The organism is Clostridium sp. AF02-29, assembly GCF_934835585.1.
Classification (GTDB): Bacteria; Bacillota; Clostridia; order Lachnospirales; family Lachnospiraceae; genus Otoolea; species Otoolea fessa.
This window is the reverse complement of record NZ_CAKVZK010000009.1, coordinates 1-57,671: the sequence shown is the minus strand read 5'-3', so window position 1 is coordinate 57,671 and position 57,671 is coordinate 1. Positions and strand designations below refer to the sequence as shown.

General features: G+C 48.9%; 45 protein-coding genes, 2 tRNA genes, 1 other RNA gene and 1 pseudogene (1 of these 49 running past the window's edge). 34 read left to right on the top strand and 15 right to left on the bottom strand.

Going from position 1 to position 57,671, the window contains the following annotated elements:
- The 3 genes from PUQ60_RS04030 to PUQ60_RS04020 all read right to left on the bottom strand — a co-directional run.
- Nucleotides 1-45, bottom strand: partial view of an ABC transporter permease gene (locus PUQ60_RS04030; RefSeq protein ID WP_107001726.1) — the start only. Its footprint begins 942 nt before the window's first position; the window shows 45 of its 987 coding nt (coding positions 1-45); the start codon lies at nt 43-45; its stop codon lies beyond the left edge, outside the window.
- Nucleotides 45-1,553 carry a sugar ABC transporter ATP-binding protein gene (locus PUQ60_RS04025; RefSeq protein WP_273378769.1) on the bottom strand — a complete coding sequence of 503 codons (1,509 nt, stop codon included), beginning with the start codon at nt 1,551-1,553 and terminating at the stop codon, nt 45-47. Before PUQ60_RS04025 ends, PUQ60_RS04030 begins: the two co-directional genes overlap by 1 nt.
- A 99-nt stretch (nt 1,554-1,652) precedes the next feature.
- Nucleotides 1,653-2,681 carry a sugar ABC transporter substrate-binding protein gene (locus PUQ60_RS04020; protein ID WP_273378771.1) on the bottom strand — a complete coding sequence of 343 codons (1,029 nt, stop codon included), beginning with the start codon at nt 2,679-2,681 and terminating at the stop codon, nt 1,653-1,655.
- Nucleotides 2,682-3,061: 380 nt separating this feature from the next.
- On the opposite strand from PUQ60_RS04020, the gene PUQ60_RS04015 reads away from it, so the two are divergent.
- Nucleotides 3,062-5,041, top strand: a complete 1,980-nt coding sequence (locus PUQ60_RS04015; RefSeq protein WP_273378772.1) for a LacI family DNA-binding transcriptional regulator — start codon at nt 3,062-3,064, stop codon at nt 5,039-5,041.
- Between the two features lie 6 nt (nt 5,042-5,047).
- Here the strand turns inward: PUQ60_RS04015 and PUQ60_RS04010 are convergent, their stop codons facing one another.
- On the bottom strand, nt 5,048-5,968 hold the full coding sequence (locus tag PUQ60_RS04010; RefSeq protein ID WP_022360660.1) for a LysR family transcriptional regulator: 921 nt from the start codon (nt 5,966-5,968) through the stop codon (nt 5,048-5,050).
- A gap of 211 nt (nt 5,969-6,179) precedes the next feature.
- Between PUQ60_RS04010 and PUQ60_RS04005 the strand changes: the two genes are divergently transcribed.
- The 3 genes from PUQ60_RS04005 to PUQ60_RS03995 all read left to right on the top strand — a co-directional run bounded on the left by PUQ60_RS04005 (nt 6,180) and on the right by PUQ60_RS03995 (nt 9,542).
- Entirely contained in the window at nt 6,180-7,043 is an 864-nt protein-coding gene (locus PUQ60_RS04005) for a DUF6282 family protein (protein WP_022360659.1), read from the top strand.
- Between the two features lie 13 nt (nt 7,044-7,056).
- Nucleotides 7,057-8,370 carry an SLC13 family permease gene (locus PUQ60_RS04000; protein WP_273378776.1) on the top strand — a complete coding sequence of 438 codons (1,314 nt, stop codon included), beginning with the start codon at nt 7,057-7,059 and terminating at the stop codon, nt 8,368-8,370.
- A 173-nt stretch (nt 8,371-8,543) separates the two neighbouring features.
- Entirely contained in the window at nt 8,544-9,542 is a 999-nt protein-coding gene (locus PUQ60_RS03995) for an isocitrate/isopropylmalate dehydrogenase family protein (protein WP_022360657.1), read from the top strand.
- 75 nt (nt 9,543-9,617) lie between these two features.
- On the opposite strand, the gene pepD is transcribed toward PUQ60_RS03995, so the two are convergent.
- The 4 genes from pepD to PUQ60_RS03975 all read right to left on the bottom strand — a co-directional run bounded on the left by pepD (nt 9,618) and on the right by PUQ60_RS03975 (nt 15,019).
- Nucleotides 9,618-11,066, bottom strand: coding sequence for a beta-Ala-His dipeptidase (pepD, locus tag PUQ60_RS03990; RefSeq protein ID WP_273378779.1), 1,449 nt, complete (start codon nt 11,064-11,066; stop codon nt 9,618-9,620).
- A gap of 140 nt (nt 11,067-11,206) precedes the next feature.
- Complete coding sequence (locus tag PUQ60_RS03985; protein WP_022360655.1) at nt 11,207-12,271, bottom strand: hypothetical protein; 1,065 nt, start codon at nt 12,269-12,271, stop codon at nt 11,207-11,209.
- 27 nt (nt 12,272-12,298) lie between these two features.
- Nucleotides 12,299-13,912 (bottom strand): OPT/YSL family transporter, encoded by a 1,614-nt coding sequence (locus PUQ60_RS03980; RefSeq protein ID WP_273378782.1) that lies wholly within the window; start codon nt 13,910-13,912, stop codon nt 12,299-12,301.
- Nucleotides 13,913-13,954: 42 nt separating this feature from the next.
- A complete protein-coding gene (locus PUQ60_RS03975) occupies nt 13,955-15,019 on the bottom strand; it encodes a hypothetical protein (RefSeq protein WP_273378784.1) in 1,065 nt (354 codons plus the stop codon).
- Nucleotides 15,020-15,306: 287 nt separating this feature from the next.
- Here PUQ60_RS03975 and PUQ60_RS03970 point away from each other — a divergent pair, with 287 nt between their 5' ends.
- Entirely contained in the window at nt 15,307-16,218 is a 912-nt protein-coding gene (locus PUQ60_RS03970; protein ID WP_273378786.1) for a LysR family transcriptional regulator, read from the top strand.
- Nucleotides 16,219-16,330: 112 nt separating this feature from the next.
- Here the strand turns inward: PUQ60_RS03970 and PUQ60_RS03965 are convergent.
- Together PUQ60_RS03965 and PUQ60_RS03960 are read right to left on the bottom strand one after the other, a co-directional pair.
- Nucleotides 16,331-16,606, bottom strand: a pseudogene (locus PUQ60_RS03965) (amino acid ABC transporter ATP-binding protein); the annotation flags it as partial.
- 418 nt (nt 16,607-17,024) lie between these two features.
- Nucleotides 17,025-17,963, bottom strand: a complete 939-nt coding sequence (locus PUQ60_RS03960; protein WP_273378789.1) for a LysR family transcriptional regulator — start codon at nt 17,961-17,963, stop codon at nt 17,025-17,027.
- A gap of 228 nt (nt 17,964-18,191) precedes the next feature.
- On the opposite strand from PUQ60_RS03960, the gene PUQ60_RS03955 reads away from it, so the two are divergent.
- Nucleotides 18,192-18,734: a chromate transporter gene (locus tag PUQ60_RS03955; RefSeq protein ID WP_273378790.1), complete on the top strand. Its 543-nt coding sequence runs from the start codon at nt 18,192-18,194 to the stop codon at nt 18,732-18,734.
- Entirely contained in the window at nt 18,731-19,306 is a 576-nt protein-coding gene (locus tag PUQ60_RS03950) for a chromate transporter (protein ID WP_273378792.1), read from the top strand. Before PUQ60_RS03955 ends, PUQ60_RS03950 begins: the two co-directional genes overlap by 4 nt.
- Before the next feature lie 678 nt (nt 19,307-19,984).
- Here the strand turns inward: PUQ60_RS03950 and PUQ60_RS03945 are convergent.
- A complete protein-coding gene (locus PUQ60_RS03945) occupies nt 19,985-21,313 on the bottom strand; it encodes a Na+/H+ antiporter NhaC family protein (RefSeq protein ID WP_273378794.1) in 1,329 nt (442 codons plus the stop codon).
- A gap of 292 nt (nt 21,314-21,605) precedes the next feature.
- On the opposite strand from PUQ60_RS03945, the gene PUQ60_RS03940 reads away from it, so the two are divergent.
- Both PUQ60_RS03940 and spoVT read left to right on the top strand, forming a co-directional pair.
- A complete protein-coding gene (locus PUQ60_RS03940) occupies nt 21,606-22,994 on the top strand; it encodes a uracil-xanthine permease family protein (RefSeq protein ID WP_273378795.1) in 1,389 nt (462 codons plus the stop codon).
- Nucleotides 22,995-23,119: 125 nt separating this feature from the next.
- Nucleotides 23,120-23,668, top strand: coding sequence for a stage V sporulation protein T (spoVT, locus tag PUQ60_RS03935; RefSeq protein ID WP_107001695.1), 549 nt, complete (start codon nt 23,120-23,122; stop codon nt 23,666-23,668).
- A 219-nt stretch (nt 23,669-23,887) separates the two neighbouring features.
- On the opposite strand, the gene PUQ60_RS03930 is transcribed toward spoVT, so the two are convergent.
- From PUQ60_RS03930 to PUQ60_RS03920, 3 genes are all read right to left on the bottom strand, one after another.
- Nucleotides 23,888-25,246 (bottom strand): HAMP domain-containing sensor histidine kinase, encoded by a 1,359-nt coding sequence (locus PUQ60_RS03930; protein ID WP_273400778.1) that lies wholly within the window; start codon nt 25,244-25,246, stop codon nt 23,888-23,890.
- Nucleotides 25,141-25,848, bottom strand: coding sequence for a response regulator transcription factor (locus PUQ60_RS03925; RefSeq protein WP_273378803.1), 708 nt, complete (start codon nt 25,846-25,848; stop codon nt 25,141-25,143). The genes PUQ60_RS03930 and PUQ60_RS03925 overlap by 106 nt, the downstream gene beginning before the upstream one ends.
- A 67-nt stretch (nt 25,849-25,915) precedes the next feature.
- Nucleotides 25,916-26,635, bottom strand: a complete 720-nt coding sequence (locus PUQ60_RS03920; protein WP_273378805.1) for a GTP pyrophosphokinase family protein — start codon at nt 26,633-26,635, stop codon at nt 25,916-25,918.
- A gap of 287 nt (nt 26,636-26,922) precedes the next feature.
- Between PUQ60_RS03920 and PUQ60_RS03915 the strand changes: the two genes are divergently transcribed.
- The 17 genes from PUQ60_RS03915 (at nt 26,923) to tadA (ending at nt 47,395) form a co-directional block, all read left to right on the top strand.
- The gene (locus PUQ60_RS03915) at nt 26,923-27,198 is read left to right on the top strand and encodes an HU family DNA-binding protein (protein WP_022360642.1); all 276 of its coding nucleotides are present in this window, start codon (nt 26,923-26,925) and stop codon (nt 27,196-27,198) included.
- 123 nt (nt 27,199-27,321) lie between these two features.
- A complete protein-coding gene (locus PUQ60_RS03910) occupies nt 27,322-27,561 on the top strand; it encodes an RNA-binding S4 domain-containing protein (protein WP_273378811.1) in 240 nt (79 codons plus the stop codon).
- A gap of 38 nt (nt 27,562-27,599) precedes the next feature.
- Nucleotides 27,600-28,268 (top strand): TetR/AcrR family transcriptional regulator, encoded by a 669-nt coding sequence (locus PUQ60_RS03905; RefSeq protein ID WP_273378813.1) that lies wholly within the window; start codon nt 27,600-27,602, stop codon nt 28,266-28,268.
- Between the two features lie 233 nt (nt 28,269-28,501).
- Nucleotides 28,502-33,982, top strand: coding sequence for a carboxypeptidase regulatory-like domain-containing protein (locus tag PUQ60_RS03900; RefSeq protein ID WP_273378816.1), 5,481 nt, complete (start codon nt 28,502-28,504; stop codon nt 33,980-33,982).
- Nucleotides 33,909-35,618: a hypothetical protein gene (locus PUQ60_RS03895; RefSeq protein ID WP_273378819.1), complete on the top strand. Its 1,710-nt coding sequence runs from the start codon at nt 33,909-33,911 to the stop codon at nt 35,616-35,618. Before PUQ60_RS03900 ends, PUQ60_RS03895 begins: the two co-directional genes overlap by 74 nt.
- Nucleotides 35,619-35,703: 85 nt before the next feature.
- Nucleotides 35,704-35,988 (top strand): sporulation protein YabP, encoded by a 285-nt coding sequence (yabP, locus tag PUQ60_RS03890; protein ID WP_022360387.1) that lies wholly within the window; start codon nt 35,704-35,706, stop codon nt 35,986-35,988.
- Nucleotides 35,989-35,998: 10 nt separating this feature from the next.
- The gene (yabQ, locus tag PUQ60_RS03885) at nt 35,999-36,397 is read left to right on the top strand and encodes a spore cortex biosynthesis protein YabQ (protein ID WP_022360388.1); all 399 of its coding nucleotides are present in this window, start codon (nt 35,999-36,001) and stop codon (nt 36,395-36,397) included.
- 7 nt (nt 36,398-36,404) lie between these two features.
- Complete coding sequence (locus PUQ60_RS03880; protein WP_181986250.1) at nt 36,405-36,749, top strand: septum formation initiator; 345 nt, start codon at nt 36,405-36,407, stop codon at nt 36,747-36,749.
- 166 nt (nt 36,750-36,915) lie between these two features.
- Nucleotides 36,916-38,334: a SpoIIE family protein phosphatase gene (locus PUQ60_RS03875; protein ID WP_107001691.1), complete on the top strand. Its 1,419-nt coding sequence runs from the start codon at nt 36,916-36,918 to the stop codon at nt 38,332-38,334.
- 135 nt (nt 38,335-38,469) lie between these two features.
- Nucleotides 38,470-39,813, top strand: a complete 1,344-nt coding sequence (tilS, locus tag PUQ60_RS03870; protein WP_273378822.1) for a tRNA lysidine(34) synthetase TilS — start codon at nt 38,470-38,472, stop codon at nt 39,811-39,813.
- Nucleotides 39,806-40,330, top strand: coding sequence for a hypoxanthine phosphoribosyltransferase (gene hpt / locus PUQ60_RS03865; protein ID WP_022360393.1), 525 nt, complete (start codon nt 39,806-39,808; stop codon nt 40,328-40,330). The genes tilS and hpt overlap by 8 nt, the downstream gene beginning before the upstream one ends.
- A gap of 57 nt (nt 40,331-40,387) precedes the next feature.
- Nucleotides 40,388-42,196, top strand: a complete 1,809-nt coding sequence (ftsH, locus tag PUQ60_RS03860; RefSeq protein ID WP_333490970.1) for an ATP-dependent zinc metalloprotease FtsH — start codon at nt 40,388-40,390, stop codon at nt 42,194-42,196.
- Between the two features lie 502 nt (nt 42,197-42,698).
- On the top strand, nt 42,699-44,864 hold the full coding sequence (locus PUQ60_RS03855) for a glycoside hydrolase family 13 protein (RefSeq protein ID WP_118570755.1): 2,166 nt from the start codon (nt 42,699-42,701) through the stop codon (nt 44,862-44,864).
- 156 nt (nt 44,865-45,020) lie between these two features.
- Nucleotides 45,021-45,102, top strand: a tRNA-Tyr gene (locus PUQ60_RS03850).
- A 33-nt stretch (nt 45,103-45,135) separates the two neighbouring features.
- Nucleotides 45,136-45,221, top strand: a tRNA-Leu gene (locus PUQ60_RS03845).
- 139 nt (nt 45,222-45,360) lie between these two features.
- Nucleotides 45,361-46,722, top strand: coding sequence for a DUF6128 domain-containing protein (locus PUQ60_RS03840; RefSeq protein WP_273378827.1), 1,362 nt, complete (start codon nt 45,361-45,363; stop codon nt 46,720-46,722).
- Nucleotides 46,723-46,906: 184 nt separating this feature from the next.
- The gene (gene tadA / locus PUQ60_RS03835) at nt 46,907-47,395 is read left to right on the top strand and encodes a tRNA adenosine(34) deaminase TadA (RefSeq protein WP_117796687.1); all 489 of its coding nucleotides are present in this window, start codon (nt 46,907-46,909) and stop codon (nt 47,393-47,395) included.
- A 55-nt stretch (nt 47,396-47,450) separates the two neighbouring features.
- Here tadA and PUQ60_RS03830 read toward each other — a convergent pair whose 3' ends face one another.
- The gene (locus PUQ60_RS03830) at nt 47,451-48,476 is read right to left on the bottom strand and encodes a branched-chain amino acid aminotransferase (RefSeq protein WP_118293773.1); all 1,026 of its coding nucleotides are present in this window, start codon (nt 48,474-48,476) and stop codon (nt 47,451-47,453) included.
- Between the two features lie 272 nt (nt 48,477-48,748).
- Between PUQ60_RS03830 and ffs the strand changes: the two genes are divergently transcribed.
- The 8 genes from ffs to PUQ60_RS03790 all read left to right on the top strand — a co-directional run bounded on the left by ffs (nt 48,749) and on the right by PUQ60_RS03790 (nt 57,179).
- An RNA gene (ffs, locus tag PUQ60_RS03825) (signal recognition particle sRNA large type) lies at nt 48,749-49,011 on the top strand.
- A 336-nt stretch (nt 49,012-49,347) separates the two neighbouring features.
- The gene (locus PUQ60_RS03820; RefSeq protein WP_117796688.1) at nt 49,348-50,427 is read left to right on the top strand and encodes an ATP-dependent 6-phosphofructokinase; all 1,080 of its coding nucleotides are present in this window, start codon (nt 49,348-49,350) and stop codon (nt 50,425-50,427) included.
- Nucleotides 50,428-50,444: 17 nt separating this feature from the next.
- Nucleotides 50,445-52,064 carry a DNA polymerase III subunit gamma/tau gene (gene dnaX, locus PUQ60_RS03815; protein WP_273378833.1) on the top strand — a complete coding sequence of 540 codons (1,620 nt, stop codon included), beginning with the start codon at nt 50,445-50,447 and terminating at the stop codon, nt 52,062-52,064.
- Between the two features lie 157 nt (nt 52,065-52,221).
- Nucleotides 52,222-52,575, top strand: a complete 354-nt coding sequence (locus tag PUQ60_RS03810; protein ID WP_022359050.1) for a YbaB/EbfC family nucleoid-associated protein — start codon at nt 52,222-52,224, stop codon at nt 52,573-52,575.
- A 3-nt stretch (nt 52,576-52,578) separates the two neighbouring features.
- Nucleotides 52,579-53,178: a recombination mediator RecR gene (recR, locus tag PUQ60_RS03805; RefSeq protein WP_022359051.1), complete on the top strand. Its 600-nt coding sequence runs from the start codon at nt 52,579-52,581 to the stop codon at nt 53,176-53,178.
- A 90-nt stretch (nt 53,179-53,268) separates the two neighbouring features.
- A complete protein-coding gene (locus PUQ60_RS03800; RefSeq protein ID WP_273378837.1) occupies nt 53,269-55,515 on the top strand; it encodes a procyclic acidic repetitive family protein in 2,247 nt (748 codons plus the stop codon).
- Between the two features lie 120 nt (nt 55,516-55,635).
- Nucleotides 55,636-56,460, top strand: a complete 825-nt coding sequence (locus PUQ60_RS03795; protein ID WP_118473065.1) for a Cof-type HAD-IIB family hydrolase — start codon at nt 55,636-55,638, stop codon at nt 56,458-56,460.
- On the top strand, nt 56,445-57,179 hold the full coding sequence (locus tag PUQ60_RS03790; RefSeq protein ID WP_273378841.1) for a CvpA family protein: 735 nt from the start codon (nt 56,445-56,447) through the stop codon (nt 57,177-57,179). Before PUQ60_RS03795 ends, PUQ60_RS03790 begins: the two co-directional genes overlap by 16 nt.
- The last annotated feature ends 492 nt before the right edge of the window (nt 57,180-57,671 follow it).

Sequence of the window (57,671 nt, the reverse complement as noted above, 5' to 3'; positions counted from 1 at the left end):
TACCGAGAGTACCGAATTGCCTGCTGTACTTTTCTTTCCGTTCATCACTCTTCGCCTCCTGCTGCATACTGCATGATTTTCTCCTGATCCAGTTCTTCTCTTCCGAGCATTCCCGTCATTCTTCCCGCCTTGATGACACATACGTTATCGCACATATTGATGATCTCCGGCAGCTCGCTGGATACCATGATAACGGCGATACCCGCCTTCGCCAGCTCATTAATAACGGAATAAATCTCAAACTTCGCATTGACATCGACGCCTCTCGTAGGCTCGTCCAGAATCAGGACATCCGGCTTGATTGCCAGCCATTTTCCAAGGACAATCTTCTGCTGGTTTCCGCCGGAAAGGCTTCCTGCTTCCACCAGTTCCACCCGGTCTGCCACTGCTTTGATATGAAGCTTTTCTTTATAATAATCAATCACTTCCTGACATTTCCGGTCGCTGATGGCAATTCCGTTAATATAAGAGTCAATCGATGCCAGCGTGAGGTTAAAACCGACCGTATTGCCAAGGACAAGTCCCTGTTTTTTCCGATCCTCCGGCACCAGTCCGATGCCCGCCTTGATTGCCTGGATCGGTGTCGTGAAGCGGACTTCCTTTCCATTTAAAAGAATGGTTCCGCTCTGGTATTTTCTGGCTCCAAAGATACATTCCATGATCTCGCTTCGTCCGGCTCCGACCAGACCCGCAAATCCCAGGATCTCTCCCTTTCTTACCCGGAAGCTGATATCTGAAAACACACCCTCACAGGTTAAATTCTTCACTTCCAATGCCGTTTCTGCATGTTCCAGATCGTTGTAATCTCTGGCATAGAAGCTCTCTAACTCCCGTCCTACCATCATGGCTACCAGCTCGTTTGCATTCGTCTCCGATGTCTTTTTCGTTCCCACATAGGCGCCATCGCGGATGATGGTAACCCGATCCGAGATTCGGAACAGTTCTTCCATACGGTGGGAAATATATATAATGCTTACCTGTTTTGCTTTTAATCTCTCAATGATTCCAAATAACTGTTCTACCTCGTCATTGGAAAGGGAGGACGTCGGCTCGTCCATGACGATGATCCGTCCGTCGAAGGATACCGCCTTTACAATCTCAACCATCTGCTGCTGGGCGATCGTCAAAGATTCTACCAGCGTATCCGGGTGGATATTGACCCCGAGGTTTGCCAGCATCTCGCCTGCCCGGCGGTTCGTTTCCCGCATATCCACGGTGCCGAATTTCGTCTTGATTTCCCGTCCCAGGAACAGGTTCTGCGCGACCGTCAGATACGGAACCAGGACGATCTCCTGATGTATGATTCCGATTCCTTTCTCCTGGGCGTCCGAAACACCATTTATCTCAACTTCCTGACCATTAATCTTGATTGTTCCGCTGTCCGGTTTATAAATTCCTCCAAGGACCTTGATAAGCGTTGATTTACCCGCTCCATTTTCTCCCAGAAGCGCATGAACCTCGCCCATTTCCAGGGAAAAATTGATCCCTGACAATGCATAGATCCCGGAAAAACTTTTCTTGATATCTATCATTTCCAGAATTGTTTTTCCCATAGAACCCTCCGTTTTTTAGAAATGCGGCAATGAACCCCATCGCCGCATTTTCCATGTTTTATTTTATTTCACGTAACTGTTAAGCTTCCTCGCAGTTCATTACTGCCAGTCGTTCAGAGTCTTCTCTGCCTCTTCTTTCTCTACCAGATGGGAATCCAGATATACTTTCTTCTCATCGATTGCGGTATCGCCGCCTACATATTTCTCAGCTGCGTCAAATGCATATTCTGCAATCTGAAGCGGAACCTGGCATGCAACTGCGGTGAACTCGCCGTCTAAGAGTGCCTGTTTTCCATCCGGGGATGCATCGATGCTATATACACCGATCTCGCCGGTCTTGTTTGCTGCCTTGATAGCTGCTGCCGCACCCAGGGCAGACGGGTCATTGATACAGAAGAATGCTTCCAGATCCGGGTTTGCTGTGATGATATCCTCAGCCAGTCCCATCGACTGATCGAGCGCTGCACCGCCATCCTGCTGTGCTACAATCTCAAATTTATCTTTCTGATCGCCAAGACCCTCAAGAAAACCATTGACACGATCCACGCAGCTTTCATTGGACGGGAAATCCAGAACTGCAATCTTTGCGCCATCCGGATAATCTTTCGTCATCTGCTCGCCCACTAACTGACCTGCCATGTATGCGTTGGTTCCAACGAACTGTGTCACGAACTGTTCAATATCATCATCGATGACTGCGGTATCTACGTTGAAAATCGGAATGCCTGCGTCTGCAATCTCAGCCAGTCCGGAGGTAATACCTGCGGAGTCAACCGGGATAACAAACACTGCATCGTAACCGCTGTTTGCACAGTCAGATAACTGGCTGAGCTGCTTGTTTAAATCATAATCTGGATCCAGGCAGGTGTAGGAAATGCCGTTTTCCTTGCACAGCTCGCTGAGCTTTGCATCAATGGAACTCTGGAAAGTATTGTTTAAAGTATTCGTACAGAATGCAAACGATAAATCGCTGGTCTTTGCCTCAGCTTCCTGCGTATCTGCCGCTGCCTCAGAAGCATCAGCTGCCGCTGTTGTATCGGTACTGCTGGAAGAGCTGCATCCTGCCAACATTGCTGCCATCATGCAAATTGAAAGACCTGCTGCTGTAAATCTAAGACTTTTTTTCATAAATCTGATCCTCCTCTTACTTCATCACTGTTTAGTGCATTTCAAACGGATTGTTATAGTTTTCTTTTTATTTTTACGTAAAAATTTCTTTCTGAAAGGAGTCTCCCTGTCTGATATCTAGATATTACTCTATTCCATGCCCTTTCGTCAATACTCTTTTGGCATATTGCACTAATTTCAGCGATATATTCATCCTGTTTTATTGATATTTATGCACTTCTACTGTTCCTTTTAATTTTTTACGTAAATTTTGTTTATCTTATCGTTTTACCTTTATTTTTGTGCTATAATCAAAAAACAGAAACACAAAACTGCGGCAAATTCGAATCCAGCCGCACAGGAACAGCCGTACTAAGTCCGCACCAGCAAGGGGGAGTTTTATGACCATCAAAGAAATCGCAGCAAAGGCAGGCGTCTCCATCGCCACCGTTTCCCATGTTATCAACCATACGCGCTACGTCAGCCCGGAACTGGTGGATAAAATCGAAGCTATTATTGAAGAAAGTGGATATTCTGAAAAAATCAAAAAAAAGGTGCGTAAAATCCGCAGCGGACGCAGTTCGCAGATTGTCGCTGTCTTTCCAAATATCAAGAGCGCGCTCTACTGCGATCTGTGCAATCAGCTGCAGTCCTACGCGACCAGCCAGGGCTATCAGTTTTACACCGCCGCCACCAACGACAGCCCGGAAGAGGAGAAAAGCATCCTGCAAAACTTAATCTCCAGTGCCAAGACCATCGGCATCTTTCTCTCCCCGGCAAGCAGCAATCCGGCTGCCTATTCATTTCTATATGAATCCGGTATCCCGTTTGTCTGTGTCGAACGATTCATCGATGACGATGTCACACCGCGGATTCTTTTTGATTACACCAAAGCATTTCACTCCGCTACTTCCTATTTTTTTGAGAGCGGACACGAAAATGTGCTGTTTCTGGTAGAAAAAACAGACAGCCTCGCCAAACAGGACAAGATTGCCGGATATGAGCGGGCACTTCTCTCCGCTAACCATACCCTGAGCAGTTCCTGCATCGCGGAGATCAATCTGTATCAGTCCAGTGATACCATCAGCCTGAATATTCAGAAAAGCATCACCCGGTATCTCCCCACCGCCATCATCGCCGGCGGAAACAGGCTGACTATGTTTCTTCTCAAGGCGCTGCGGGAGCTGGGAAAAGACTGTCCGCGCGATATTTCCATCATCGGATTTGACGATATGCTCTGGTGCGAGCTGACCGCCCCACCGCTATCCTGCATCCACCGGGATATCGACCAGATGGCAGAACTCGCCTCGCAGGCACTCTTTGACGAGATCAACCACCTCTCCGGCGCACCTTTGACCCACTACGCAGATGTAGAGCTGATTTTGCGCGATTCCACCCGGATCATCGACAACGGACCGCTCGGTGAACACGCCGTATCTCCGGACAGCATCCGGCTCTCCAAGGAGGAAAAACAGCTTTTGCGAACCGGAAATTACCGCGTCGCCATCTCCTTCCACTGCACTGGAACTGCCTGGGCTGCCCTGCATCAGAAAGGCATCCGGGATGAACTGGAACAGTACGGAATCGATATTATTTCCACCATGGACGCCCATTTTGATCCTGCCCTCCAGAATATGCAGCTCGAAAGCATCAAAATGCAGCACCCGGACGCCGTCATCGCCATCCCCACCGACGATGTCCAGACGGGTCCGGCATTTCAGGAATTGTCCAAAATGACGCGGCTGGTCTTTTTAAGCAATGTCCCGCAGAATTTCAGCCGGAACAATTACGTCTCATGTATCTCCGTCAATGAGCGGGAAAATGGCACCAATACAGGGCGCATGATCGGCGAATACCTGAAAGAAAAACCGCACGCCAAAGTCGGCTTCATCATCCACGGCGCCATGTTTTACGGCACTACCGAGCGTGATAACTGTGCCGAAAAAATATTAAGGGAATCCTATCCCGACATTGAAATCACTGCCAGAAAGGGATTTATTCAAATTGAAAATGCCTACAAGGTATGCTATGAGATGATAAACGAGCACCCGGATATCCAGGCGCTCTATGTGAGCTGGGACCGCCCCGCCCTGCTCGCCATCAAGGCCCTGAAAGCTTTGAACCGGACAGATATTGCTGTCTTTACCACGGATCTGGATTTTGAGATTGCAGAAGAAATGAATCAAGGATTTGTAAAAGGACTCAGCACCCAGAGACCATATGACCAGGGAAAAGCGGCCGCTCTTGCAGTTGCTAAATCCCTGGTCAGTGATAACGTTCCTAAATATATTGGAGTGCAGCCCTATGTAGTTCATGAAAAACAGCTGAAACGTGCCTGGAAGGATATTTTCTTTGAGGCGCTGCCGGAAGAGTTGGGGTAAAAAAGCTCACCGCTTCAGCAGCTCCGGCGCCATCTCCTGAAACAGCTTCGCGAGCGCCATCGCCGCCCGCGAGCGGTATTTTCCAGCGGGCCAAGCGAGCGCCAGATCGAGGAAAATACCATCTTTCCCGATCCGCAGATAGCGGAACTCATCCCGCATGATGCGGCAGGAACGGTAGGTGAATGCGAGTCCGACTCCCTCCCGCGCCATCGCCGCAGCGAAGGAGGCGGAGAGGTAGGTGTCGAGTCCCAGCGGTTCCACGCCAGCCTCGCGCAGGGAGCGGCGGCCAGTCCGTCCGAGGACGGTGCTGGGCGGTCCCAGAATATACTCAAATGGTGCGGTGTCCTTTAGGTCGATCCACATCTGTTCCGGCTCCGATTCACATGGCTTCGCAAACGCCATGACCGGGTGGTCGGCGGTGGTGGCGATCATGATCTCATCCCGCATCAAGAAATCCACACCGTGTTTGATCCGAACCGGCGGCGCGGCTATCAGCGCCAGATCTAAAAGTCCCTCTAAAATCTTATTTTCCAGATCAATACTGTCCATCTCACAGATCTCCACATGAACCCGTGGATACAGGGCATGGAATTTTTTCAGGACCGGCGGCAGCAGGTAGGTTCCTCGGTAGGTACTGATGCCGAAAATGACAGTGCCGCCCTTTAAATTTTCAATATCCGAAGCCTCGCTGCGCGCCTCCTGGTACTGCTGTAAAATCTGTCTGGCATGGAAAATAAATGCCTCCCCGGCAGAGGTTGGACGGACCCCGCGGGCAGTACGGACGAAAATCGGCGTCCCCAGATCCTGTTCAAACAGGCGGACCGCCTGGCTTAAGCTCGACTGCGCCATAAACAGTTTTTCAGCTGCGCGGGAGATGCTTCCCTCGTTAGCGACGGTTACGATATAGTCTAGTTCCTTTAAATCCATGAGAATCCCCCTCACGAGATATCGGAATTTCCGATATCTGGTATAACAAATCTTGCCTTTCTCCTATAACAAAAATAGTATAAGATAAAAACAAGCAAAAATCAATGGCAGAGACTGAAGCAGCGGCTGGAAAATCGAATCGGAATCCGGCGAGGGAACACAGCTTTGAAAAAGCCTCTGTGGACGATTATAAATAGGAGGAATAAGCAAGATGAAACAGGATTTAATGAAGGGTGTTATCGACATGCACGTTCACACGAATCCAGATCTGCGTCTGCGGGCGTATGATGATTTCGAACTGATGGAGGCGGCGATCCGGGTTGGGGCACGCGCTATCGTCATCAAGACGCATCAGGGAACCACGATGGATCGGGCGTATCTGTGCAACCGCCACAACGAGATTGTACACGGGAAAACGAACAATTTTACGATGTTTGGCAGTATTACCTTAAATAAGGTAGTCGGCGGCATCAATCCGAAGGCAGTCGATGTGGCGCTTCGCCTGGGAGCAAAGGTGGTATGGCTTCCGACCCAGTCGGCGAAGAACCATATGCAGAAGATGAACCAGGATCTGAGCCAGAGCGTGGAGGTCGTAAAAGATGGAAAGATCGTGCCGGAGCTTCGTTCCGTGCTGGAACTGATCCGCGACCACAATGCGGTACTGGGAACCGCTCACATCGCACCGGAGGAGATTTTCACTGTTGTGGAAGCTGCACGGGATATGGGAGTAAAAAACATCGTTGTAACCCATCCTGAATGGTGGATTGTAGGCATGAGCCATGAGGATCAGCTTCGCCTGGTAAAGGATTATGACGTTATCTTAGAGCGCTGCTATGCACAGAACATGGGCGGCGGAAAGTATAAGAGCAATCTGGCAGACAACCTGGAACTCATCAAAGAGGTTGGCTATAAAAATGTCATGGTTGATACCGATGGCGGCCAGACAGAAAACCCGCATTGGGAGCTGGCGCTGGCAGAATATATGCAGTATCTGGTAGATCATGGAATTCCGGAAGAACACGTGTACCATATGACACACACTATTCCGGCAAAACTGTTGGGCATCGAAGAATAGGGGGACGCGTCATATGTTAAGTGCAATTTTGGTGGCATCCATTGCGGTTGCCGTTATATTGGGATATAAAACGAAAATCAATACGGGATTTTTCTGTATTGCCTTTGCATACCTGATTGGTTGTTTTGGCATGGGATTGAAAACAAAAGAACTGATTGGCTTCTGGCCGGTCAGCACCATGTTCGTCATCCTGTCAGTATCACTGTTTTACAACTTTGCAGCTGTGAATGGAACCCTTGAAAAAATGTCGGCCAGTCTTCTCTATATGTGCCGTAAGTTTCCGGGCATGCTTCCTTTTGCATTATTTTTTGTAGCAGTTGTACTTTCTGTTATGGGTGCTGCATACTTTACCGTTCTGGCATTCCTGGCACCGATTACCATCCTTATCTGTGAGGAAGCAAAGATGGACAAGCTGACCGGCGCGGTGGCGATCAACTGCGGTGCACTGGCAGGCGGAAACTTCCCCACAGCTTCGCTGGGTGTCGTATTCCGCGGTCTGATTGATACTGCTTATGAAGCAGAACCGGCATTTGAAGCAACGAATTCCTTTGTAGATGAAATGAAAATTTTTGGTTTCGCGATTGTATTTTCCCTGATTCTGATTGCAATTTTCCGTTTCGGTTTCAAGAGCAACCGCGGTATCGGAAAAGGCGTAACGTTCAATCGCCCGGAGCCGTTTGACAAGAAACAGAAAACAACCCTGCATTTAATGATTCTGATGATGGTGATTGTCCTGATATTCCCGCTCTTAAAGATGGCGGTTCCTGGCAATGAACTGATTGGAAAAATTGCCGGAAAGGTTGATGTAGGACTGGTGGCATTCTGCTTTACCATCATCGCACTGCTCTTTGATCTGGCACCGCAGAAGGAAGTGATTGCACGTGTTCCGTGGAACACCATCCTCATGATTGCCGGAGCCGGCATGCTTATCGCCGTTGCAGTTCAGGCCGGTACCATTGATGCATTATCCGCATGGATTGGTTCCAATGTTCCGACAGCCCTGATTCCGCTGGCATTCAGCTTTGTAGGCGCATTTATGAGTTTCTTCAGCTCTACGACAGGTGTTGTAGCACCGGCCCTGTTCCCGCTGATTCCGGGACTTGCGGCAGCAACCGGATTAAATCCGGCAGCACTCTTTGCCTGCACGATCCTTGGTGCACAGAGCAGTGCGATCAGCCCGTTCTCATCCGGCGGCAGCCTGATTCTTGGTTCCTGCGGAAACGAGGAAGACCGAAATCACCTGTTCAACCGCCTGCTTTTTGTGGCAGTGCCGATCAGCGTTATCTGCTGTGCGGTATATAACCTGATTGTAGCGGTTGTTCTGTAAGGGAAATTTAATTGGGAAGTTGTTTGTTCGAAAAGCTGTCAGCCTGTTCTGGCAGCTTTCGATAAAATATGAAGATTGGAAGTAACTGTTCAGTAGGTCTGCGCATTTACTGCGCGTGACTGTGAAGGTACTGAACAGTTACGATTGGGAAAATCAAGAAGGAGGATAAAGAAATGAGTCATAAAATTACAGTATTTCGCGGCGATGGTATCGGTCCGGAGTTAGTTGATAATGTGTTAAAGATTTTAAAAGCGGCAGATGCACCGCTGGAATATGAAATTTTCAATGTTGGTGAGGATGAGTGGAAACGCAACGGTGCTTTGATTCCAGAGGAAGCGTATGCTTCCTTCGAGCGCACCAAAGTACTCTTAAAATCCCCGATTACGACTCCGGTTGGAAAAGGATTCCGCTCCCTGAATGTAACACTTCGCGGACAGTATGACCTGTATGCCAATATCCGCCCGGTTAAGTCCAACGCGGCCGTAAAAACTCCATTTGAGAATGTGGATATCGTGATTTTCCGCGAAAATACAGAAGGTCTTTATGTTGGTGTAGAGGAACAGGTAAATCCGGATACAGTTCATGCAATTAAGATTGTTACAAGACAGGCAAGCGAGCGCATTATCCGCGATGCATTCGAGTATGCGAAAAAGAACGGACGCAAGAAAGTAACCTGTATTCATAAGGCAAATATCCTGAAAATGTCCGATGGCATGTTCCTTTCCATTTTCAAAGAGATTGCAAAGGAATATCCGGAGATTGAAGGTGATGATAAAATCATCGATAACACCTGCATGCAGCTTGTCATGAATCCAAACCAGTTTGATGTTATGGTAATGCAGAACCTGTACGGAGATATTCTTTCGGACCTGTGCAGCGGCCTGATCGGAGGCCTGGGACTCGTTCCATCCAGCAATATCGGTTCTGACTATGCTATGTTTGAGGCCGTACATGGCAGCGCACCGGATATTGCAGGCAAGCACCTGGCAAACCCGACCGCATTCCTTTGGTCTGCCTGCATGATGCTAGAGTACTTAGGTGAAAATGAGACCGCCGGACGCATCCGCAAGGCTGTGGATGAGGTTCTGGCAGAAGGCAAGCACCTGACAAGAGATCTGCATGGAACTGCAACCACCGAGGAATATGTGGACGCAGTAATTGCGAGACTGTAAAACTTCATACATGCACAGCAAAAGCCCCGGAATTTTTTGATTCCGGGGCTTTAATATATTATATTGTGCTAAACACTAAGCTTTTGCAATCTCCTGAAGGATCGCAATAATTACTTCTTCCATCCGATAGAAAGATTCCACATCTGCTTTTTCATGCGGTGTATGAACATCATAAAGATTTGCCCCACAGGAAATCATATCGATATGCTCTCCCAGTTTTTCTGCCAGATATCCACATTCAATTCCGGCATGAATTCCTGTGAAAACAGCATCTTTTCCAGAATACTCACGGTATGTCTTCGCACAAATATCACGAAGTTTAGATTCTTTACGATATTCCCACTGCGGATAATCACCATGGAAGGTGCAGTTCATTCCCAGTGCCTTCGATAATATCTGCATTTTTTCTTTTAACTGTGCTTTTTCTAATTTCACAGAACTTCTTCCGGAACACAGGAATTCAAGTGTTCCATCCTGAATCGTCATACTGCCTATATTAGAAGATGTCTGTACCATTTCCACATTTTCTCTGGTTCGGCTGATAACGCCGCACGGAAGAAACGTAATTGCCTCGATAATCAAATTCACCGTTTCCTCTGTAAACACAGTTACCTCTTTTTTCTGCTCTTCCTTCTCCAGGCGGAATGACAGGTTTTCTGTTTCAGAAAACTGTGCTTTCAGCATTTCTTCCAGTTTAGAGAGTTCTTTTAATAATGCCTCTTCGTCCTGGCTTGATGTGTGCATAACAATCGTTCCCTTAGATGCAATTGCATTTGCTTTTCCAGGCGCATCCAGCGAAGAAATACGTGCAAATGGAGCAATATGATAAAGAATTCTTCCCACAAGCTGAATTGCATTTGCTTTTCCAAGAGCTATATCCAGACCCGAATGTCCTCCGTTTAATCCACATAATGTTAATGTATATGTAATATCTTCCGTTGAGCCCGTATATTTCAGCGGAAGAGAAAGATCAGTTCTGACTCCTCCTGCACAGCTTGTAAAGAAAACACCTTCTTCTTCTGCATCCAAATTAATCAGATAGCTTCCTTTGACATCTGTAAGTTCCAGATGTTTAACTCCCTCTAGGCCCACTTCTTCACTGGAAGTAATTAAAATCTCCAGGGCCGGAAGCGGCAGATCATTTCGATCCAGCAAATCCATTGCATAAGCAACTGCCAGTCCGTTATCAGCACCAAGAGAGGTTCCATCCGCTGATTTCAAATAGCCATCTTCTTCCACAACATGGATACCATCTTCGTACTTATGAGTGCTATCTGCGCTCTTTTCATAGACAATGTCCATATGACCCTGCACAATAACCGTTGGTCCCTTATATCCAGGAATCGTTGACGGTTTCCGAATCAGCACATTATGATGGGCATCCCGTTCTGCCTGCAGGCCTCTGGCTTTTGCAAAATCGAGCAGATACTGGCTGATCGCTTCCTCGTCACCGGTTTGTCTCGGAATAAGGCAGATATCTTTAAAATATTGAAGCAGCTTTTCATTTTTAGATTGTCTTTCCATAAATATAATCTCCCCGTACATACAATTTGATACGAAAATTTAGGATAAACGCTTTTGAGATAATAGGGCGCTGACAATTCTGACAGCGCCCTTTCCCAATTAGAGGTATTATTTAGGTATGTTTACTACCATTGTAATGATTAATATCCTTCAACGCCAAGTGCTTTACAGAATTTTCTTGCTTCCGGATCTACATAGATTCCGTTTTCTTCCAGCTTATAGCCATCCAGAAGAATCGTCGGTTTAGAAACAATACCATCTGTATGAGCAGCAGCATCCCAGCAAGCTCCCATTAAGCTGGCTCCCTGACTTCCGATACCCATCTCGATACATCCAAAGAGTCTCTCATCCTCAACAATACGTCCGGTAGGTTTGGTTACGCCCGGGTTAAAGCCGATGGAATAATGAGCCAGACGGAACATATTCGGGTCATTAAATTTATTCAGCCATTTTTCGAAGATAGCAGCATCTTTTCCGCCTTCTATTTTTGTTACAACACCTTTTTCCAGGGTCAGCTCTACATTACTGTTAAGAAGACCTAATGTATCCGGTGGGAACAGAGCAGAATCAAAAATTAATTTACCATTGATAGTCTCCTCTACCGGACACCAGCTTACCTGACCGCCTAACATAACCGGATAGCCCTTCTTGGTTGCTCTCTGTCCAGAATGTTTAACGCCGCGTCCCTGATTGTAGCCAACTAAATTTGTTCCATTCTTATCCGTAACAATTACTTCATTTGAGCGATGAACTTTATCTGTCAGATACTCACCAAATTCAATCAGGACATCATAGTCAACACGGCCAACCGTATTTACCAGCATGATAACATCCATACCATTTAAGCAAGTAAATCTTGCACCATTCTCCATTGCTTTTCTAAAGCAAGGAGTATGCATAGAGCAATAGTATGCTAACTCAATCCATACATCTGCATGCACTACTGCATCTGCAACCGGGCGAATCGGTTCTTCATACGCTTTTCCGGAAGTCGGATAGTGAATAATAACCGGATTTGCACCAACTGAATATGCTGCACCTGCAACCGCCTCAACCACACGGAAATCTGCAGATGTATCAGCGGTGATAACTACATTTTCACCCTCTTTTACAAGCATGAAATCACGTACCAGTTTTAAAGCAGCACTTGTTACTTCAAATGATAAGTAGGTGTTTGACATTTCTACGCCAACGGGATATTCCATAATAAGTTCCTCCTATAATATATATTTTTATTTATTAAGTTTCTTTCCAAGGTTCATCGTGGAGCTGAAGAAGCTGTACAGGGCGGCACCGGTAATGAATCCGGCACCCAGAATATACAGTTTACTCTGTCCAAGATCACCATATTTCTTAACTACAATGTAACGAATCAAAAGACCAACGAGTACTGTAATACCAGCCATCGGAGAAGCAATCAGAAGACCTGTCGCAAATAAAACACCTAACTGACGGCCTGAACCGCCGATTGCCTGAAGAAGTGCTCCCGGGATAGCCCAGATAATCAGGTTTTTTGCTACTGCCATATTAGTTCCTGCATCAATAGTTGCCACATATACAGCATCAACCGGTGCGAGCATTCCTTTTTCAAAATATGCTTTGTAAGTAAAGAGAACAACCAGAATTGCAATTACAGCACTGACCATTTTTGCAATATACTGCTGTCTTCTTCCTTCCATCTCAAACGGAACATCTTCACCGTTGCCTCTGACAATATAACCAGATTTCAGGTCATACGCCATATCAGCAAAGGCCGGTCCGGTTGCAGAAGTAAAGCCAACCAGGATTGCCAGCTGTGCCGGTGGGAATCCAAACAGCATTCCAAGAATCAGGAAAATGAAAGCTGTTGCAAATGCCGGGAACCATCCGGAGTGCATGGCGGAGATACCAACAATCAGCTCGGAAATGATTGCAGAAAGGGCTGCAAAGATAATCCACCATACGAACATTCCAGCACTCATATCTGCCGAAAATCCACACATAATTGCCATAACAATGGATACCAGAATATATGCGCCAAAACCTTCTGCAAGGGAGAACTTCATGCTCTTTAAGCTTCTGGTAAATTCTTTCTTTTCTACCTTTCCAGTTGCAGCCTCAGCTGCTGCCGCTTCTTTTTCTTTCTTGCTCTTTTTCTGAAGAATCAGAATCATCTGGATAAGAGCAACGAATCCGGCACCAATCATGACACCATGAGGTACATAATAATCACCAAGTTTGATGTTGAAGAATTTCGGAGTGTATTCGGAAATCAGAAGGCCCACGCCAAATGCACCAAGAGCCCACATATTTCCAATCCAGCCTACACCCAGGATATCGGTCGGAATACCAAAAATCTTTCCAACGATTCCGCCAACCATACCAATCATAAGGATAACGGAGTTCTTTCCTTTTTCAGCAACTGCCAGCATAGCCTCTGCTGCTGCAATACCGGGTGCCCATGCTTCCTTTGCCGGGAACATCTCTGTATCAAACACCTTATAAAGAATCGTTGCATCAATGATTACTGCTAATGAAGCACCTACCAGCATTGGAATAACCAGATCATGTCTTCCTAACAGATAAGGAATACCGATGGATAAGAAAATACCGTTTGAAGCAGCGAACGTTGCACCTGACATAGCTGTCTGAACAAGGTTCTGGGTATTAATATCTTTATATTTCTGGAACACCTTCAACGGAATTCTGGCAATAATAATCGCAAACAGTGCACCGATGATAGATGTGTTTGTACTGATTCCCAATCTGGCAATTAACTCGAGACCAATGATTGAACCAATCACAGAAACTAAAATATTTAACAACATAATGGCCGGATCATATGCGGATGGGTGTTTTTTATTCATAAACTTCCTCCTTTCCTCTGTTATAAGGTTAACGACTATAGATTAATATCCTTCAACTCCCATCTGCTTGCAGATTTCAGCAAGTTGCGGATCCACATATTTTCCGTTTTCCTCAATTGTCACGCCATCTACGATAATTGTAGGTTTCGATACTACACCGTCTGTGTGAGAAGCTGCTGTCCAGTAGCTTCCGCGAATCATTTTACCCTGACTTCCAATACCAAATTCCATGCATCCAAAAATTCGTTCATCTTCTACGATACGTCCGGTTGGTTTCATAACGCCCGGATTGAATCCGAGTGAATAGTGTGCCAAACGGAACATATTCGGATCGTTGAACGAATGCAGCCATGCGCTGAAACGTTCGGCCTCTTTTCCGCCTTCAATCTTAGTTACACGTCCATTTTCCAAGGTGAGTTTCACATTTTCAGAAATTGCACCCATGTCGGTCGGCGGGAAAATCGCAGCATCGAATACAAGGGTTCCATTAATCGTTTCCTCTATTGGACACCAGCTAATCTGGCCAGCCATCATGAACGGATACCCCTTAAAGGTTGCCAGCTGACCGGAGTGACGAACTTTTCTTCCCTCATTTTGGGCTGTTAAATAAGTTCCATTATTATCTTTAATGATAATATCGTTTCCTGCCTCTAATTTAGCCTTTAAAACCTCTCCCAGCTCTACTACCTTGTTAACATCGACTCTTCCGATACAATTCACGATCATGGTTGCATCCATACCGGTAAGATTAATGTAACGGCAGCCAAAATCAATTGCTCTCTTCCATGCATCACTCAGGAAGATGGAACCGTATGATAACTCAATCCAGACATCTGAAACAGCAACTGCATTTCCAAGCGGAGCCGCCGGTTCTGAATAGGTATTTAAATTGGTCGGTGCGAAAACAAGCAGCGGATTGGCTCCAACAGTATAAGCTGCACTCATGAGAGCTTCCAGTACACGTTTATCCGTAGAGGTATCTCCGGTAATTACTACGTTCTCTCCCGGCTGCACCAGCATAACATCGTGCACCAGCTTGTACGCAGCCTTACTGACCTCATACGATAAATAGTCCTTCGACATCTCAATTCCAATCGGGTATTCCATAGTTCCTCCTTTCCCTAACATTCATAATTTTAAGTATACTATTTTGAAATTCACGAGAAATATTTTTCTTTGTCTTGATTTTAGCACATAAATCAAATAAAATGAAATCACGTTATTTTATAAAGTGATAAATCTGTATTATACAGACTTTAGTCTGAATTTCGGTCTACAAATTCAAGAATACCAAGGCATTCTTGCTACTAAATGTGAGTTATTTCACATCTGATATAGCCACCCCCACTAAACGCCTTATACAGATATTCACGCAGAAAGGAGAGAGTATATCTGTGTTAAATTATAAGCTCAGTACCTTTTTAGAGCTCTGTGAAACGAAAAATTATACCAAAACCGCTGAAAAGCTTCATATGACTCAACCAGCCGTAACTCAGCACATCAAATATCTGGAACAGTATTACGGAACAAAACTATTTTATTATGATGAGAAAAAAAGACTTCACCTAACCGATCAAGGACGTCTCCTCCGCTCATATGCCCAATCTGTACAGGCTGATTCAGAAATCATAAAAAACCGGCTTTCTGTCCCCATCAACGAACCTGACGTTTTCAAACTAGGTTCCCTGACTGGATTCGGAGAAACATTTGCTGCAAAAGTAATGGGAAAATATCTGAACAAATACCCTGAAAAAAAGGTCAGCATCTATATGGGAGAATCTGATGACTTGTTAGTTCAATTAGCAAACGGAAGAATCCAGGCTTGTATTGTGGATACCTACTGTCCACCGGAAGAATATGAATGCCACGAATTATTCGAGTCTGAAACCATCTGCATCTGCGCTCCCACTCATCCGCTGGCCGGAAAAACCGTAGATTTTAAAGAATTAAATCCCTATCGGTTGATTTTCAGAGAAGAAGGTTCAAAATCCTATTTCAATCTGCGTTCTATTCTTCACGGTTACAATCAGGACATACATAATTTCGCCTCTTTTGTAGAAGTCGGAACCATCAATACCATTCACAATCTTGTCATTGAAAATGTTGGTCTCTCATTTGTATACAAGTTTGTCGTACAGAAAAAACTGGATCTCGGTGTTATGAGCCAGATTTTTATTAACGATTTTAAAAGCAAAAACTTCATTAACTATGTATGGATGAAGAACAGCTTTTTCGCTGAAAAAAACAGGGAATTCCTGGATATATGCAAACATTATCTTTCCAGTCTGGGAGATCTGAATTTATAAGAAGGAATGTGCCATGGCACATAGAACGAGGTTTCCTATGGCAGAAAACAGCCGCTCCGCAATCTTATTGATCGCGAAGCGGCTGTCGACACTTATGTTTTTGATAGTGGGTCTACGCAGATGCCAGCAGTCTTGATAAGAATGCCTTGGTCCGTTTATGCTGCGGGGCGGTAAAGATCTGCTCTGGCTTTCCTTCCTCAACCACATAGCCGTCTGCCATAAAGAGCACCCGGTCAGAAACATCACGGGCAAAGCCCATCTCATGGGTGACAATGACCATCGTCATTCCCGATTTTGCCAGCTCCTTCATGACGTTTAAAACCTCTCCGACCAGCTCCGGGTCGAGTGCGGAGGTCGGTTCGTCAAAGAGGAGCGCTTTTGGCTGCATCTGTCCGCCGGAGAGAGTGACGGGCTTTACATTTCCTCCTCTTTTTCAGCTGTGCCCGCGGTAAGCCGGCACGTGATCAGTTGCCATATAAATAAAAACAAGGACGCATCCATCGTAAAAGAGATGCGCCCTTGCAATTATTTTCTGTTATGTTTATTCTGCTTTTCCTGAATTGATGCCAATTATATGTGCGGTTTATCGATATGTCAACTAAAAAAATCTGCCATTTGTGTTACATATTGAAAATTTTGTGTAATTTATATTAAAAAACGATATCGAAAGTAATTTGCTGGAAAAATTAAACAGAATGCGGTAATATATGAAAAAATATTCAGCGTATGATAAATGTCTGATTTCGTACAAACACGTCAATGAAAAAAATGTAAAGTCAATTGAATTTATAGGATAAAATTCATATTTATGAAATAGCGGTGGCATGGAAACTTTGGAAAAACGCATCCCCCACCAGCGATAAACTCCGTTCCTTCCGTTTGACCAGACAGATACTTGAGTGGATCTGCGGCTGGGTGATGATCCGACGGATCAGGGCGGGATCGGAATTTAAACAGAGGGCAGATTCAGGCGCGAGCGCGATGCCCAGCCCTTCGGACGCCCATAAAAGGGCGGTTCTGGCATCGTCGGCAATGCAGACGATGTTCGGTTCCAGCGCCTGTTCCTCAAAATATCCCAGAATCAGCGGCTGCCAGCGGCGGTAAAGGATGAGCGGCGCGCGGGTGAGGGCAGAGAGGGGAAGAGATGTGGGCGTATGGCTTTTTTGTGGTTCGGAAGCAGGAATATCAGTCAGAAGGGCATTCGGGCATTCCTTGTAATGGCTCCAGATCATTTCGCGCCCGATCGCCAGAAATGCCTCCGGCGGCAGTGTCTGCATCTCCAGCCCGGCTTTGGCAAATGGCGTCCGGATCACGGCGAGGTCGATCTGGTTGGAGTGAAGCAGATCGAGCAGGTGGTAGGAATTGGACTCATGGAGTTCAAACAGGGCTTTGGGATAGGATCGCCGGAATGGGGCAAGATAATGCCGGGTCACAAATTCGACGGCGGAGGAGATGATGCCAAGGCGCACAACGCCCTGAATCTCCTGTTTCTGTGCAGTCAGCTCCGTGCGGGCAGCCTGGCTCAGATCGAGGATCGCAAGCGCCCGGTCGTAGAACGTCTTTCCAGCAGGTGTCAGTCGGATGCGGCGGGAACCGCGCTCAAACAGCGTCACACCCAGTTCTGACTCCAGAAGCTTCATCTGGTGGCTGAGCGGCGGTTGTGAGATATTCAGTTTTTTGGCTGCCTGGGAAATATTTCCCTCGTTGACGATGGTGGCGAAGTAGGATAACTGGCGAAGTTCCATAAATGCTCCTTCCTGTTCGGATTCGTTGGAAAACTGTGTGTATGGCAGATATATTATATAACAAAATCCGATAGAATAACAGGAGAACTATATTTTTTCGATATACATTCTATATCCGAATGGTATTTTTCAGGCTCCTTGAATTCTGGTATGATACATAAGCAGGTATATACTGGAAATTCCAGAGAAATAAAAGTGTAGGGATAATACGGAAGGGAGTGGGCAGAAATGAAAGAACTGCTGGATATGTTTCTGACGTTTGCCAGAATCGGAGGTTTTACCTTCGGCGGCGGATATGCGATGCTGCCGATGCTGCAGAAAGAGGTAGTCAATGGACGCCATTGGGCGACGGATGAAGAATTGATGGACTACTACGCGATTGGTCAGTGTACACCGGGTATCATCGCGGTCAACACGGCGACGTTTGTCGGTTATAAGAATCGGGGAATTCCGGGGGCGATTGCGGCGACACTAGGAGTCATTGCGCCGTCGCTTGTCATCATTATGATTATTGCGGCATTTATTTCTAACTTTATTGAACTTAGCTTTGTGAGCAGCGCCTTTGCAGGCATCCGCGCCTGCGTCTGTGTGCTGATCGGCAGTGCGGTTGTCAAGCTGGCGAAGAAATCGCTGGTTGATAAAGGAGCGATCGCGATTGCGGCGGTTGTGTTTGTACTGGCGCTGTTTACATCGGTTTCTCCGGCGCTTCTTGTTGTTGTGGCGGGTGCGATCGGGATTGTACTGAAGGGCGGAAAGGGGGAAAAGAAATGATGCTGATGCTTGAATTAGGCTTCCGCTTCTTCTGCTGCGGACTGTTTGCGATTGGCGGCGGACTGGCGACTCTGCCATTCCTTTACAATATTTCCAAGGAGACAGGATGGTATACTTTTAGTGATATTTCCAACATGATCGCTGTCTCCGAGTCCACACCGGGACCGATGGGCGTCAACATGGCGACCTACGTCGGCTTCCATATTAAAGGGATTCTCGGCGGACTGGCAGCGCCTCTCTCACTGGTGCTGCCGTCGGTCATCATCATTGTGATTATCTCGAAGATTCTCGATAAGTTTAAATCCTCTTCGATCGTACAGAATGCCCTCTATGGTCTGCGCGCGGCATCTACCGCCCTGATTGCGGCAGCAGGTATCGGCGTGGCAAAGATAGCGTTCCTCCATGTCGGCGAGGATGGCAGCCTGGCGTTTTCCGAGCTGTTTTCCATCATCAACTGGAAAGCGATCGTACTGTCGCTTGCGATCTGGTACGGCTTAGTTAAATGGAAAAAGCACCCGATCCTCTATATCGTGGTGGCGGCTGTGGCCGGAATCGTGTTCCAGTTCCACTAGGGAAGATAGAAGAAAATAGAACCATTTCCAGAAGAGGTAGTTCGGTATCGGCATATTCTTTTGGGGTGGTTCTTTTTTGTCATAGGAAGCTTCGTCCTATAAAACAAAAAATACAGGAAAACGCGATCGTAAAGCGCAATAATAGTTAGAAACAGAACAAATAAAACAGAAATACACAACAATTACAAAAATATAATCAGATAAATAAAGAAAAATATGGAAAATAATTAGAAATAATGCTTGACAAAATGAAAATTATCTAGTAGAATAAAACCATCAAAAGAAACAGAGATAACCCCAACAAACGGTTACCATAGTTTCTAGGACGAAATAAGGAACAAGGAGGACGGTCCAATGGGATAGTTAGTTACTAAAAAACATGATCATGGTTTTAAAAACCGAATTTATCCAATAAATAAAAAGATAAAAATCGGTATCGATGGAATCCATCATCATACAATCTCTAAAAGAGTTTACATAGATACATGTAATCAAAGGAGGAGATTCATATGAAAGGAAGAGGTCCATAGCACATTTAAAACAAAATATAAAAGAAAGAGAGGTTATATAGTGAAACTTCGGGATATTTCATAAAAGAGCTGTCTGATGACGAGAAAGTCGGACAGCTCTTTTTTATGCCTTAATGCGTTTATGTGTGCAGTGGAAAGGGTTCCGCTGTTATTTTTTTGCCTTGGCACGGTCTCCGCGCTCCGGAAGCAGAAAGATACAGATCAAGGAGCTGATAAACAGCATGCCCGGATAGAACAGAAGCGGCATAACCTCGAAGGCGGACAGTTCATAGCCCAGCTCATGAACCGCCGATAATGCTACCAGCATCTGAGCACCGTAAGGCAGGATTCCCTGGGAGATACAGGAAAAGGTATCCAGAAGGGAGGCTGTCTTTCTGGCACTGATGCCATAATCTTCAGAAATTTCCTTTGCAATAGGGTTGGCCATAACGATAGCTACTGTGTTATTGGCAGTTGCGATATCCAGCAGGGTAACTAAAAGGCCGACACCAAACTGACCGCCGCGTTTTCCACGGAAAATGCGATGAATAACGTTAAGAAGAACGTCGAAGCCACCGTTTTCACGGATCAGTGCACACATAGCGGCAACTAAGATGGCAACCATACTGGTCTCAAACATGCCGGAAGTACCGGACCCCATGTTGGTAAGCATTTCCCAGGGAGTAGTCTGGCCGGAGCCGAGCATAATGATGGCACCGGATACGATTCCGACTAACAGAACGACAAATACCTGAATACCGGCAATGCCGCCTGCTAATACCAAAAGATAGGGGATCAGCTGAATCAGGTTGTATGGTTTTGTGATGGCAGCTCCCGGATCCTGATGGAAGGAAACGACCAGGATAAGTGCCAGGGAAGCGATGGCAGCCGGAAGTGCGATGCCGAAGTTCTCACGGAATTTATCCTTCATAGCACATCCCTGACCGTTGCAGGCTGCGATGGTTGTATCGGAGATGAAGGAGAGGTTATCTCCAAACATGGCACCGCCGATGACAGATGCAACGCAAAGGGCCAGAGAGAAACCAGAGGTCTCAGATACGGCAGCGGCAATCGGAACGATCAGGGTGATGGTTCCGACGGAGGTTCCCATGGAGGTAGAGACAAAGCAGGCTACCACAAAGAGAACGGCGACGGAAAAACGGGCCGGGATAAGAGACAGCATCAGATAAGCAACACTTTCCGCACTGCTTCGTCCTACGACACCGACAAAGGTTCCGGCTGTCAGGAAGATGAGAAGCATGGTGATGATGTTCTTATCTCCGATGCCCTGCCCCATCAGCTCCAGTTTCCGGTCAAAGGAAAGAGAACGGTTCTGGAAGCAGGCCGTTAGGATCGCCAGCATAAATGCGACAACAATCGGAATGTTGTAAAAGCCCATCGGAATTTTCATGATATATTCTGACCAGATTCCTAGCCCCAGATAAAAGATCAGAAATACAGCGATAGGCAGAAGGGAAGATAGTTTTTGCTTTTTCATAATAATTTTCAGCCTTTCTATATGTTTGCCGTAATAGGCCGGATATTTGCAGCCGGCTGCAGGGAATGCAGACAGCAGCGTGATTTTGGCACTATAAGGCGGTAAAGTACATTATTTAATCTTACCATAAGAATGGAGTTCAGGCAAGTAAAGAAGACAGTGTAACTGTAACGAAAAGGTTGACGAAAGCCTGTAAAAACGATATTCTGAAAGACGGAGAAACGCATGCAAAAACGATAGAAAATATGATCGGAAAAGAAAAGTATGCTGAATAAAATGGAGGTATATCGTTATGAATGAAAACAACACGGCTATCAAGGATGCCAGATCCTTAGGTCTGCCGAAGATGCTGCTTTTGGGACTGCAGCATATGTTCGCCATGTTCGGTGCGACCATTCTGGTGCCGATTCTGGTTAACACCTATTTTGAGGGGCAGGGACTTTCTATCCAGGTAACCCTGATGTGTGCAGGACTTGGTACATTGTTCTTCCATGCCTGCTCTAAGTTTAAGGTGCCGGCTTTCCTTGGTTCTTCCTTTGCTTTTCTGGGTGGATTTGCGACGGTTGCGAATCTGAATACAGGTATATTTGCAGATATGACCATGGGAGAAAAGCTTCCCTATGCCTGTGGCGGTATTGTGGTTGCAGGCGCTTTGTACCTGATTCTGGCGCTGATCATCAAGCTGGCAGGCGTGGAGCGCGTCATGCACTATCTGCCGCCGGTTGTGACAGGTCCGATCATTATCTGTATCGGTCTTTCACTGGCGCCGTCCGCGATCGCCAACGCATCGACAAACTGGCTGATTGCGTTGATCGCGCTGGGAACTATCATCGTTTTTAATATCTGGGGCAAGGGAATGTTCAAGATCATTCCGATTCTGATGGGCGTTGTGATCTCCTATGCAGCGGCAGCAGTCTTCCAGATGATGGGAATGACAAATCCGGACGGAAGTGCGATCCTGAATTTCTCAGAGGTGGCGACGGCTTCCTGGGTCGGACTTCCGCCGTTCCAGCTGTGCAAATTTGACCCGACGGCGGTCATGGTAATGGCGCCGATCGCGCTTGCAACGATGATGGAACATATCGGCGATATGTCGGCGATCTCTGCGACGGTCGGAGAAAATTTCCTTGCGGATCCGGGACTGCACCGGACGCTGGTCGGCGATGGTATCGCAACATCTCTGTCGGCACTTGTTGGCGGTCCTGCCAATACGACTTACGGTGAAAATACGGGCGTTCTGGAATTAAGCCGTGTTCATGACCCGCGTGTCATCCGGATTGCAGCTGTCTTTGCTGTGATTCTGAGCTTTATTCCGAAGATGGCAGAGGTCATCGGTTCGATGCCGTCTGCCATCATCGGCGGCGTTAGTTTCATGCTATACGGTATGATCTCCGCGATCGGTGTCCGCAACGTGGTCGAAAACCAGGTGGATTTAACCAAATCCCGGAACCTGGTAATCGCTGCGGTAATTCTGGTCTGCGGGCTGGGATTCTCCGGCGGTCTGACCTTTGAGGCGGCAGGAACCTCGGTTACCCTGACAGGTCTTGCGATCGCAGCGATTGCGGGCGTTCTGCTCAATGTGATTCTTCCGGGTAATGATTACCAGTTCGGCAAGAATTTACAGGGCGACATCAACCGCGGTGTGGCGATCAATCCGAATCCGAAGAAACGGCAGGAATAAAAAACGCAAAAATTTTCAGTTCTAAAAGTGGGACGAACCATTTCAGATGTATAATCCGCCTGCATTTCCACATACTACCCATAAGACACACGATATGGCAAACGTGGTATGCAGGAGGAAGAATCATGAAAGCTACAGGAATTGTGAGAAGAATCGATGATCTGGGTCGCGTTGTCATCCCGAAAGAGATACGCCGGACGCTGCGCCTTCGGGAAGGGACGCCGCTTGAGATATTCACGGACCGCGAGGGCGAGATTATATTGAAAAAATATTCACCGATGGTGGAGCTGGCGGCATTTGCCGTGCAGTACGCGGAGGCAATGGCGCAGTCTACGGGGCTGATGGTCTGCATCGCGGACCGGGATCAGATCATCGCGGTATCCGGGGGACCAAAGAAGGAATATTACCAGAAGACGATCAGCCGGGCGCTGGAGCTGGCAGTCTCCGAACGTCAGAATATCTGTGCGGCGCGGGGAGAAAAAGCATTTATCCCGATTACCTCGGATGAGGTGGAGGAGAGCAGCGCCGAGGTGATTGTGCCGATTTTGAGCGAGGGAGATGCGATCGGGGCGGTGATTCTCCTTAGCCGGGAGGCAAAGCAGGCGCTTGGAGGGGCGGAGATGAAGCTGGCAGCGACGGCAGCCGGATTTCTGGGACGTCAGATGGAAGGATAAAAAAGATAAATGAGATAAATCTGCCTGGAAACAGGCGGTGAGAGAAAAAAGAAGACGGGATCGATGGAAAACGTAAAGAGAGATAAAACTCCTGGGCGGTTGTCCATCGATCCTGTTTTTGATAGTCCTGTATTTGGAAGAAGCTAACGGTGGCAGACGCTGTAGGTAATTGTGCATTTGTTTGCAGGTATGTATGTTGAGATGATAGGGTTGGGCTATTCACGACAGCCGCGGCAGCAGGGCGCAGAAATGAATTTCATTCTGTTTATCCTTGCCCGGCGCCAGATGGGCGCTGATGCGTCCGCCGTGGCGTTCCACGATGGATTTGGCGATGGAAAGCCCGATGCCGTAGCCGCCGCTTGCCCGTGCGCGGGAATCGTCCGCTCGGTAAAACCGGTCGAACAGGCGCGGAACCTGATCGGGCTCCAGGTTTTCACAGGGGTTCTGCACCTCGAGACAGAGGAGGCGTTTTTTCTGGTACAGGGACACAGTGATCGTGCCGTCCGGCAGGCAATATTTGACTGCGTTATCCAGCAGAATTGAGCAGAGACGCAGGATCTGGTCGCGCTGTCCCCGCATCGACAGCTCTGGTTTGATCGAGAGAGAGAGCTTCTTTCCCTGTGCGTCAACGGCGGTCTGGAAGCTGTCGGAAGTCTCTTTTACCAGTGCGCTGACAGAAAAATCAGAGAGACTTTCCGGACACATGCTTTCCTCGGCGCGCGACAGCTCGATGAGCTCCGCAATCATGCGGTTTAAGCGCTCGACCTGCTTGCGGGTGCTTTCCGTCCACTCGTCCTTGCCGCGTGTTATTTCCATGACGCCGACGTTGGCGGAAATGATGCCGAGAGGTGTCTTTAACTCATGCGAGACATCGGTGATAAACCGGCGCTGTTTTTTGATATTATCGGCAAATGGCTTTATGACGTAGTCGGAGAGGCACAGGAGAAGTAAAAGTACAACTGCCAGACAGCCGAAAATAATAAAGAAGGTCAGGCGCAGAAGAATATAAAATGATTGTAACTGCGAAAAGCAGTCTACAATCACAAGCGTACCGCTGTCGCTTTCGCTGCTTCCATCGGACGGATACAGATGGTAACGGTAGTAGCCCCAGTAGCCATTGTCCTTGCCGGATGAGAGAATCGCGTCTGTCAGAGCTGAGATGTCGCTCTCACTGAGGGAGGCGATGTGCTCGGAGTTGACGTCGGATGGTTCCTCATTTTCATCCAGATGAATAATGCAGTAGCGTGTCTCAAACTCCGTTTCGCGGGTGAGTTGGAAACGTCCCGAAACGTTTGGATGATTCCTGACAAGGGGGAAATTCCAGTCATTTTCATAAAGAGTCGTGATGATGGCATCCGCCCGGTCGGTAAGCCGGATGTAGTTTCCCAGATTGATCGAGCCGCCGATGACAAAGAGCGTGAGCGCCAGAGAAAACATGGCGATGAGCAGAAACCTGCGCCGCAGGCTTCGGATCATGCGTCCGCCGCCGTCAGACGATATCCCTCTTCGGTTCGCTGGATGCTCCGGTTGGCGCCCAGCGCCTGCATCTTTTTTCGCAGATAAGAAACGTAAGTCCATACCAGTTGTGCCTCCTGTGTCGGTGGAAGTGGATCGGAAGCGCCCTCGTCGTAGGATGTGCTTCCCCAGGTGTGCTCTAAAAGCTGTGTTTCGGTTAAAAGGCGTCCTTCCTCGCGGATAAACAATTCCAGCATTGCCGCCTCGCGGCTGGATAAGCAGACGGAGGAAGTGCCGCAGGAAAGTTCCATGGAAGCGCGATCCAGGGTAAAGTTGCCGCAGGTAAGCCCAGAGAGTTGTTTGGCGGCGCTTCGTCTGGTCAGCGCCCGGACGCGGGCGAGAAATTCGCCGATGTCAAAGGGCTTGGTGAGGTAATCATCCGCTCCGCAGTCAAGCCCGGAGATTTTGTCCTCGGTCTGGCTTTTGGCGGTTAAGAGAAGAACGGGGGTCAGGATATCCTTGTCCCGGAGGGCAGAAAGAACGGCAAGCCCATCCAGCTTTGGCATCATGATATCGAGAATCAGCCCGTCGTAGCTGACGGAGGCTGCTTTTTCCAGTGCTTCAGCCCCGTCGTAGACAGCGTCTACCTTATATCCTTCATGGGTTAAAATGGCGCTCAGGGCGCGTATCATATCCGGTTCATCGTCGGCAAGAAGTAGTTTCATGTGTGAAAATCCCCCCTCTTTGTTTATCCACCTGTTGGTTTATGTACTATTTTATTTATCCAAGTATTTATCCGAGCGGAATGCCGCGGCAGTCTGAAGCGACTGGTTTTTCAGCGACAGCACTTGTGTTGAAATTTGCATCTGGGTCAGCATTTGGGGTGAGAATCAGCTCCTTTAAGGTGGACAGGGACAGATCCGTGGAAGCAATCTGGTCGGAACAGTGCTTTAATTCCTGCTGCATCAGCTCCGGGTTGGCGATATCGTGCTTATATTTGAGTTCATGTTCTATGCTCGCCCAGCAGTCCATCGCGATCGTGCGGATCTGGACTTCCAGACAGGGCAGAGCGGCTGTCTCGGATGTATTTCCCAGAAAACGGACCGGCATCTTTAAAATCATATGGTAGCTGCGGTAGCCGTTCGGCTTTGGATGGGCGATGAAATCTTTTTCCCGGAGAATGGTCACGTCCGGAATCGCGCGGATGAGCTCGGCGGTGCGGTAAACATCGTCCACCATCGGGCAGATGAGGCGCACGCCCGCGGCGTCATGTTCGTGAGCAAGCGCATTTTGAAGCGTCGGCTCCAGTCCGTCTCGGATGAGCTTTTCTCTCATGCTCTCCGGGCTTTTGACGCGAGAGGTAGAGGAGGAGATCGGATCCCAGCCGGTCTGCGACTTCTGATAGCGCCGGATCATGCCGATGCAGGAGAGAAATTCGTCGATGATGCCCTCTAAAAGGATGCGGGAACCGCCGTAAAAATCAGAGGGGGTAGTGGTTGTTGATTCTATCATATATGATCTAAAATGGGGGGCTGGAAGAGTGCCAGACAGTCTCCGTTTCCTTTCGGTCTATTTGGTAAAAATTGGTATTCGATATAACAGATATATCGAAAAACAGGCGAAAGCGCAAGAGAGTTCACAGATACTCCATGATTTTTCACAGAAAAAACACAGCAAGGCGCGAAAAACCTTGACAAAGCAAGGAGAAATGTATATAAATGTAAAGTAAGATTTGCGGGCATGTACGAAGAAAACTAAGAGGATTCATGTGCGAAGATATAAGCTAGGAGGAATATACGATGAATAAGACAGAATTAATCGCAGTTGTAGCTGAGAAAGCAGAGCTTTCCAAGAAAGACGCAGAGAAAGCAATCAAGGCTTTCACAGATGCAGTATCCGAGGAACTGGTAAAGGGCGGAAAGATTCAGCTGGTTGGCTTTGGTACTTTTGAGGTAGCTGAGAGAGCAGCTAGAGAGGGAAGAAACCCGAAGACCGGCGAGACTATGCCGATCGCAGCTTCCAAGACTCCGAAGTTCAAAGCTGGTAAAGCATTAAAGGATATGGTAAACGCATAATTATCTCAGACATATATGTGTGACAGACAGCCCTTCGTGATAAAATATCATGGAGGGCTTTAGTATTATAGGAGCGAAGGGATTCCGCCAGGATGAAAGTAAGGGGTTATGGAAAGGAAAAATATGAGGTTAGATAAGTATTTGAAAGTGTCCCGCATCATCAAGAGAAGAACCGTAGCCAATGAAGCGTGTGACAGCGGACGAGTGATGCTGAATGATAAAGTGGCAAGAGCCAGCGCGGAGGTCAAGGTTGGGGATGCGATTGAAATTGCCTTCGGCAACAAGTCTGTCAAAGTCCGCGTGACGAGCGTGCAGGAGACCATCCGCAAGGAAGATGCCAAAGAGATGTTTGAATACCTGTAAGAATCCAGGAGAAGTCAGGAAAAGGCGCGGAGGATGAAATGCCAAGAAATATAGAGCGGGATGAAAAAGAGGCGATGCGTCGGAAAGAACAGCTGATGGAAGCTGGATTCAGGCTGTTTTCGCAATATGGGATCGAGAATGTCAGTTTACAGAGGGTGGCGGACGCTGCGGAAGTGGGCGTTGCGACCCTATATAACTATTATCAGACGAAGGTCAAGCTTGTGATAGCGATCAGCGGAAAAATCTGGGGCGATCTCTGGAAGGAGGTTCTGGAAGAAAAGGGACCGGAGATATTTGAATCATTCACGGCGTATCAGTACATTGAGTTTTATACGGACCAGATCATCCGGATTTACCGGGAACGCCCGGAAATACTCCGGTTCAGTAATAACTATAAAAACTTTATCTCCCGGGAGAAAGTCAGGGGGGAAGCGCTGGCTGAACATCTGGATGTTTTGAAGCCGGCAGGAGCGCTGTATCATAAGTTCTATGAGCAGGCGAGGAGCGATAAAAGCATCCGGACCGATATCCCGGAGCAGCAGTTATTTACAAGCGTTGCGATTGCGATGCTGGCGGTGGCTGAGCGCTATGCACAGGGAATTGTGTGGGCGGACGATCACAAGGAAGACCACACACAGGAACTGGAATTTTTAAAAGGAATGCTCCTGACATGGTGCAGAACCCCGGAGAACCTGGGAAAACAATGATATAAAGAACGGAAATAAAAAAAAGAAGTCAAGAGAATGAGGTGACCCCTCAAAGTTAGACTTTTACGAGACGACTTTGGTCGTCTCGTTTTTCTTTATGCGCTTAAAAGAACAGTTTCTGTCTTGAATTTGTGAGAGTTGATTATTATAATATAAATATAGTGACGACTCATTTGTGTATACACACTTTATGACGGATAATCAACATTTCGAGAATGAGAGGAAAAAAGCGTATGAGAAGGAGAAAAAGAAGAATCCTGGCAGCAGGAATGGTGGTAGTGATAACGTGCAGTTCATATGGTTCTGTGCCGAGAGTTTATGCGAACACGAATTTTTATCAGATCCGGGAGATCGAAAGTTTATCGGAACAGGTTCTGTATCAGAAAGTTCCCTATGGAACCCGGTATCAGGATCTGGAGATGCCGGACAGCATAGACGTTTTTGTCAGCGGGGGGCAAACCGAAGATGTGCCTGACGCAGGGAGCGATGAGAATGTAGCAGCGTTTGCCAACCGCACAAATGATGATGCCATGCTGGAAAAGACGGACAGTGAAGAGAATGGAGAAAAAGAAGATACTGAAGGAAAAGATACCGAAGGAAAAGATGCCGGAGAGAATAGCAAAGATAAAAGCGAAGGTGGAGAGGGCTTAGAGAAAGCGGAATCCGGTTCAGGTGAACAGGGAGATTCTGGGAAAGATGGAAATTCGGCGGAAAATGGGGACTCTCAGGATGAAAATGCAAATCCGGGGAACGGTGAATCCGATGAGAAAGACGATTCCGGTAAGGCAGATTCCGGTTCTTCGGGTGGAAATGCAGATTTGAATGAAGATGGCAGTTCTTCGAACGGAAAAACGGATGAACCGAAGGAAGATGTCAAGACGGATGAGAAGACCGAGGAAGAGATTGACGAAAAGGAAGGTTTCTGGCGAAAAGTAAAGGTGCGCTGGGTTCTGGATGCAGAAGAGAGCCAGGCATCCCGTTATGATGGAGAAAATCCGGGCGTCTACCTGTTCCGTGCAGAGCTGAAAAGCAGCAATTATGAGGTAGATGAGGACGAACTCCCGGTGATCCAGATCACGGTCCTGGAAGAAGAGCAGGCAAAAACGACGCTGGAATTTGCACCGTTGGAAGAATCGATCACCGATCAGATTCTCCCGCTTGGAAGCAAAGAATCCGACATCCGGTTCCCGGAGACTCTTACCGTGCGTGAGACGATGGGAGAAGAAACCACCGAGCGGACTTTGTCGGGTATCACGTGGAAACTGGATGCGGAAAACAGCGACTATTCTGAATTTCAGGGCGGACTGGCACCGGAGGACTATTTTGACCGCTTCGATGAGGACGGTGAACCAGAAGAAACTGAAGAAAAGACCTGGGAGGGCTACGATAAAGCCAATGAAGAATACAATGGGGCGATCTATACCTATATTCCGGTGATTCCGGAAAGCGAAGAGATACCGGAAGACACTGCTTTGCCGGAGATCCATGTGCAGGTGGGAGACGCGGGGATTGCGCTGTATGCGGATGAAGGAATCACGGGAAGCGGTACGGAAGCGGATCCCTATGTGATTTGTACTGCGAAACAGTGGTCTAAGGTTATGGGTTCTCAAAGAAATCAATATAATGGAAGTCTCTATAATGTAAATAAATATATTAGATTGGGAGATGATATCGATCTAAGCGGCGAGTCGTGGGAGTCAAGAACACTAACGACTTGTTTAGATGGTGATGGATATGCGTTGAGTGGAATTTCGCAGCCGTTGTTTAGTGTTTTGAATGGAACTGTTAAAAATTTGATTTTATCGGATGTTAGGATTGAGGGAACGGGAAACCAGGGAGCGATTGCTCAGACGGTAGGAAACGAAAACAAAGCAACGATTGAAAAATGTTATGTTAGTGGCAGTATCACGGCGACAGGAAGTAATAATAGTGGAGTAGGCGGACTAATTGGAGCTGCTCAAAATGCCCAAGGAGCTCCCCTGACAATAGAAAATTGTGTTGTTAATGCAGATATCACAGGTAAAGGAAGTTCTCTGGCAGGAGGTTTGATTGGTTCTGTTAGTAATAGTGACGTGGTAACGATCAAAAAATGTATTGCAATGGGAACTGTCTCAACTGTAGAAGACAAAGGTTCGGGTGGATTGGTTGGTGGACCAGGTAGAAGTGTCACAATTAAGAATAGCGCAGCATTGCAAGAAGAGGTTTCCACAAAAAGCTCGAAATACTTTGTAGATCGAATTTTTGGCTATGATGGTGATTATAAGGTTCATGTAGTTGGTGAACAAAATTTTGCCTATCAGGGTATGAAGGTTAAATATGGTGATAAACTTCTTGATAAACCTAAAGATGAGCTAGAGAATTATGGCGTGAGTGTTTCCAAAACAAACCTTTTAACAACCAATTTCTGGAAAAACACGATTGGCTGGGGAAGTGCTGCGGAAAACTGGGAATTTGCTGATAAACAGCTTCCAACGCTAAAGATGAAGAGAGGTAATGACGAAGTAAAGATATTCTCTGGCACAGACATACCGGATTATCTTCAGGCGACCAATTCGTTAAGTGGAAGTGTAAAGTCTGGAGAAACTGGAATTGGGGGCGCAGAGATTACTTTTAAGAAGGACAGCAGCGAGAAAAAGGTGGCAACAGATTCAACTGGAAATTTTAGCATTGAGCTTGCCAATGGAGACTATGACGTAACAATCAAAAAGACCGGATATTTTACGGTTGAGAAAAAAGTTACGATTTCGGATGCCGATTTAGAAGCTCTTAATTTCACCATGGAAACAAACCCGGTTTCCATGCCTTCGGGACAAACGGTGACAGGAACTTTCCGGACAACCGATGCGGACACTGTCACGGCAGATGGAGAAATTAAACTTACATATGCAGGAACAGATAGTTTGCAGCCGAAAGATTTTACCCTTTCATCCGAGAAAGATGGAACGTCATATGACGGAGTGACGCTTCTTGAAGTGAATACCGGAAATGGAACTGGCAGTATTAAGATTCAATTTGCTAAATCGCTGGCTCTTGGCAGTACAAATGAAATACAGCTTTATGTCCGTTACAAGGGAAGTTCGATTGGCTCAATTGTGCTGAAAAAAGAAATAAAACTTGTTCAGCTTGCAAAGCCTGCGGATGTCAGCTGGGATGAGACAGTAAAAGGAAAAGCTGTCTGGAGTCTGGTTACGAATGCGTCGGGCTATAAAGTACAGCTCTATAAGGATGGTTTAGTACTTGGGGATGAAGTAACATCTGAGGCGGATGCAGCCAGTTACGATTTTACCTCCCAGATTGCAGAGAGCGGAACCTATACGTTTGGAGTCCGAGCAACGGGCGATGGTTCAACCTATGGTGACAGCGAGGAGGCGAAGAGTGGAAACTATGTATTTTCCGAGCAGACCTTAGCGGCTGTCGAAACAGCGGCACAGGAAGCGCTACGGGCGATGACAGTGACAAATAAGACGACAGCAGAGGAAATTTTGCAGGTTGTACAGAAGGTTATCAAAAATAGAAAAATTCAGGCGAAGTGGTCTAACGAAAATGATTTTAATCTAGCACCAGCAACGAATGGCGAAGATCCGGGACAAAACGGAAGTATCACAGGAACGATTGTTTTGAGCTATACCGCTGAGAGCGCGTCAACAGAAACAAAAACAATCGAAATAAATCTTTCAATCGCGGCGAAGTATGCAATTACCTTTGCGTCTGATCGTCAGGATTCGCAGGGAGAGGCACCGACACTGGAAAATGCCGCAGCCAGAACTGTGATTACGCTTCCGGAGAATACCTTTAAGGTATACGGCATGAATTTTGGAGGCTGGAGTGACGGAACTAAGACATATGCCAGCGGTGCAAGTTATACAATGCCGGAAGGAAATGTGACATTTAAGGCGGTATGGGTGCAGGATCAGTGGGATGGACAGGCGGTTGTGGAACCGGCCAAAGATGAAAATGGTTATTATCAAATTAGTACCGGGGCAGAGCTTGCGTATTTCCGAGATACGAAGATTTCAAACTGGAAAGCGAAACTGATGTGCGATATTGATATGGGCGGTCACGACTTTGCTTCGATTCCTAAGGCCGGAGCTGAATTTGATGGATGCGGACATACGATTCGAGGCTTGAATGCAGTCGGCAAAGCTTATGTGGGATTGTTTCAAGCAATTTCTTCGAATTGTGAAATTAAGAATCTGACCATAGAAAATGCGGTGGTTAAAGCTTCCAACGATGATGCGAGAGTTGGCATCCTGGTTGGTGATGTATATGATTCTCTGACAGTAGAAAATTGTTACGTCAGTGGAACAATCGAAACTACAGATGGAACGAATCAGATTGAAGCTGCGGGTGGTTTGATAGGAAATGTAAGGGAAAAATATTCGGTAGAGATCCAGTCCTGCTATGCAGATGCTGAAATCAAAGGAACCGCTAGCAAGCGTTTTGTAGGTGGTTTGGTCGGTTGGACCGGTGGAACTACAACCATTGACAACAGCTATGCAGTTGTGGATATGGACGTTGATAAGGGAGATTATATTGGCGGACTGGTAGGAAGCGGCAACGTAACGATCTCCCACAGCTACGCGGCAGGCGAAGCGCTGACAAAAAATCCCACTGGCGCATCCGTGGCGGGCATTTCCGACAACGGTTCGATTTCCTCTTGTGTCAGCATTTTCCCGGAGATGCGATCACTCAACCGGATTGGCGGAACGTCAGGAGAGTATACGAATAACTACGGCTTTGCCGGCACAGTCGCGAGAAAATCAGATGGGACGATTTTGACCCCGGATCCGAATATGATGGGGGCAGACAAGCTATATGGAGCGGACGCAACGGAGGCAAATCTGAAAGATCCAGAATTTTATAAAGGTTTGGGCTGGGATTTTGCTTCTACCTGGACGATGGATTCAACCGACAGGTATGCCTTCCCGATTCTGAAAAAACAGACATTATCTCCGAATCTGACGCTGGATCTGAAGCCATCGGTTACCGGAATTACGCTGGATAAGACCAATGAGACGATTTATCCGAGAGGAAGCGTCCAGCTCACTGCAACCGTCGATGTGGCAAACGGAGCGTCCAGAGAGGTGACGTGGAAAAGCAGTGATCCGGCAGTCAAGGTAGAGGACGGCTTGGTAACCGCTGCGGCTGCGGCAAATGGAACCTATACAATCACAGCCATCAGCAAGGCGGATCCTTCCAAGTGGGCAGAATGCCAGCTGACAGTTGATACGGCGGAGCACATGGTTACAGTAGGACGGGAGCCGGGTCATACGAATTCTCTGAATGCAGTTGTGAAAGCGTATGCATCCCTGAATGATGCAAAAGGGGGAACAAATCCAATTTCTACGACAGGTAGTGAAACTGGTACATTTACATTTTCACAGAAAGCCGGAGAAATAGTTTACCTTGCATTTACGGGTCTGGATTCGGAAGATGTCGTAAGTAAAGTAACAATTACCGATGCAAATGGTTCAAAGGTGAATGCGACAATTTGCAATCTGGAGAATCCAACGGTGTATTGCTTTACGATGCCGTGTTCAAATGCCTCCGTACAGGTTTCCTATGCGGAAAATATGAACGCGTACCAGTATACCTGGTTCGTAGGGCAGGAATGGGGTACCTGGGGAACGACGGCAGCCTTTGAAACCAAAGAGTGGAGGCGACCATATTGGTTCTCTGAAAGTAACAAAGATTATCAATGGCAAGCTGTTTAGAGAATTTAAAATAAAGTCAATGTCGCTGTATAAGAAAGATTCAGTTATACCGAAAAAGGTAAATAGTCAATCAGAGCTTACGGAAAACGGTAATTATTGCATCGAAAAAGATAATACAACCGGTCTCCCGACTCTCTATGTATACTTAGAGGGACCGGGCATGGTAGCTGTGGATATCGAGGTTCAGGATAATCCAAATGCAGAATTTTCGATCACAAAGAAGCCAGGAAGCAGTTCTTATTATATGCTGAACAGGACTACAGCAAAAGTCGGGGATCTGGTAACGGCGACCTTGACAGATGAAGGTGTCAGACGGATGAAGGAGATGCAGAACAAGAATGCATGCCTTACATACAGCGGTGGTTTACTTGTAGTTATTTACCCGCCGAAATTTACCGAATCCGGTGGCAAATGGACCGCCTCCTTTAATATGCCGGCACAGAATATTGAGACAAATGTGTATTTTGGGGAGAAAGATAAAGTTACACTGAAAGGTACGGATAAAGAGGTTGATTACGATGGCGCGCCGAAGTCTGTTGAGGATGGAATTCGGGCAACGATAGGTGGACAGGATCTTTCGGAACAGTTTCAGGGTCAGTATGAGGTGCACTATGAAGGTGTGAACGGAACCGTTTATTCCAGCATGACACCGCCGACCAATGCGGGAACGTATTCCTGTAAGATTAAGATCCCGGACAGCAACGTATATTATAGGAGTGATCCGATTACGGTGCAACTGACGATCAAGAAAATAGCAACAAAGACCCCGAAAGCAGCGCAGGCAGCAGCGTGGACAGACACCAGCGTGACCTTGGAAGCACCGTCAGCATTTGTGGATGGAACGGCGATTCCGGCAGGATATGAACTGGAATACTGCGTGGATCAGGGAGAATGGCAGGATTCACCGGTATTTACCGGGCTGACACCGGAAACGACTTACAAGTTCTATGTGAGACTCAAAGAAGGTGTCAATACGACGGCATCCGCAGCCAGCGAGGCGGTAACGGTCCAGACAAAGAAAGCATCGTCTGACCCGTCCAATCCGACGAAACCCAACCCGTCGAACCCGAATCCATCGACCCCGGGCAATCCGCAGGGAACGACCACTTCCGGCCGCGACAGAAATACCAGCACATGGGTAAAAGAGAGCACCGGATGGCGTTACCGCCTGTCAAATGGTACATATCTGTCGGGAAGCCTGGTCCTGGATCCGGCGACCGGCAGGCAGGTTGAACAGGTTGTGTGGAAACAGCTCCGGGGCGCATGGTGGGCCTTTGGAGCCGACGGATACATCCGGACGGGCTGGGTCTATGATTACAGCGCGGGCAAATGGTACTATGTGGATGAAAACACAGGCATGCGGACGGGCTGGTATCTGGATCCGCAGGACGGCAGATGGTATTATCTGGATCCGGCAACGGGAGAGATGCTGACGGAGTGGCAGCTGATTCCGGATTTGGGCTATGTATACTTAAATCCGTATGCACCGCAGCCGACCTGGGCGTATGATGAAGCATTAAAAACCTGGGTTTACATGGAGGGCGCAGGGCGTCCATACGGCTCCCTTTATATGGCTGAGTGGACACCGGACGGCTATTATGTAAATGCAGACGGTGTCTGGGAACCGGCCAGATAATCATTCATAAACCTGAAAACCTCCCAATATATTTAACAATAGGCAGCTATAGGCTATAAGTTAGATAAATTGGGAGGTTTTTTGCATGGAAGAAAAATTGGATGCCAGACCTCACAAGCTGGAGCTTCTGAACCGGGAAAAGGGGAGTGTGACGGGGATCCAGGATGTGGTGTCATTTGATGAGAACCAGATGATTCTCGATACAAACATGGGGCTTCTGACGGTGCGTGGGAAGGCGCTGCATGTGAGCCGTCTGACGTTGGAAAAGGGCGAAGTGGATATTGAGGGCGAGTTTGAAAGCTTTTCGTATTCCTGCAACGAGTCCCACCGGAAATCGCAGGAGTCGTTCTTTGGACGGCTGTTCCGTTAGGCGGTGGCGGATGAGCGGGACGGTGAGAGGGGAAATATGGCTGCTTGGCGGCAGTGTGTGTACGGGAATCGCGCTGATGATGATGTATGACGGGCTTAGGATCTTCCGGTGGCTGGTACGGCACGGCTCGTTTTGGACAGGCATGGAGGATGCGGCGTATTGGCTCTTTGCCAGCTTTGCGACGTTCCGGCTTTTGTTCGGGCAGAATGACGGAGTTCTGCGCGGCTATGCGGTGGCGGGCGTGCTCGGCGGCATGGTGTTTTATGACCGGACGGGCAGCCGTCTTTTGTTTGCGGTATTGAAAAAATGCAGCGGATGGATTAAAATGAAAAGAAGAGGCAAAAAAAGCCAAAAGACCGGAAAGAAACGTACAACAAGGGGACAGGCAGAAAACATGGAAAGGAAGTGAGATGAGAATGCGTAGACAGATGTCGGAAGGCAGACCGGGTGGAAATGTGCGGAAAAAGAAAAAGGATAATTTAAACAACCGGATGGCGCTTGTGGGCGTTACGATGGTAGTGCTGAGTCTGGCGGTTGCCGTGCACATCAAGGGCATCGATCTCAAGGAAAAGGATAGGAGTTATTCAATTCGTGAGGAAAATCTGGAGGCGCAGGTTGCGAAGGAAGAAGAACGTGCCAAACAGCTTGAGGAATACCGCGTATACGTGCAGACCAAGCAGTATATCGAGAAGGTAGCGAAGGAGAAGCTGGGGCTTGTAAACCGCAATGAGATCCTGCTCAAGCCGTCGAATCCGAATTAGACTTGCAGCACATCATAGAATGCCTGGAGTATGGCACACGGGGGAGCAGTGTTCATAGATAGGTCGGAAAATGTCGAAGTTTTCCCTGGTTTTGCTCTGTCCGTTTGACAAATATTTCTCTCCAGCCTGTATATAATGGCGTTATACAGGTTAGGAGGGATTTTTTGTGCTTAAACGGAGAACTTTACATAGAGATATGGCGGATGTCAACGTCTACACGGCAAGACGTTTAAAGAGTATGGCACTGTCGCTGGGCGGTCTGGCGCAGGCATTTGCGGATGAGATCGGCGGGCAGGGGCATCTGACGAAGGAGGACGGGCTGGCGGCAATGCAGACGGCGGCGTCGGCGGTATGCGGCGATTGTACACGGTGCAACCTGTATTATGGCAGCCGCCGGGACGACAGTTATTATCTCTATTATCTGCTTCGGACGTTCGAGCAGAAAGGGAAAATCGACCTGGAGGACATGCCTCGCCTGTTTCATGAGATCTGTTCCCAGAGAGAGGCATATTTGCGGGAATTGAACCGGAGTCTCGGGCGGGCGACGATGAATCTGGGGTGGAAAAACCGTTTTCTGGAAAGCCGGGACGCGGTGATCGTCCAGTTCCGGGAGCTGGCGGCGATTCTGGAGGAATTTTCCAACCAGATGGAACAGGCGGCGGATGTGACGGCATCCTGGGAGGAGGTGCTTTCAGGGATACTCCGCAGAAGCCATCTGCGCGTGGACAACATGCTGGTGCTTCAATATGAAAATCAGCAGAAGGAGGCGTTTCTCACACTCCGCAGCGTCAACGGGCGATGCATGACGGCGCGGGATGTGGCGGAACTTCTGGGACGCGCGATCGCCGGAAGCCACTGGAGTGTGGCGAAAGACAGCAAAAGCCTGATCACCCGCAATGCGGCGACCTTCCGTTTTGTGGAAGAAGGTAAATACCGGATGGTGTACGGCATGGCGTGCAGCCCCAGGGAGGGTGAACCGATTTCAGGTGACACGTGTACGGTGCAGACCGGGCTTCCGGGGCAGGTGATTATGAGCCTGTCGGACGGTATGGGAAGCGGCAGAAGCGCCAGCGAGGACAGCGAGAAGGTCATTGAGCTGACCCAGCGCCTGCTGGAGACGGGATTTTCGGCACGATCGGCGCTCAAATTGGTAAATACGGTGCTTTTGCTGGCGGGCACGGAGCAGAATCCGGCAACAATCGATCTATGTTGTATCGATCTGGGGACAGGTGTGCTGGAAGCGATGAAGCTGGGCGCGGTACCGACCTTTATTCTGGGGCGTGAGGGTGTTGAGTTTCTGGAAGCAGGCGGACTGCCGATGGGAATTGTACAGAACGCGGAGCCGGTTCTGATGTCGCGGAAAATGTGGGACGGCGAGAAAATTATTATGATAAGCGACGGCATTCTCGAAGCGATGCCGGGGGAACACAAGGAAGAGACGTTCATGGAATTTGTATCAAACCTTTCCGGCGGCAACCCGCAGGAACTGGCAGAACAGATCCTGGCGTTTGCGTCCGGGCTTTCGGACGGGGGTGTGGTGGATGACTGCACAGTGTTGGTCGGGACGGTGCTGGAACGTGGATAAACGGTAGAATCTGGCAGGTTGAGAAATAAGGGGAGATCCGTTATACTGTGAAGGTACTGAACAGTTACGAGTGGATTTATTTTTAAGAGGGATAAAAAGAAATATAAAAGAATGCAGAAACAAACAGAAATTTATATGAAACAAAATCATATGACCAGGCCGGGGGATGGCGTTCTGGTCGGTTTATCCGGGGGAGCGGATTCCGTCGGTCTTTTGCTGGTACTCTGGAAGCTGCGGGAGACGTTTCAGATTTCCCTGCGGGCGCTCCATGTCCATCACGGGCTGCGCGGCGCGGAGGCGGATCGGGACGCGGCATTTTCACGGATGCTGTGTGAACGGCTGGAAATTCCTTTTTATGAGTTCCGTATCGATGCGGCAAAAGAGGCGCTTGACCGGAAATGTTCCGTCGAGGAGGCGGGACGACTGGCACGGTACCGCCTGTATGAGGAGACGGCGCGGGCGTGGGAGGAAGAGATTCGGCAGGTTCATATCGCCACTGCCCACCATGCGGATGATAACGCGGAAACGGTTCTTTTTAACCTGTTCCGCGGAAGCGGTCTGACCGGGCTTTCCGGCATTGCTCCGGTGCGGGGGCGCATCATCCGTCCTCTTCTCTGGGCGCAGCGGAGCGAGATTCAGACCTGGCTGCGGCAGCAGGGACAGGACTGGGTCGAGGACTCGACGAACCAGGAGAGTGAATACAGCCGCAACTGGCTTCGGAATGAACTGCTTCCGGCGGTAGAAGAGCGCCTGAATGCACAGGCAGTCCGTCATATCGACCAGGCGGGCAGACGCATCCGGCAGGCAGATGCCTATCTGGAAGAGGTGGCAGAAGAATGGTTTCAAAAACATGCACCGGACGGAAAAGCGGATGCCAAAGCGCTGGCAGAACAGGCGGAGATTGTGCAGGGTTATATCGTGCGGCGGTTGTTTTTAAAGAGCAAAATGCCGCTCCGGGACGTGACGGAGACGCATGTGCAGGCGGTGCGGGAACTTCTGCACCAGGGAACCGGAAAGAGTATTTCGTTGCCGCATGGGTTCCGGGCGGTAAATATATATGGATTTCTTGAAGTGCGCCCGCTTAGTCATCCAGGGGAAAGAAAAGGGGTTTTGTTTCCGGGCATCCAGAATGGGAATCTTTTGCAGATGCATACTTTCCCCTGTGAAAAGGGGGATGAATTTCCGAAAAACCAGTATACGAAATGGTTTGACTATGATAAAATAAAAGGTACCTTATCGCTGAGACACCGGCAGCCGGGGGACTACCTGACACTGCCGTCCGGCGGTCGGAAGACGCTGAAATCCTGGATGATCGATGAGAAAATTCCGAGACAGGAGCGGGAGGAAATCTGGCTTCTGGCGGAAGAAAAACATATCCTGTGGATAGTGGGGCACCGGATCAGCGCATATTATAAGATAACAGAACAGACAAAAACCATCCTTGAGGTGGAATTTAACGGAGGAAAAAGCAGTGGCTGATAAGATTCGTGTATTATTAACGGAAGAAGAAGTAAACAAGAAGATCAGTGAAGTGGCAGCACAGATCAACAAAGATTATGAGGGAAAGGAAGTCCACCTGATCTGTATCTTAAAGGGCGGCGTATTCTTTACCTGCGAACTGGCAAAACGCCTGACTATTCCGGTTTCCCTGGATTTCATGTCTGTATCCAGCTACGGTTCCGACACCAAGTCAAGCGGTGTGGTAAAGATTATCAAGGATCTGGACGAGCCGCTGGAGGGCAAGAATGTCATCATCGTGGAGGACATTATCGATTCCGGACGCACCCTGGCATATCTGATCGAGGTATTAAAACAGAGAAATCCGAAAAATATCGAGCTGTGCACCCTGCTTGACAAGCCGGAGCGCCGCGTGAAAAAACAGGTTCAGGTTAAATATACCTGCTTTACAATCCCGGATGAGTTTGTCGTAGGTTACGGCCTGGATTACGATCAGAAATACCGCAACCTGCCGTACATCGGTGTTGTGGAAGTATAAGGAGGAAGCCAGTTGAAACAACGTCAGTCGATGGGAGGCGTGGGGCTTCTGATCCTCATGCTGCTCGTTATCATGTTTTTCTCGTTGAAAGTCCCTGGAATGGCGACGGAGCGGGAATTAAGCTATCCGGAGTTCATGGTATATCTGGAAAATAAGACCGTAGAGAGCGCACAGATCCGCCCGAACCGCGAGGTGCCGACCGGTGAGGTTGTTTTTGAGACAACCTCCGGCGACCGGGAGGAATTCAATGTGCTGGATGTGAAGGAAGTAGAGATGGCGCTGCGCAAGGCGGGGGTTCCGTACACGACCACCAGCGTCCGCCAGGATAGCTATTTTATGACGGTGATCTTGCCGATCGCTTTGTCCGCAGGCGTCCTGATCTTCCTGTTTATGTTTATCAATTCCCGTTCCGGCGGCGGGGCAAATGCCAAGATGATGAATTTTGGACGCAGCCGTGCCCGGATGGTATCGACCAGCAAGGTCAACTTTACCAAAGTTGCCGGTCTGGAAGAAGAGAAAGAGGAACTGGAGGAGATCGTAGATTTCCTGAAAAATCCGCAGAAATACACCGGCGTCGGGGCGCGCATCCCGAAGGGCGTGATCTTAGTCGGACCTCCAGGAACCGGTAAAACCCTGCTTGCCAAAGCGGTGGCGGGTGAGGCAGGCGTTCCGTTCTTCTCGATTTCCGGTTCGGATTTTGTTGAAATGTTCGTCGGTGTCGGCGCATCTCGTGTCCGCGACTTGTTTGAGGAAGCCAAGAAAAATGCCCCGTGTATTGTCTTTATCGATGAGATCGATGCGGTTGCCAGACAGCGTGGTACCGGCATGGGCGGCGGTCACGACGAGCGAGAGCAGACGCTCAACCAGCTCCTGGTTGAGATGGATGGTTTCGGAGTCAATGAGGGCATCATCGTCATGGCGGCGACGAACCGCGTGGATATTCTCGACCCGGCGATTCTGCGACCGGGCAGATTTGACCGAAAGGTGGCAGTCGGACGACCGGACGTCAAGGGACGCGAGGAGATTCTCGGCGTTCATACGAAGGAAAAACCGCTGGGCGAGGATGTGGATTTACACCGCATCGCGCAGACAACCGCTGGATTTACCGGAGCCGATCTGGAAAATCTGATGAATGAGGCGGCGATCAATACCGCAAAAGAGGGACGTAAGTTCCTGACCCAGACGGATATTGAGAAAGCCTTTATTAAAGTGGGAATCGGTGCTGAGAAGCGCAGCAAGGTGATTTCCGAGAAAGACAAGAAGATTACCGCATACCATGAGGCGGGTCATGCGATTCTGTTCCATGTCCTCCCGGATGTGGGACCGGTTCACACCGTTTCGATCATTCCGACCGGTGTCGGTGCGGCAGGCTATACGATGCCGCTTCCGGAGCAGGATGAGCTTCATATGACGAAGGGCAGAATGCTTCAAAATATCATGGTTTCGCTGGGCGGACGAATCGCCGAGGAGATTATCTTTGACGACATCACGACCGGCGCCTCCCAGGATATCAAGCAGGCGACCTCGATGGCGCGCGCGATGGTAACCGAGTACGGTATGTCAGAAAAACTGGGCATGATCAACTACGGTGGAGACAACAACGAGGTCTTTATTGGCCGCGACCTGGCGCATACGAGAACCTACAGCGAGGAAGTGGCGAGCGAGATCGACAGCGAGGTAAAACGCATCATCGACGAATGCTATGCCAAGGCAAAACAGATCATTCTCGATCACGAGGATGTCCTTCATTCCTGCTGTGCCCTGCTGATGGAGAAAGAGAAGATCGGTCAGGCTGAGTTTGAAGCGCTGTTCCAGGATGGAGAAAAGCCGTCAGGGGAAGCTGAAACTCCGGTGACAGAAGCATAAAAAGTTCAAAGCATGAAACAGGTCTGGAAATAAGCCTTCTTTTATGCAAATTTCGGGCGGATTTTGCTGGACATTTCGGGAGAGAGTGTTGATTTGCACAAAAAAGAAATCGAAATAAAACGATGTTTGTGCACACTTATTTCCGCTCCTATGCTATTATAATAGACGTAACCCCCCCCAATACATTATATAGTTTTTGCTACACCCCATAAAACGAAATACCTTCTCCTAAAAAGGTCAGCTACCCCGCTGACCTTTTTTATTTCATAGGAAATTACGTCCTATGAAACAAAAAACGCTCCGCGAGGATGCGCACTCGCGCGAAGCAGAAACATGTCGCAAGCGACCGCGCTCGGCGCGAGAATGTGCCAAGGCACATTCTTTTTTATTACCTAAAATTAGGGGTGTGAAAATAACTTGTGTAATTTTGGGAAATCCTGTAAAATATGGGCAGAAAATAACATGATTGTGAAAGCGGTGAAACCGCTGGAAAGGGAAACAGATGGAGCAGATCAATCGCGACGCGCTATTTTGCGACGAGACAGAGGATTACCGTTGTCCTTCGGAGGCAGATGCGGGTGAAGTCGTTACATTTTATTTCAGAACAGAGAAAAATGGAGCAGATGCGGTTGTACTGCTGGAATATGACCCGGAGACCGGGGCGCTTTTGCAGGAGTGGCAGATGAAACGGCTTTCGTGGGAGTGCTGTGCTGGCAGCGTTGGGAACGGTGCAGATACAAATCGAGGCATAGATGGTAGCGGTATGGCTGACAAGTCAGACAGCCGTTTTGATTACTACAGCTGTGCGCTGACTCTGGGAACGAAAACATTTTCGTATGTATTTCAGGTAACCTGGGGCGAGAACGTCTGTCTTTACAACCGGATCGGGCTGACAGAGGATGCGGCGGCGCACCCGTTCCGCCTGATTCCGGGATTTCATGTGCCGGAGTGGAGCAAGGGCGCGCTGATGTATCAGATCTATGTGGATCGGTTCTGCAACGGCGATCCTACAAACGATACGGAAACCAATGAATATATTTATCTGAAAAAACCGGTCACCCGGGTGACGGACTGGAAGGAACCGATCAGTACACTCGATGTGGGACGGTTTTACGGCGGTGATCTGCAGGGTGTTTTAGATAAACTTGATTATTTAAAGAGTCTCAAGATAGAAGCAATCTACTTAAATCCGGTATTTGTATCACCGTCGAACCATAAGTATGACTGTCAGGACTACGACCATATCGATCCGCATTATGGAGTGATTCTGGAGGACGCAGACGGGCTGGTGTGCCCGGAAGATACGGACAATGACCGCGCACATAAATATATGACGCGGACGGCGGATGAGCAGAACCTGGAGGCGAGCGATGCCTTTTTTGCCCGCCTGATTGAGGAAGCGCACAAGCGGGGAATCCGGGTGCTGGTGGACGGTGTGTTCAACCATTGTGGTTCTTTCAATAAATGGCTGGATGCGGAACTTCTGTACCAGCACGCGGGCGGCTATCCGCAGGGGGCATATGTCTCGGAGGACAGCCCGTATCGCTATTTTTTCCAGTTTCACAATGAAAATGCCTGGCCGTTTAATGACAGCTACGACGGCTGGTGGGGACACGCGACGCTTCCGAAGCTCAATTACGAGGAATCGCCGGAATTGTACCAGTACATTCTGGGAATTGCGAAAAAATGGGTGTCGGCGCCGTTTGGAGCAGATGGCTGGCGGCTGGATGTGGCGGCAGATCTGGGGCGGAGTGCCGGGATGAACCATCAGTTCTGGCGTGATTTCCGCGCGGCAGTCAAGGAGGCAAATCCGGAGGCGGTCATGATCGCGGAACATTACGGCAGCCCGTATGACTGGCTGAAGGGCGATCAGTGGGATACGGTCATGAATTATGATGCGTTTATGGAGCCGCTGTCATGGTTTCTGACCGGGATGGAGAAGCACAGTGACGAAGAAAATCCGGCGCTGTTTGGGGATGGATGCGCCTTTTTTGAGGCGATGCGCTACCATATGAGTGAAATGCCGACGGCTTCCGTGCAGTGTGCGATGAACGAGCTGTCCAACCACGATCACTCCCGCTTTATGACGCGGACAAACCGCCGGGTGGGACGCCTTGCGTCGGCAGGTGCAAAAGCAGCGGAGGAAGGGATCAGCTATGGCATTTTCCGCCAGGGTGTTGTCATGCAGATGACCTGGCCGGGCGCGCCGACGATCTATTACGGTGATGAAGCGGGCGTCTGTGGATGGACCGATCCGGACAGCCGCCGGACGTACCCGTGGGGCGGGGAAAACCTGGAGCTGATCGAGTTCCACCGCTACATGAGCGGCATCCGGAAACGCTGTCCGGCATTTAGAAATGGTTCCCTGAAAGCGCTGGCGGCGGGAGATGGCTATATTGCCTATGGACGTTTTCAGAGTGCTCAGAGAGCTGGCGGCGCGTGCTGCGGCGTGACGGCGGTCAATACAGGTGATGACTGGCTGACGCTCAAGATTCCGGTCTGGCAGATCGGGGCGCGCGACGGGGCGGTCCTGCGCCGGGAAATGATGACCTATGAGGACGGTTACAACGCCGGACAGGTTGAACATGAGGTAAAGGACGGCTATATCGAGGTGAAAATCCCACCGGTCGGAAGTATCGTTTTGACGGGAAATGATACGGCATTGTAGGAAATGCGGCTTCGACAAGATATATGATTTCTGGCAGTTGAGCGAGAAGAATCAAAAGCAGGAAAAAATGGAAATAAAAATATTAAATAAAATATATAAAAACACTTGCTTTTTTGAGACGGCCATGCTATAATCTTCAACTGTCAGAGCAATTTTGGATGGGTTCCCGAGTGGCCAAAGGGGGCAGACTGTAAATCTGTTGCGTCTCGCTTCGGTGGTTCGAATCCACCTCCATCCATTTGGCTTTGTGCCAGTCATGAGTAATCATGATGCCGGCGTGGCGGAACTGGCAGACGCACAGGACTTAAAATCCTGCGAGGGTTAAACTTCGTACCGGTTCGATTCCGGTCGCCGGCAGTATCGGGAACAGTTTTTAACTGTTCCCGATTTTGCGTTATACGGACGTATTTGCAGCGTTGGTTTATATCAGGATATAGAAATCCTGTCATAAACCGGCGCTTCTTTTGCATATAATACAAAGCAAAGGAGTGAAAACATGTCTGCATATCATCGGTTAATATCATATATCTATGCATACGAGGGCGGAATCAAAGGGAAAAATACGGGATTTGCGAAATTGGAGACGCGGGGAACTTCCTGCCGGATTCAGGTCAGCGTCCGCCGTGTCTTTGCGGGCGGCAGCCCGATCGGCGTATACCTTCTGGCAGGGCAGGAGGAGATCCGTATTGGCACCCTGTTTGTCCGTGGCGGAAATGGGGAGTTCCGTGCCGTCGTCAATTGTGAAAATATTGAAGGAAGCGGCTGCAATATGGAAGAGTGCTGTGGTCTGACTCTTCATGAGACGGACAGCGCATGGCGTGCCTATACGACGATCTGGGAAGATGCCGTCGCGCATGCGGCAGAGGTTGATCTGGCGGATGTGACTGCTGAGAAAGTGCGGGAGCAGGAAGCGGAGAAGGAAGAGGCAACGCGGAAACTGGCAGAGAATGTATCTGGGGAAGTGAACAGCGCGTCTGTAGGGAAAGAAAAATTGGATGAGGCGTCAGAACTTACCCGGTCGGGAGAAATGGAGAGTCAGGACACATCCACGGAGACAGAGAAGAATGAAGCTGTGAATATAAACGAAACGGACTTCGGAATCAGCCAGCCCCAGCCAGAAAAGCTGGAGGATTCAAACCTGGAGATTTTCGAGGACACGGAAACCATGGAAGCGGTTCCAGATATCTCAGAAACATCCGATCATCAAGAGGCAGAAGTTGTTCAGGAAGCGCAAACGGAAACACCGCAAGAAAGTTTTCAGGAATCCACTCAAGAAGTGCAAACGGAGACACCGAAGGAAAGTTTTCAGGAATCCTATCAGGAAGCGCAGACAGAGGCGCGGCGGAAAGATTCTCAAGAATCCACCCGGGAAGTCCGGAAAGAGGCGCTTCCAGATTCTCCACCAGACCATCAAGAGGCATTTCAGTCAGACTCTCAAAATCAAAAACAATCGCAACCAGATTCTTCCAAGGAATCTCCCAAAGAAGATCCCGCCGAGTCCCTCTGGAACCGTCTGCGTGCTGCCTATCCCAAAGTAACCGCCTTCGAATGCTCCGACGGCTGCGAGATTCTGGTAATCAAACCGCAGGATATCGGGCTTCTGCCGCGGGAAAACTGGGTGTATGGAAATAACAGCTTTCTTCTGCACGGTTACTACAACTACCGATATCTGATTCTGGCGAGGCTGGGGAAATCTGGCGAACGGGGGCGCTACATTCTGGGCGTGCCGGGACATTATGGAAACAATGAAAAATATATGGCGGCGATGTTCGGCTTTGACCGCTTTGTCCGTTCTACCCGCCAGCCGCCGCGCGACAGCCGGTTCGGGTATTGGTATACGGATTTGAATTTTACATAAAAGCCGGTCGATCCTTTTAGAGAACTCTTGACAAAGGATAGCTTTTCTGGGTAGGATGGACACGGGTCAAATGCTTTCAGGTGTTTGGTTGGTAGCGGATCAAACTTGTCGGGAAACTGGGATAAGGATGTCTGTTGTTGGAAGCGGATGAATTTGAACGGAGGAAAAAACAGTGGCAGCAAAATTGACACGGGAAGAGAAATATATGAAAGCGGCGATCCGCGAGGCGAAGAAAGCCTGGGCGCTCGGAGAAGTGCCGATCGGCTGCGTGATCGTGTATGAGGACAAAATCATCGGCAGGGGTTACAACCGCCGGATGGTCGATCATAGCGCGCTGGCACATGCGGAGATCGCGGCAATCAAAAAAGCGTGCAAGCGCATGGGCGACTGGCGCCTGGAAGAATGCGAGCTGTACGTGACGCTGGAACCGTGCCCGATGTGCGCAGGGGCGATCGTGCAGGCGCGGATTCCGAAAGTTTACATCGGTTCCATGAACCCGAAAGCCGGCTGCGCCGGTTCGGTACTGAATCTTCTGGATGAAAAAGGATTCAATCATCAGGTGGAGACAGAAGAAGGACTTTTGGGCGAGGAATGTTCGATGATGTTGAAAGAATTTTTCAAAGAATTGCGTGAAAAGAGAAAAAAGAAGAAAGAAGAAAAAGCTGGTGAATGATTTCCACCAGCTTTTTGCATTCCATATTTCCCATTCAAACCGAAAAATACAGTCCTTATTTGATTACGTGGATCCAGCCCTCCGGAGCTTTGATGTGACCCATCTGGATGCCGGTCAGTGTCTCGTAGAGTTTCTGGGTAACCGGACCCATCTTCTCCATACCTGCCGGGAAGCAGATTTCCTTGCCGTGGTCAACGATCTTGCCAACCGGGGAGATAACAGCTGCGGTACCGCACAGGCCGCACTCTGCGAAATCTTTTACTTCGTCTAAGTATACTTCACGCTCTTCGGTCTCCATGCCAAGGTAATCTCTTGCAACCTGCAGGATAGAACGGCGTGTGATAGACGGAAGGATGCTGTTGGACTTCGGAGTTACCAGCTTGCCGTCTTTGGTGATAAAGATAACGTTTGCGCCGCCGGTCTCCTCGATCTTGGTACGTGTCTGCGGATCCAGGTAGATGTTCTCATCGAAACCGTTCTTATGAGCATCGACGATCGCATGCAGGCTCATCGCATAGTTTAATCCGGCTTTGATGTGACCGGTTCCGTGAGGTGCTGCACGGTCGAAATCGCTGACGCGGATGGTGATCGGTTTAGCGCCGCCCTTGAAGTACGGGCCAACCGGTGTACAGAATACGCGGAACTGATAGATGTTTGCCGGTTTAACGCCGATAATGGAATCATAACCGAACATATACGGGCGGATGTACAGGGTTGCACCGGAACCATACGGCGGTACGAATGCTGCGTTGGCTTCTACTACTTTTGTGATGGCGTCTACGAAGCGCTCCTTCGGGAATGGCGGCATTTCAAGACCTTTTGCGGAATTCTCCATACGCTCGCCGTTTAAGTCAGGACGGAACGTAACGATATGGCCGTCCTCGGTCGTATACGCTTTCAGACCCTCGAAGCAAGTCTGTGCATACTGCAGAACACAGGCACATTCATTCAAGGTAATATTCGGGTCGGAGGTAAGGACGCCTTCGTCCCAGGAACCATTCTGGTACATGGAAACATAGCGGTAATCCGTTGGCATATAGCCGAAACCGATGTTGCTCCAGTCGATATTTTTCTTTTCCATAATCGTTGCTCCAATCTTACAGAATTTTATGATTTAGTAACTGTTTGACTTTTTGCAGTCGCTAGATTTATACCTATTATAATGATTTCTTTCTTCTGTTGCAAGATTCTGGGATAAAAAATGATAAAAAAACAATAAAATGTATTCTTGTGTATTTTTATACAATGCTTGTTAGTCAAGCTCCGGCTTGACAAAACGGCGGCTGCCATGTATACTAAACAGGCTGACGGTCTGCAAGTCATTCCGTCATATAAGATCAAGTCATAAAGTTTCCGCACAGCCGGGGAGTTAGCGGTGCCCTGTACCTGCAATCCGCTATAGCAGGGGTGTTGTCCGACCGAGGGCGTTTTTACTGTGGGGCTGCCCCTGAAAAGTGGCGTTGAAGTCTGGGTCTTGCGCAACAGAAATCTGTGAACCGTGTCAGGGCAGGAATGCAGCAGCACTAAGCAGAAGCTTCTGTGTGCCGCAAGGCAGCCTGGACCGAGTTAACTGTCAGGGTAACGTCCATGGCATACGTTCGAAGCCGGGCGTGCGGATTTTTTTATTTCATAGGAAATTGCTTCCTATGAAATAAAAAATAGAAAATAATAGATACAGAAACAAGCATTTTTGCAGGTGTGTGAATATAGCCGGGATATGTGGAATTTGATTTGCCAAGGGGTAGGAATACCGTGCCGGAGCAGATTAAAAGCGCGTATCCCGGTATTTTTATGTCTATGATATTTGTAAGGAATTTTTTCTTGCCCGCGGGATATGATTGTATTATAATTACAAAATGGGTGTAGTTTATCCTGATATGGGGGTTGTTGGAAACTTAGAATAAGGGTAACTGTGAAGGTACTGGACGGTTATGAAGAAAGGGAAAACGCTCATGAGAAGAATCGGTATGTTAACCAGCGGCGGCGACTGCCAGAGCTTAAATGCGACGATGCGAGGCGTGGCAAAATCGCTGTACAAGATGTTCGATGACATAGAGATAGTTGGATTTGAAGACGGCTATAAAGGTCTTATGTATGCAGACTACCGGATTATGAAACAGTCGGATTTTTCCGGGATTCTGACACGCGGAGGTACGATTCTGGGAACTTCCAGACAGCCTTTCAAGCTGATGCGGACGCCGGACGAGAACGGTCTGGATAAAGTGGAAGCGATGAAACACACCTATTACAAGCTGAAACTGGAATGCCTCGTCATTTTAGGCGGCAACGGCAGCCAGAAGACGGCAAATCTGCTGCGGGAGGAAGGACTCAATATCGTTTCTCTTCCGAAGACCATAGACAACGATCTCTGGGGCAGCGATCTTACGTTTGGATTTCATAGTGCGGTTGATGTAGCGACCAATGCCATCGACTGTATTCATACGACGGCGGCGTCTCATGGCAGAGTCTTCATCGTGGAGATCATGGGGCACAAGGTGGGATGGCTGGCGCTCTATGCAGGCATCGCGGGCGGAGCTGACATCATTCTCCTGCCGGAGATCCCGTATGATATTGATGTGGTGGTAAATGCGATCCGCAGCCGTACTAAAAATGGCAAGAATTTCACGATTCTGGCGGTCGCAGAGGGCGCGATTTCCAAGGAAAATGCAGCCCTGACCAAGAAAGAATTAAAAGAAAAAAAGAAAAATGGACCGGTTTATCCGTCGGTCGCTTACGAGCTGGGCGCCCAGATTTCCGAGCGGACGGGGCAGGAGATCCGTGTGACGGTTCCGGGGCATATGCAGCGCGGAGGCGAGCCGTGCCCGTATGACCGCGTGATTGCGACGCGCCTCGGCGCGGAGGCAGCAGAGATGATCCGCCGCAAAGAATACGGCTATATGGTCGCTTTAAACAACAATAAGATTGAAAAAATTCCGCTCGCGGACATTGCCGGTAAATTAAAGATGGTCGATCCGAAGAGCGATATTATCCGGGAAGCTAAGGATGTAGGCATCAGCTTCGGCGACGAATAGTAAGGAAGTAGTAGTTTATGTCATATACAGCACTGTACAGAAAATGGCGTCCGACGTCCTTTGAAGAGGTCCGGGGTCAGGACCATATCGTAAAGACCTTGAAAAATCAGATCAACTCCGGGCGGATCGGGCACGCGTACCTCTTCTGCGGGACGCGCGGAACCGGTAAGACGAGTATTGCCAAGATCTTTGCACGGGCAGTCAACTGTGAACATCCGGTGGACGGCAGCCCCTGCGGCGAGTGCAGTATGTGCCGCCAGATTGCGGCAGGAGCTTCCCTCAATGTGGTGGAGATCGATGCGGCATCCAACAATGGTGTGGAAAATATCCGCGATATCCGGGAGCAGGTGCAGTACCCGCCGACGGATGGGCGCTACCGCGTCTACATCATTGACGAGGTTCATATGCTTTCGATCGGCGCGTTCAATGCGCTCTTAAAGACGCTGGAAGAACCGCCGTCCTACGTTATATTTATCTTGGCGACGACGGAGGTCCACAAGATCCCGATCACGATCCTGTCCCGGTGCCAGAGATATGATTTCAAGCGGATCTCGATCGATACCATCGCGGGACGGCTGGCGGAGCTGACGCAGGCGGAGCAGATCGATGTAGACGATCGGGCACTTAGGTATGTGGCACGTGCGGCGGATGGCTCGATGCGAGATGCGTTAAGTCTTCTCGATCAGTGCGTGGCGTTCCATTTCGGGGAAAAGCTGACGTATGACAATGTGCTCGAGGTGTTGGGCGCGGTCGATAACCGCGTGTTCAGCAAGCTGTTTCAGGCGGTGCTTGCAAGTGATACGAAGGCGTGCATCCGTGAGATTGAGGAAATGATCATCCAGGGGCGCGATCTTTCGCAGCTCGTCAACGATTTCGTCTGGTATATGCGAAATCTCCTGATTGCCAAGACGACCGACGAACCGGGCGATATGCTCGATATGTCGGAGGAAAATCTGGCAGTTTTAAAGGAAGAGGCGGCAGGCGTTGATACGGAAACGCTGATGCGTTACATCCGTATTTTCTCGGAACTTTCCGGGCAGCTGCGCTACGCGTCGCAGAAGCGGATTCTGGTGGAGATTGCCTTTATCAAGCTGACGACGCCGTCGATGGAACAGAATCTTGATTCCATTTTACAGCGGATTACGCTATTAGAGCAGAAAATGCAGGAAATGCCGGACAATCTACAGAAACTGGCGTCCCTTGCACCGGCAGCGGGGCAGGCGGCATCCTCCAAAACGGCTGTGGTGGAAACGCCGCCTGAGCCGAAGACGGTATCCCTTCCGCCGGCACAGTACGAAGATCTGATGCTGATGCGGAAAGAATGGGGACGGATTGCGTCCCTGAGCCAGCTTGTGGGTTCGATTAGACTCAGTCTTCCCAAGACAAGTGTAGAACCGGCGGGCGAAGGCTGCCTTTGCATTGTGTGTACAGATGAAAATACGTTTGGAATTATCAATCGGGAGCCTGAGCTTAAGAATTTGCAGGAAGTAGTGCAAGAAAAATACAAAAAGACTCTGCAATTTAAAGTCCGTTTAGAATCATCTGCTGTGCCGCAAAGAACGGTTTATGTCAGTGATGAGGATTTAAAGAATGCAATCCATACCGATGTGATTGTCGAAGAGGATGATTCAGTGTAGTGGAGCTTGCCAAAGATGAGCCTTGTTTTGTAATGCAAGAAGCTATGATTAAATGCAGATAAATGATATTAGTGGGTTTATATGATATATAGAACCGGCTGCAATCGGCAGCCAGTCTGAATATAAATAAAAAGAAGTGAAAGAGAGGAATGACACCATGGCAAAACGTGGCGGTTTCCCAGGCGGTATGCCGGGCAATATGAATAATTTAATGAAGCAGGCGCAGAGAATGCAGCGCCAGATGGAAGAGAAGCAGAAAGAGCTGGAGGAGAAGCAGTACAGCGCATCCGCAGGCGGCGGCGCTGTAACCGTGACCGTATCTGGTAAAAAAGAGGTTCTTTCCGTGAAACTATCTGAGGAAGTAGTGGATCCGGATGATATCGAGATGTTAGAGGATCTGATCGTGGCGGCGACCAACGAGGCATTCCGCCAGGCGGAAGAGGACAGCAGCCAGATGATGTCCCAGTTGACCGGTGGCCTTGGCGGTCTGGGAGGCGGATTCCCGTTTTAAGCGATGGATTATTACAGCAGTCAGATTAGCAAGCTAATCGAAGAATTGTCAAAACTTCCCGGAATCGGAAGTAAATCGGCGCAGCGTCTTGCATTTCATATCATCAATATGCCGGAAGAACAGGTCAGGCACTTGTCCGGCGCGATTCTGGAAGCCAAGCAGAATGTGCGTTACTGCAAGGAGTGCTGCACATTGACTGATAAGGAACTGTGCCCGATCTGCAGCAGCGACCGGCGTGATCATGAGACGATCATGGTGGTGGAAAATACGCGCGATCTGGCGGCATATGAAAAGACAGGAAAATACAACGGGGTCTATCATGTGCTGCATGGGGCGATCTCCCCGATGCTGGGGATCGGGCCGGGCGACATCCGGCTCAAGGAGCTGATGACTCGCCTGCAGAAAGAGGAGGTTCGTGAGGTCATTATCGCAACCAATTCAAGCCTGGAGGGCGAGACGACTGCGATGTATTTGAGCAAGCTGATTAAGCCGACAGGGATCCGGGTGACGCGAATCGCCAGCGGCGTTCCGGTCGGGGGCGACTTGGAATATATTGATGAGGTAACGCTTCTGCGCGCGCTGGATGGGCGTACAGAGCTGTAGCCGGTGAGCAAATAAAACGTTACTGGGCACGTATGTGTGAACAGTAACAATAAAACTTCTGCCGCGGCAGGAAGTTAGGAGATGCATAAGATGGATAAATACGAGTTTAACATCAAGGTAGAGCAGATTAAGAAACTGGTTAACAAGGGAGATTTCGAGACGGCGATGAAGATCGCCGATACCATCGACTGGCGTCGTGTACGCAGCACCAGCCTGCTTACGATGATTTCCCAGATTTATGAGAAAAATGCAGAGTATCAGGATGCCAAGGATATTTTATTGCTGGCATATGAGAGAGCGCCGCTTGGAAAGGGGCTTTTATATAAGCTGACTGACCTTGCATTGCGTGAAAATAATATTCAGGAGGCAGAGGCATATTACCGGGAGTTCTGTGAGCTGTCCGGCGATGACCCGCGCCAGTACCTGCTTCGTTTCCTGATTCTGGAGGCGAAGGATGCGCCGTTAGAGCAGCAGATCAATTCTCTGGAGAGATATTGTCAGGAAGAGCTGGATGAGAAATGGCTGTACCACCTGGCAGAGCTTTATCATCAGGCGAACCAGGCGGACGACTGTGTGCGGATCTGCGACAAGATCATGCTGATGTTCGGTCTTGGCAAATATGTGGACAAGGCAATGGAACTGAAACTTCAGTATGCGCCGCTGACGAAATATCAGATGGATCTGGTAGAAAACCGCGAGAAGTACGAAGAGAAGCTGCGTGCGGTGGAAGAAGAGTACAAGAACGGTACATACCGCAAGCCGGAACCGGAAGGAGAGTATCTGGATACGGATGAGCCGGAGGCAGAGCTGGACGACGAACCGGAGAATGAGCCGGAGGGACAGCCAGAGCAGGCAGAGCCAGAAGAGAAGGCTGGAAAACCGAAAGCCGAGACAAAACCGGCGGACGAGAAAGTAGAAAAGGCTGCGCTGGACGAGGATGTAGTAGCAAGCCTTCATGAAGCACAGGCGGAAGAAGCGCTGGCAAAAGAAGTGTCCAAGATCAAGCCTTACGATGAGGAAGAGGGCGCATCCGAAGGGGAGACACGTGTTTTCAGGAATGTCCGCGACCTGGAACCGGCAGAGGCAGAGGAAAAGAGCGAGGAAGCTCCGATTCATGAATTTGAAGAGGAAGAGGAAACCATAGTGGAAGACTGGGATTTCGAACCGGAAGAGGAAGAGGAGGAGATCAAGGAATCGAATCATCTGATGATCGAGGCGGAAGATCCGGCAGCCGGTCTTGCGATGGCACTTGATTCCCTGAAAAAGATTCACCGCGAGCTGGGGATCAAGCATCCGGTTGCCAAGATCAGCGGCGCAAACCTTTCCCATCGCGGCATCGCATCGGTGGCGGAGCGCCTGGCAGGCAAGGATCTGGTGGTCGAGCATGCAGCCGATCTGGACGATTTGACGGTGGAAGAGCTGGAAGAACTGATGACACAGGATGAAACCGGCATGGTCGTTGTTCTGATTGATACGCAGGCACGTTTAGAGCAGATGCACCGCGCATATCCGGCATTAGCAGTGCGTTTCCAGTATATCGGCTGTGAAAACCAGAAAGACGATGCAGCGAAGCTGGCACAGGCGCGCGAGGAAGAGCTGAAACGCCAGCAGGCGCAGCAGGAAGCAGAAGCAGCCAGAAAACGCCAGGCAGAGCGTGAAGCGGAGATCCGCCGTCAGGCAGAAAAAGAGGCAGAGGAAAAACGCAGACAGCAGGAAGCAGCAGCCCGCCGTGAGGAAGAAGAGCGCGCCAAGGCAGAAGCACAGGCGCTGGCAGCCAAAGAGGCAGAAGAAGCGCGTAAAGCGGAGGAAGATCGCCGTCTGGCAGAGCGGCAGAGAGAAGGACTGCGCCGTCAGGAAGAGGCAAGACGCGATGACGAGCCGGAGTATGAAGACGAAGAAGAACGCTACGAGAAGGACGAGTATGAGCCGGAGGATGATTATGCGCGTGGCGGCTATCGTGATGATTATAAGGACGATTACAAAGACAGCTATAAAGACGAACGCGAGGACGACGAGTATTCCAATTATCCAGAGGATGAGCCGGAAGAGAAACCGTCCAAAAAGTCCGGCGATATGGATGTTGAGGAGTTTGTTCAGTATGCCTGCAAATATGCATCGGAGATCGACTGCAGTATTTCGGGAAAGAGCATGCTGGCTCTGTACGAGCGCGCTGAGATGATGGAGGAGGACGGAGAACCGCTTACCAAGACAAGTGCCGAAGATTTGATCGAGGAAGCTGCAGATAAGGCGGAGAAGAAATCCTTCAGCGGACTGTTCTCATCGAAATATGATAAGGATGGACTTCTGATTCTGAAAGAGAAACATTTCTTTGATTAATTAAAACAATTCGAGAAATTTTAAAATTAAAACTAATTAGTAAAAGAGAGCGCTGCGGGGGAATGCTTCCTGGCAGCGTTTTCTGGTAGTGGACAGTAAAAAGAGATACGGGAGAGAAAGATGGGAACACGGTTAATAGCCCTCGATTTAGATGGGACACTGTTAAATGAAAAAATGCACGTGTCGGAAAAAACAAGACAGGTGATGGAACTGTGCGCGCAGCGGGGGATTGAGATTGTTCCGGCGACCGGGCGCGCGCTCCCGGCAGTGCCAGAGGAGGTTTTGAGCCTGCCGGGCGTCCACTATGGCATATTTACAAATGGGGCGGTCGTCCGGGATTTCGGGAAAAATACCTGGGTGTCGGAAAGCTGCCTGAGCTGGGAAGAGACGATCCGGGTGATTGAGGTGCTGCGCCGGCATCCGGTTATTTACGATATGTATGTATCGGAGGGCGGCGTCAGCGAGACGCGATTGCTGGCACAGCTGGAAGAATACGGGATACCGGAACGTGAATGCGCCTATATCCGGGCGACGCGCCGGGCAGTTACTGACATGGTGGAGTATCTGCGGGAGAAAAAATGCCCGGTGCAGAAGATGAATTTAAATTTTAAGGACCGGGAGAGCAAGCAGGCAGTCCGGGCAAAGCTGGAAGCGATGCCGGAGGTTCTGGTGACCTCCTCGCTTCCGTGGAATCTGGAACTCAACGCGGCGGGCATCACAAAGGGGAGCGGGCTGCGGAATCTCTGTCAGTATCTGGGAATTGAAGCGGAGGAGACGATGGCATTTGGAGACGGCGAAAACGACTGGCCCATGCTGGAGGCAGCAGGAATCGGCGTGGCGATGGAAAATGGCGCCCCATTTTTAAAGGAACGCGCAGACCGGATTGCCGCTTCGAACCGGGAAGAGGGCGTAGCGGAGGCGATCAGACAATGGGTGCTTATATAAAAGAAAACTGGCTGTTCGTGGTGGTGGCAGTCTATCTGGTTTCCATGGTATTGTACGGGCATTACCGCGGATTCGTCCGCCTGGCAGTCTCGGCCGTTTCCCTGGTGCTGTCGCTGGGGGTGGTTCATTTTGGTGCGCCGTCTGTCGCGAATCTGCTTCGCAGCAATGAGGTGGTCTATCAGGCGGTGGAGGACAGCGTGACGAAATTTATCCAAAAGGACGATGAGGCGGAAAATGAGGCAGCTGACGCGGCGCCGCCATCCGTACAGCGCAGTATTATTGAAGAAATGGATCTTCCGGAACAGTTAAAGGATGCGCTTCTGGAGAATAATAACAGCGAAGTTTACGAGGCGCTGGGTGTAAGCAGCTTTACCCACTACGTCAGCCGTTATCTGGCAAACAGCCTGATCAATATTATAAGTTTTTTTCTGCTGTTTGCAGCCGTGTTCGGCGGACTGCGTGTTCTGTCCGTATCGCTCAATGTGGTCTCCCGGCTGCCGATCATATCGGGGCTGAACCGTCTGGCAGGTGCCGCGCTGGGGGGTGCGGAAGGGATCTTTTTCGTCTGGATTGCAGCACTGCTTATTACACTGTTCTCGGCAACGGCGATTGGTGAACTTTTCCTGAACCAGATAGAAAGCAATATCTGGCTGACCTGGCTGTATGACCACAATATGCTTGGAAGCATCCTGATGGGTGTTGTGAAACGGATTATTTGAAAGCTTATAGAGAAAAAATGTGATATTGAAAAACGGCACACCGCATGCTCGCTACTTAGTGATGAGTTAGGTGTGCCAAATTTTTTATCTCAGTCGAGAAGACTCCCACTGAGATAAACGCTCCGCAAGGATACGCAATGATTCTGTATGGAATATGTCAGCGAAAAAACAAGTGAAAATCCCTTGACAAGTTAATGCTGAAATGGTAAAATCTAACTCTAACGTGTTTTGACGTTGGTCTGCATATGCAGGGAAAATCGAATATCACAGGTTTTCTTATTTGCGAAAATGTTTTGAAAATTAAGAAAAAATAGTTGACAACGACAACTGCCTATGATATGATATTCAAGCTGTTGAGCGAAAGCTCAGTTGCGAAAAATAAAATAAAAAAGTTGTTGACAAAGATAACTGCTTGTGGTAATATAAATGAGCTGTCAATGAGACAACAACAAAGAACCTTGAAAACTGAACAGTATGTAAAACCCTGAAAAT

What these genes read in the sequence shown, in the direction of transcription:
- PUQ60_RS03820 (WP_117796688.1), top strand. Translation starts at nt 49,348, where the DNA reads ATGAGAAGAATCGGTATGTTAACCAGCGGCGGCGACTGCCAGAGCTTA.
- spoVT (WP_107001695.1), top strand. Translation starts at nt 23,120, where the DNA reads ATGAAAGCTACAGGAATTGTGAGAAGAATCGATGATCTGGGTCGCGTT.
- PUQ60_RS03800 (WP_273378837.1), top strand. Translation starts at nt 53,269, where the DNA reads ATGGATAAATACGAGTTTAACATCAAGGTAGAGCAGATTAAGAAACTG.
- PUQ60_RS04025 (WP_273378769.1), bottom strand. Translation starts at nt 1,553, where the DNA reads ATGGGAAAAACAATTCTGGAAATGATAGATATCAAGAAAAGTTTTTCC.
- PUQ60_RS03830 (WP_118293773.1), bottom strand. Translation starts at nt 48,476, where the DNA reads ATGGAAAAGAAAAATATCGACTGGAGCAACATCGGTTTCGGCTATATG.
- PUQ60_RS03925 (WP_273378803.1), bottom strand. Translation starts at nt 25,848, where the DNA reads ATGAAACTACTTCTTGCCGACGATGAACCGGATATGATACGCGCCCTG.
- pepD (WP_273378779.1), bottom strand. Translation starts at nt 11,066, where the DNA reads ATGGAAAGACAATCTAAAAATGAAAAGCTGCTTCAATATTTTAAAGAT.
- PUQ60_RS03960 (WP_273378789.1), bottom strand. Translation starts at nt 17,963, where the DNA reads ATGGAACTTCGCCAGTTATCCTACTTCGCCACCATCGTCAACGAGGGA.
- PUQ60_RS03880 (WP_181986250.1), top strand. Translation starts at nt 36,405, where the DNA reads ATGCGTAGACAGATGTCGGAAGGCAGACCGGGTGGAAATGTGCGGAAA.
- dnaX (WP_273378833.1), top strand. Translation starts at nt 50,445, where the DNA reads ATGTCATATACAGCACTGTACAGAAAATGGCGTCCGACGTCCTTTGAA.
- PUQ60_RS03985 (WP_022360655.1), bottom strand. Translation starts at nt 12,271, where the DNA reads ATGGAATATCCCGTTGGCGTAGAAATGTCAAACACCTACTTATCATTT.
- recR (WP_022359051.1), top strand. Translation starts at nt 52,579, where the DNA reads ATGGATTATTACAGCAGTCAGATTAGCAAGCTAATCGAAGAATTGTCA.
- PUQ60_RS03980 (WP_273378782.1), bottom strand. Translation starts at nt 13,912, where the DNA reads ATGAATAAAAAACACCCATCCGCATATGATCCGGCCATTATGTTGTTA.
- PUQ60_RS03995 (WP_022360657.1), top strand. Translation starts at nt 8,544, where the DNA reads ATGAGTCATAAAATTACAGTATTTCGCGGCGATGGTATCGGTCCGGAG.
- PUQ60_RS03905 (WP_273378813.1), top strand. Translation starts at nt 27,600, where the DNA reads ATGCCAAGAAATATAGAGCGGGATGAAAAAGAGGCGATGCGTCGGAAA.
- PUQ60_RS03920 (WP_273378805.1), bottom strand. Translation starts at nt 26,635, where the DNA reads ATGATAGAATCAACAACCACTACCCCCTCTGATTTTTACGGCGGTTCC.
- PUQ60_RS03810 (WP_022359050.1), top strand. Translation starts at nt 52,222, where the DNA reads ATGGCAAAACGTGGCGGTTTCCCAGGCGGTATGCCGGGCAATATGAAT.
- ftsH (WP_333490970.1), top strand. Translation starts at nt 40,388, where the DNA reads ATGCTGCTCGTTATCATGTTTTTCTCGTTGAAAGTCCCTGGAATGGCG.
- PUQ60_RS03945 (WP_273378794.1), bottom strand. Translation starts at nt 21,313, where the DNA reads ATGAAAAAGCAAAAACTATCTTCCCTTCTGCCTATCGCTGTATTTCTG.
- PUQ60_RS03950 (WP_273378792.1), top strand. Translation starts at nt 18,731, where the DNA reads ATGATGCTGATGCTTGAATTAGGCTTCCGCTTCTTCTGCTGCGGACTG.
- PUQ60_RS03930 (WP_273400778.1), bottom strand. Translation starts at nt 25,246, where the DNA reads ATGGACTTACGTTTCTTATCTGCGAAAAAAGATGCAGGCGCTGGGCGC.
- PUQ60_RS03915 (WP_022360642.1), top strand. Translation starts at nt 26,923, where the DNA reads ATGAATAAGACAGAATTAATCGCAGTTGTAGCTGAGAAAGCAGAGCTT.
- PUQ60_RS04010 (WP_022360660.1), bottom strand. Translation starts at nt 5,968, where the DNA reads ATGGATTTAAAGGAACTAGACTATATCGTAACCGTCGCTAACGAGGGA.
- yabQ (WP_022360388.1), top strand. Translation starts at nt 35,999, where the DNA reads ATGAGCGGGACGGTGAGAGGGGAAATATGGCTGCTTGGCGGCAGTGTG.
- PUQ60_RS03855 (WP_118570755.1), top strand. Translation starts at nt 42,699, where the DNA reads ATGGAGCAGATCAATCGCGACGCGCTATTTTGCGACGAGACAGAGGAT.
- tilS (WP_273378822.1), top strand. Translation starts at nt 38,470, where the DNA reads ATGAAACAAAATCATATGACCAGGCCGGGGGATGGCGTTCTGGTCGGT.
- PUQ60_RS03795 (WP_118473065.1), top strand. Translation starts at nt 55,636, where the DNA reads ATGGGAACACGGTTAATAGCCCTCGATTTAGATGGGACACTGTTAAAT.
- PUQ60_RS03900 (WP_273378816.1), top strand. Translation starts at nt 28,502, where the DNA reads ATGAGAAGGAGAAAAAGAAGAATCCTGGCAGCAGGAATGGTGGTAGTG.
- PUQ60_RS03910 (WP_273378811.1), top strand. Translation starts at nt 27,322, where the DNA reads ATGAGGTTAGATAAGTATTTGAAAGTGTCCCGCATCATCAAGAGAAGA.
- PUQ60_RS03975 (WP_273378784.1), bottom strand. Translation starts at nt 15,019, where the DNA reads ATGGAATACCCGATTGGAATTGAGATGTCGAAGGACTATTTATCGTAT.
- PUQ60_RS03790 (WP_273378841.1), top strand. Translation starts at nt 56,445, where the DNA reads ATGGGTGCTTATATAAAAGAAAACTGGCTGTTCGTGGTGGTGGCAGTC.
- PUQ60_RS03840 (WP_273378827.1), top strand. Translation starts at nt 45,361, where the DNA reads ATGTCTGCATATCATCGGTTAATATCATATATCTATGCATACGAGGGC.
- PUQ60_RS03940 (WP_273378795.1), top strand. Translation starts at nt 21,606, where the DNA reads ATGAATGAAAACAACACGGCTATCAAGGATGCCAGATCCTTAGGTCTG.
- PUQ60_RS04020 (WP_273378771.1), bottom strand. Translation starts at nt 2,681, where the DNA reads ATGAAAAAAAGTCTTAGATTTACAGCAGCAGGTCTTTCAATTTGCATG.
- PUQ60_RS04015 (WP_273378772.1), top strand. Translation starts at nt 3,062, where the DNA reads ATGACCATCAAAGAAATCGCAGCAAAGGCAGGCGTCTCCATCGCCACC.
- PUQ60_RS04005 (WP_022360659.1), top strand. Translation starts at nt 6,180, where the DNA reads ATGAAACAGGATTTAATGAAGGGTGTTATCGACATGCACGTTCACACG.
- PUQ60_RS04000 (WP_273378776.1), top strand. Translation starts at nt 7,057, where the DNA reads ATGTTAAGTGCAATTTTGGTGGCATCCATTGCGGTTGCCGTTATATTG.
- yabP (WP_022360387.1), top strand. Translation starts at nt 35,704, where the DNA reads ATGGAAGAAAAATTGGATGCCAGACCTCACAAGCTGGAGCTTCTGAAC.
- PUQ60_RS03955 (WP_273378790.1), top strand. Translation starts at nt 18,192, where the DNA reads ATGAAAGAACTGCTGGATATGTTTCTGACGTTTGCCAGAATCGGAGGT.